Below are 52,500 nucleotides of genomic sequence, written 5' to 3' on the forward strand. Positions count from 1 at the left end.
CCGGTCACGATCATGACGGTCGAATGCGAGGGCAAGCTGCTCCTTGGCCGCCAGCCGCGCTTTGCGCCGGGCCAGTATTCCGCACTCGCCGGCTTCGTCGAGCCGGGCGAGACGATCGAGGAAGCCGTGAAGCGCGAGACTTTCGAGGAAGCCGGGGTGCGCGCTCGCGACGTCGAATACGTGATCAGCCAGCCCTGGCCGTTTCCTTCATCGCTGATGATCGGCTGCCATGCCTACGCAGACGATCCCGCCATCGTCATGGACGAAACCGAGATGGATGATGTGCGCTGGTTTACGCGCGAGGAAGTCACTGACGCGCTTGCGGCAGTCGCGCGGGGCGAACAGGGGAAAGCCTTCGGCGCGCCGCCCAAGGCTGCTGTTGCCCATGCGCTGCTGCGCTGGTGGGCCGATCGTGGCTGACGGCGGGGTTCTTTGGCAGGAGATGCGAACGTGCCGAATGGTATAGACACGGCCGTTGCCGCCGGGGTTCTCGAAATCCGGATCGACCGGCCCGAGAAGAAGAACGCGCTGACATCGGCGATGTACAGCGCGATGACCGCGGCGCTCCGGGACGCTTCCGAGGCACCGGAAATTGGCGTCGTCCTGATCTCCGGTTGCGGCGATGCGTTCTGTGCGGGCAACGATCTTGCCGACTTCATGGCCGGGCCAGAGAGCGCGGAAGCGGCTTTCGAATTCATTCGCACCATCGCCGCGTTCGACAAGCCGGTGGTCGCAGCCGTGCAGGGACTGGCGGTGGGTGTCGGCACCACGATGCTGTTCCACTGCGATCTCGTCTATGCAGCGGCTGATGCGCGCTTCGTCATGCCGTTCGTCGATCTTGGCCTCGTCCCCGAGGCCGCTTCGAGCCTGCTGGCGCCTGCCATTCTCGGTCATGCTCGTGCTGCCGCGATGCTGTTGCTGGGCGAGCCGATGCTTGCGCAGGATGCCCGGCAGGCCGGATTGTTGACCGCCATCGTCCCCGCCGAGGATTTGCTGGCGCATGCGCGCGGCAAGGCAGCGGCGCTGATGGCAAAGCCACCTCAGGCCCTGCAGGCCACACGGCGGCTGATGAAGGGCGATCCCGCGGCGATCGCAGCGCGGATGGACGAGGAAGCGCGGATCTTCCGGGAAGCGATGGCCTCGCCCGAAGCGCGCGAGGCCTTCTCGGCCTTCTTCGAAAAGCGGCGAGCAGTGTTTCGTCGTGTGGGCGATGCAGGCTGAACCAGCCTAGACCAGCCCCAGCTTCATCAGTTCGCGCGCCAGCTTGGGCGGCATGATGTCGCCGCTGCTTTCGCCGTCGCCAAGGTCGCGCGGGGCGTCTTCGTCCTTGAGGTAGCGCCAGCCTTGATGCGCGCGCTTGGGCTTGGTGACGACGGGGATCAGCTTGGGCGCCAGGCGGATATGCCAGCGGCCGTCGCTCTCCCGCTGCTCGAAGCCGAGGATGGGCGAGCGGCCGATGAGCGCATGCTCGAAGATCCAGTAGAGCGAACCGCCGACCATCTCCTCGTGCCGCTTGGGCAGGTAGCGGGTGGTCAGGCGCGCCTCGTCCGGATGGCTCTCAAGCCATGCACGCAGCGAGGCGGGGCTCTCGGCGGAAAAGGCGATCTTCGTCATGTGCAGCGGCATGAGGGGAAGATAGGGAGTGGAGGCGTTTCAGGCCAGTGGCTGTGCATGTTCGCCGGCTATCTCTTCGTCATTGCGAGGCCCGCAGGGCCGCGGCAATCCAGAGCGCAGTGGCGCCGCCCTGGATTGCTTCGCTTCGCTCGCAATGACGAAAGGGATAGTGTTCAGGCCAGTCCGGTTAGCACCGCGAGGCCAAGAAACGAGAAGAAGCCCATCGTATCCGTTGCCGTGGTCACGAAGACGGCGGACGAGACGGCCGGGTCGACCTTGAAGCGGGTCAGTGTGACGGGCACGAGAATGCCCGCGAGCCCCGCGACGAGGTTGTTCACCACCATGGCCGTGGCAATGACCGCGCCCAGCAGGGCGTTGCCGAACAGCACGCCGGTGCCTACCCCGATCAGCGCGCCGAGTGCCGTACCGTTGGCGAGAGCGATCCGGAACTCGCGCATGATCATGCGCCAGGTGTTGGTATCGGTGAGCTGATTAGTAGCGATGGCGCGCACGACCACGGCGAGGGTCTGGGTGCCGGCGTTGCCACCCATGCCCGAGACAATCGGCATCAATACCGCCAGCAGCGCAAAGCGCGATATCGCGCCCTGGAACAGGCCGACGACCGAGGATGCGATCATTGCAGTGGCGAGGTTCACGCAGAGCCAGGTCAGGCGTGCGCGCACGGTCAGCAGGATCGGCTCGTTGATGTCGCCGTCGCCCGCGCCGGAGAGCAGCAGAGTATCCTCGCCCGCCTCTTCCTGAATGACGTGGACGACGTCATCGACGGTGATCTGGCCGATCAGGCGCCCCGAGGGATCGACCACCGCGGCCGAGATCAGTGCGTATTTCTGGAAGCGCAGCGCGACTTCTTCCTGGTCCATCCCCACCGGAATGATGGTCTGGTCGCGCTTCATCACGTCGTAGAGCGGGATGTTGCGCGGACAGCGCAGGATCCACGAGAGCGCGCAACTGCCGACCGGATGGTGCAGCGCGTCGACGCAGAACACTTCCCAGAACTCGGTGGGCAGTTCGCGGTGTTCGCGCAGGAAATCGATGAGGTCGCCGACGGTCATCGTCTCGGGCACCGCGACCAGTTCGCGGCTCATCAGGCGGCCTGCGGATTCCTCGGGATACGCCAGCGCGGATTCGATGGCAGCCCGGTCTTCCGGTTCCATCTCGGCAAGAACGGCGCGCTGGTCCTCCTCGTCGAGGTCCTCCAGCATCGCGACGGCATCGTCGGTGTCGAGTTGTTCGGCGATACCGGCGACTACATCGGCCGGCAGCGCCTCCACCAGCAGTTCGCGAACCCAGTCGTTGAGTTCGGCGATGACCTCGACGCCCATGAGGTCGCGGATAGAGCTGGCGAGGGTCAGGCGTTCGTGTTCGTCGACCAGTTCGAAAAGGTCGGCGATGTCGGCCGGATGAAGCGGTTCGACGAGATCGTAGACACGGTCGGAATCGTCGTCGTCCAGCGCGTCCTTGACGCTGCGGACGAAGTCCGGCTTGAGGCGGTTTTCCTCGTCCAGGCTTCCGGTTTCGAGCGCGTCTTCCTCCTCGGCTGCCGCCTCGTCTTCCGGCAGGTGTTCCTTGAGGTCCGCTTCGCTCATGAGCGTGGGTCTACGCGCCTATTTCGCAATTGCAACAGGTGGTTTTCCGGGTGCGCTCGGCACGTCCGTGCCGAGCTTGCGGCGCCGGGCTGGCCCGGACAAGGGCGTGACATTGCCGACAGTCATCCTATATCGGGCGCCGAGCCGATCCGCGCCTGCAGTGGGGCGCAGGCAACAGGAGAGTTTACATGGCCGACGAATTTCTGACGCTCACCCTCGACACCGGAGAGACGCAGGGCGACGTGAAGATCAAGCTGCGCTCCGATCTGGCCCCCGGCCACGTCGAGCGGATCAAGGAACTGGCGGGCGAGGGCTTCTACGACGGCGTGAAGTTCCACCGCGTGATCCCCGGTTTCATGGCGCAGGGCGGCTGCCCGCACGGTACCGGCATGGGCGGTTCCGACAAGCCGGATCTCAAGGCCGAATTCAACGCCGAGCCGCACGTGCGCGGCGTCTGCTCGATGGCCCGCACCAGCGCGCCGCACTCGGCCAACAGCCAGTTCTTCATCGTGTTCGACGATGCGACCTTCCTCGACAAGCAGTACACTGTCTGGGGCCAGGTGGTCGAAGGCATGGAACTGGTCGACGCGCTGCCCAAGGGCGAGCCGCCGCGCAATCCGGGCACCATCGTCAAGGCGACCGTTTCGGAAGGCTGAAGCCTTTCCAGCCGAGACACGCAAAGGGCGGTCCTGACGGGGCCGTCCTTTTTCTTGCGCGATCCTCTCTCGATCGCGAGAAACCATCTTATTCGCTTTTCGCCGCTTGCTGCTCTTCCAGTTCCGCTACCGAGATGCCCAGCAGATCGGCGAGCTCCGCCCTTTCCGCATCGCTGAGGTCGGCGTACTTGCGCGGTGGAGGCAGGTCTGCGGTGGCGGTTTTCACCTTCTCCACGATGGCGGGCATCTGCTTCATCATCTTCGGCATGAAGGCCTGCATCTTGTCCATGACCTTGGGCGACATCATGATCATGTAGGAATCGGCCGCGTACTCGCTGCCCGTGGGCGTGGCGAAGAAGGCATTGAGCTCGCCGAGCTGCTTCACGTCGAACTTGGCGGCATAGGCATGGGCGAGGCCGTCGCGGATTTCCGGTTCGAACTCGGTCATCATCGTGGTCATTTCGCCCATCATGGTGTGGGTCGTGAGGGTCATCCGCTCCTTGTAGTGCGGATCGTAGATCGCCATGATTTCGGAAAGCGAGGCTGAACTCAGCTTGCTGGTGTCGACGCCGCCCATGCCGGCCAGATCCTTGATCGGCATCTTGCCGACCGAATCCATCACCGAGTCCATGATCTTGTCCATCGTCGCATTCATGATGCGGGCATAGGTGCCGGCCGGGAAGACGTAGTCGACCGTCTGGCGGGCCGCGGCGAGGCGGGCGGGATCGACCGGGGCTTCGGCCTGCGCGGTGCTGTCGGGCTCCGCGGCCATCGCCGGGCTGGCGCCGAGCATCAGCGCCGAAGCCGAAAGCGCTGCGAGTATCCTGGACATGATGTTCTCTCCTGCAGGGGATCGCCGCGATGCTACGGCAGGGCCCGCGGCAGCGGTACTCTCAATCCATTGTAAATTTGCGACAATCTGAAGCCCGATGACCGGAAGATCAGAGCTGTGCCTGCAGCAGCCACTCGTGGAAAATGCGCACGGGCCGGGTTTCCAGGGCCTTGGGCTTGCAGATGAACCAGTAGCGGTAGGGACTCTCGACATCGATGTCGAACAGCCGGGCAAGCCGGTTGTCGTGGGCGCGACGGAAGTGGTCGTCGTGCATAATCGCGATGCCCAGGCCCTGCGCTGCCGCCTCGAGCACGAGCTGGCCGGAATCGAACTTGTCGACCGACGCGGGTTCGAGATCCGGCATACCGATGGCCTTCTTCCAGGCATCGAGACTGTCGGGCAGGTCCTGATGGATCAGGAAAGTTTGCTTGGACAGGGACTCCTTGTCGGGCACGCCGCCAAGCTCCGCTGCCAGGTCCTGCGAAACGATGCCATAGACCTTATTCTGGTCGAGCTGCACGCGATAGAACGCCGGATCGGGTTCCTTGGTGAGCACGATAGCCGCATCCAACGTGTCGCCCACGCGGTCTTCCGAGTGGGTGGCGGTGTCGATGTCGATATGCAGCCGCGGGTGCAGCTTGCGCAGTTCGGGCAGGCGCGGGAACAGGCGCTGGCCACCGAACAGCGTCGGGACGCCGAGATGCAGGCGCAGCACCTGGCCGCGATCGATCTGCGCTTCCACCGCTTCGGCGAGTTCTTCCAGCTTGGGGCCGATGGCGTTGTAGAAGGCCTGACCCTCGTCGGTCAGCTTCATCGCCTGATGCTGGCGCGTGAACAGACGTTTGCCGGTAAAGTCTTCCAGCGCGGCCACGCGGCGCGAGAGCGCCGAAGGCGACAGCGCCAGCTCGTTGGCAGCAGCCTTGGCCGAACCGAGGCGGACGACGCGCACGAAAGCCTCGAGTGCGCGCAGCGGGGGAAGACGGCGTACAGGCAATGAACTTCTTTTCGTCGGGGTTGCTCAGGATGCAATCTGCAATGCAGATCATGCAACTGTAGCTATTCTTCCCCGTTTTCCAAGACCTCCTGTGGCGGATGCAGCCGCAGACGGGTTACATGCCTTTCATTCCCGTCGATAACTTCGATCTGCCAGCCGCTCTCGTGGGTGAGCACAGTGCCCACTTCCGGGACCTTCTCTGCCAGAACGAAGGTGAGGCCGCCCAGCGTGTCGACCGATTCCTCCACCTCGGCAAGGCGGGGATCTATCCTCTCGGCGATCTCCTCCAGCTCGACGCGGGAATCGGCATCCCACATCCCGCCTTCGAGCGGCACGAGCATCACGTCGGGCGCCTCGTCGTGCTCATCCTCGATCTCGCCGACGATTTCCTCGACGAGGTCCTCGATGGTGATGATCCCGTCGGTGCCGGTATATTCGTCGATCACCACGGCCAGGTGGACGCGCTGGGCCTGCATGTCGGCGAGCACGTCGAGCGCGCCGCGCGACTGCGGCACGTAGAGCGGCTGGCGCAGCAGGTCGCACCAGTCGGTCGGCCGGGTGCCGCGCGCCAGATGCGAGAACACGTCCTTGATGTGGAGCATGCCTTTCACTTCATCGAGCGATTCGCCGTAGACGGGCATGCGGCTGTGGCCGTGTTCGGCAAAGGCCTCGACCACGTCCTCCCACTCGGCGGACGCCGGCAGCGCGATGATCTCGCCGCGCGGAATGGCGACGTCGTCAGCATCGTGCTCGCTGAAGTGCAGCAGGTTGCGCAGCATCTGGCGTTCGAGCGGAGAAAGGTCGCCGTTCGGAAGGCCGTTCGGGTTTTGCTCACCCTCGTGCTCGTTGATGACGCCTTCGATCTGCGCGCGCAGCGACTGATCGACGTCGGACTGGAACATTCGCTTGATTACACGCCAGAGCGCGCCGCTACTGTCCCCTTCTCCCGAGCCGGACTCGGTGTGGCGGCCATTGTCGGCCATCGTCTTTTGGTATCCCCTGAAGTCTAAGATCGGTCCCCATATGGGTCGGCAATGCCCAGAATCGCAAGAGCCTTTGTTTCGAGCGTTTCCATCGCGTCCGCATCGGCATCGGAAATCTCGTGATCGTGCCCGGCCAGATGGAGCAGGCCGTGGACGATCAGATGGGTGGCATGGTCCTGAACGGAAACGCCTTTTTCCGCGGCTTCGCGCGCGCAGGTCTCATGGGCAAGCGCGATGTCGCCGAGCATTTCCGGAGGGCCGTCAGAGGCGAGTTCGAGCAGGTCCTCGCGCTGGAGCATCGGGAAAGAAAGCACGTTGGTCGGCTTGTCCTTCGCCCGCCACTCGCGGTTGAGCGTGTGAACCTCTTCGTCGGACGTGAACAGCACGCTGGCGATCAGGCGTTCGTTGCCGATCTCGGGGGCGACCTGCTGCAGCGCTTCAAGGGCGCGTTCGGCGAGGTCGGCCCAGTCGGTGTCGCCGGGCCAGGGGGCTTCGATGTCGATTTCAAGGGTCATGGCTCTGCTCTATCTTCACGGCAGGATTAAGAGAAGCGGGATCCCCGCCTGCGGGGGGATGACGCGGAGTTAATTGGCAGCGGAATTGCATTCAGCCCAAAATGATCTCGTCGCCCCCGCGAAGGCGGGGGCCCCGCTTCTTGGAACAGCGAAATGGTCAAAGGCGGCTGGGTCTACATGACGAGCGACCGCTATCGCGGCGGCATCTACACCGGTGTAACCGTGCATATTCAACGTCGTATCTGGCAACATCGTGAGGGCACCGGATCGCTGTTCGTCCGCAAGTATGGTTTCACGCGGCTCGTTTACGCCGAACGGTATGATCAGATCGAAGACGCAATCCGGCGTGAGAAGGCCATCAAGAAATGGCGCCGCGATTGGAAAATCAGCCTGATCGAAACGATGAACCCGGAGTGGGAGGATATGTTCGAGCGCCTGGGAGGCGTAATGTAGGCCCAAGAAAAGCGGGCCCTCCGCCTTCGCGGGGGCGACGAGACTTCATTTGGCTTGCCCCGTTGGCGCTCCGAAATTCACGCCATCAGTCGGGCTTCAGCGCTTCCTCGATGTCGACAGCCCATTTCTCGACGAGCATTTCGATTTCGTTCGGGTTGAGAACCCACGTCCGGGTCTTCTGGCCCGGGCGGAAAGCCGGCCGGGTCAACAGGATGCGCGCCTGCTCCTTGGCGAAGGGCTTGAACAGCGAGAAGTGCGTGACGCAGTCGAAGATCGTACCGATGATCGGTGTCTTGCCGTCCAGATCGATCAGCGTCGCGGGCTGATCCCAGGGAATGTTCATCATCAGGCGGACCTATCGCGCCAAGCCCCCGATTGAAAGCATCAACCCGGAAACAGCCGGTTACCCGCCCATCAGGCGATACTACTCCGTCGGCCCCTCATAGGCCTCGACGATCCGCCCCACGATCGGGTGGCGCACCACGTCGGCGGCGGTGAAGCGCGTCACCGCGATGCCTTCCACGCCCTCCAGACGGCCTACTGCATCGGCAAGCCCGGAATGGCGATCGCCGCCGGGGATGTCGACCTGCCGCGGGTCGCCGCAGATCACCATGCGGGAGTTCTGGCCGAAGCGGGTGAGGAACATCTTCATCTGCTCGCGCGTGGTGTTCTGCGCCTCGTCGAGGATGACGAAGGCATCGGCGAGCGTGCGGCCGCGCATGAAGGCGATGGGCGCGATCTCGATCTCGCCGCTCGCGATGCGGCGTTCCACCTGTTCGGGCGGCATGCAGTCGTAGAGCGCGTCGTAGAGCGGGCGCAGGTAAGGGTCGACCTTGTCCTTCATGTCGCCGGGCAGGAAGCCCAGCTTCTCGCCCGCTTCCACCGCCGGGCGCGAGAGGATCAGGCGCTGCACGGAGCCGGTCATCAGCTGGCTTACCGCCTGCGCCACCGCGAGGTAGGTCTTGCCGGTGCCCGCCGGGCCGAGCGCGAAGATCACGTCGGACCTGGCCAGTGCGCGCATATAGTCGATCTGCGTGGCCGAGCGCGGCACGATCGTTTTCTTGCGCGTGCGGATCATGATCGGCGGCGCGCCTTCGTCGCCGGAGATGATGCCTTCTAGGGTGGGTTCGGATGACATGGCGATCAGCGATTCGATAGCGCCCGAGTCGAGATCCTGTCCCTGTTCGAGCCGGTGGTGCATGCCCTTGAGCGTGTCTCGCGCGCGGGCGACGGCGTCTTCGGGGCCTTCGATCTGGATGCGGTTGCCGCGGGCGGCGATGTAGACGCCCAGCCGGTTTTCCACTTGTACGAGATTGGCGTCGAACTGGCCGAACAAGGCCCCCAGCAACGTCGGTTCGTCGAACTCGATTTCGACACGCGCCCGGCGATGGGTCTCGGGGCGGAACTGCGCCGGATCAACGGCACGAGTTGCTTTACGGGCCATGCGCTCCTTTCAAATCGAAGCAGTTGTTCTTGATTCGAAAGATAGGACGCGAATTGGCCTGCGCAAGCCATGTTGCAGCGCGGCGCAGTGGATAACTGTTCTTTTTCCCGGCGCCATTTTCCTTGCCGTTCGGGCGGCAGCGGGCGTAGCCTGTGGCCATGAAGACAAGGCTTTCCATTGCGCTGCCCTTGGCCATGGGCCTCCTGCTGGCCGGGGCGTTGGCCGGCTGCAAGAAGGACGAACCCGAAACAGAGCCTTCCGGCGAACCGTCCGGCCTGTCCTCCGCCCAGTCCGACGAGGCTGTCTTGCAGCAGAGCGTATCGGGCTGGATCACGGCAAACTACGCAGACATGGGCAAGCTGCTCTACGCCAGCGCCGAGAGCGACCTCGACGGCGACGGCACGCCCGAGGTGCTGGCCTATGTCGGCGGTCCGATGATGTGCGGGACGGGAGGCTGCAATCTCGTGGTGCTCAAGCGCGAGGGCGGGGACCTGCGCAAGATCAGCGAACTCAGCGTGGTGCAGTTGCCGGTGGGCGTGCTCGACAGCAAGAGCAACGGCTGGCGCGATCTTGCCGTGACCATTGCCGGCGGCGGCGTGGCGGAGCACACGGTGCGCCTGCAGTTCGACGGCAAGGGCTATCCCCGCAACCCGACGGTCGCTCCGGCGCAGGAGACCGACACGATCGGGACCGTGCTGATCCCGGCCGAGCCGCTCAAGCCCGTCGAATAGCCGCGATCAGGCCGCAGCGGTTTCCAGCAGCCGTGCGGAAATCGAATTGGGGCCTGCCTCGGCCAGTTCGACGCGCACGAGATCGCCGATCTGCGCTTCGCCGGTGAAGTGCACCGACTGCAACCAGGGCGACTTGCCGAGCCATTGGCCCGGATGTTTGCCCTTGCGTTCGACGAGAACCTCGCAGGTCTTGCCGACAGATGCCTTGTTGAATGCCAGCTGGTCGCGGTTGAGCGCGGCCTGGAGTCGCTGCAGGCGCTCGTCCATCACTGCGGCGGCAATCTGGTCGTCCATCGTCGCGGCGGGCGTGCCGGGGCGCGGCGAGTACTTGAAGCTGAAGCACTGGGCATAGCCCACCGCCTCGACCAGCCCCAGCGTATCCTCGAATTCGGCATCGGTTTCGCCGGGGAAGCCGACGATGAAATCGCCCGAAAGCGCGATGTCGGGCCGCACGGCGCGAACCTGTTCGAGGATGCGCAGATAGCTTTCGACCGTGTGACTGCGGTTCATCGCCTTGAGCACGCGGTCATTGCCTGCCTGAACGGGCAAGTGGAGGAAGGGCATCAGCTTGGCAATCTCGCCATGCGCCGCGATCAGCCCCTCGGTCATGTCGTTGGGATGGCTGGTGGTGTAGCGTATGCGGGCCAGGTCGGGGATTTCCGCCAGTTCGCGGATCAGCCCGTCCAGGCCGACCGGCTGGCCCCTGGCATTCTCGCCGGTCCAGGCGTTGACGTTCTGGCCGAGCAGCGTGATCTCGCGGGCGCCGCCATCGACGAGACGCTTGGCCTCCTCGACCAGATCGGCGTGCGGGCGCGAGACTTCGGCGCCGCGGGTATAGGGCACCACGCAATAAGTGCAGAACTTGTCGCAGCCTTCCTGCACGGTGAGGAAGGCGGTCGGGCCCGAGCGGCGGCGCTTGGGCAGCGCGTCGAACTTGGTTTCGGCGGGCATGTCGGTGTCGGTCACGCGCTTGCCGGAAGTGGCTTCGCGCAGCATGTCGGGCAGGCGGTGGTAGGCCTGCGGGCCGACCACCATGGTCACCGCCGGCGCGCGCGCCATGATCTCCTCGCCCTCGGCCTGCGCGACGCAGCCGGCGACGGCGATCAGCGGGCTGGAGCCGTCTTCGCCATCCCAGTCCTTCACGATCCGGCCGATGTCGGAATAGACCTTCTCGGCGGCCTTCTCGCGGATGTGGCAGGTGTTGAGCACGACAAGGTCGGCCTGCTCGCCTTCGGGGGCAGGGGTGATGCCCTGTTCGGCCAGCAGTTCGGCCATGCGATCGCCGTCATAGACGTTCATCTGGCAGCCGAAGCTCTTGACCCGGTAGGTCTTGGGATTCTGGGTAGGACGCATCGCGCGCCCGTACACGCGTTTGCGGGGCTTTTGAAGAGGTGGACGCGGGAGCAGGCCGCGCACCAGGGCGCCGCGCGGGGAAATCCCCGGGCACACGCGGAATTTCCCGGATGCAACCGGATGGGCCGGCTGTGCGTTACTCTAGTTCACAATATGTGATGGAGGAGGCGACACATGGCCAGCCAATGCATTGCTTTTCGCGATTCCAAGGGCGGACTGCACGCGAGTCTCGAAAAAGCCACACTGGAAGATCTTGCCGGCGTACTCGGACGTGTCGGAGAAGAGGGAGGCATGACCGCAGGGGTCGCCAAGCTGATTCTCGAAAAACGCATCGAGATCGAGCGGATCTTTGCCGAACACGACAATCCCACTGCTCCGGCAGCGGGCGTCAAGCCGGCGAGCGCTATCGTGGAGCGTCTGCACGCCATTTGAGGCGTGCCGCATCCGCGACATTCTGGCCGCCGGCGGCCTTCGCGAGGGAAGACCGCCGACGCCGGATGCTTATGCAGCGGCGGGTTTGATCTCGACCAGCGTCACGCCGAAGTGCAGGTCTTCGCCCGCGAGCGGATGATTGCCATCCGCAGTAACCGATTCCTCGCCGACCTCGGTGATGACCAGATCGACCGTAGATCCGTCCTGCTGACGCGCGGAAAGGCCCATGCCGGGCTGCGGCTCGGATTCCTGCGGCAGGTTGGCGCGCGGAATCTGGATGACCATTTCCTCGCGGCGCGGACCGAAGGCATCGGCGGAAGCCACGGTTACCGTCTGTTCGGCGCCCACTTCCATGCCATCGAGAGCGGCTTCGATCTGCGGGAAGATCTGCGCGCCGCCTAGCGTCACCGTCTGTGGGCCGTCCTGCTCGGTATTGCCGACAACGCGGCCGTCGTTCGTGCGCACGACGAAGTCGATCAGCACGGTGTCACCGGTCTTTGCGGTCTGCATAAACAATCCTTTGGGTATTTTTCGTTCCGACGTGCAAACACGCCGCTCGTTCGGCGCCGCACCCGGCACCGGCGTCTCCTGTTCCGTTCAACTTAGGTCCCGAGCGACAAATTGCAACGGAGGGCGAAGGGCCGGATGGTTCAGGCCCCGGCCCAGAGGTGTCTCTTATTCAGTTCGTCTGTGCGCCGCGATGCGTATTTCTGCGATCCGTTCGTCATCATCATCTCTCGACCTACGGGCTTTCGCCGCTCATTTGTGACAGGTCCGCTTGACGGATATACACGCGTTCCCGCAAGGCTTGCCCTTCTTGCATTTCTTTCCGAACCACACGTGACCTCCGGAGAACATAGAACTGCTTGATGTGGTTGCTTTATTAACAGGTGGTCGCCGAGAAGCCCGCGCTGCCTTGGAAACATACTTTGCCGAGATCCAGACGTGCTCAGCGTTCTTGACAACCTGCAGCCATTCACCTGATCGCTTCAGAATTTCCACGCTGTCGCCATTGGCGAAACTTCCCACGACACGTCCATCCATCGATGGCATGCTGCGCGCACGTAGATTTGATGCCGTTACATAAACGCTATCATGGTCATCGTACTTCAGAGCGGCTCCTTGCGGTTCCAATAGCTCCATTTCATCACTTGCCGTAGCGTCAGGGTTTGGAACGCCCCCGCTGCATTGAACCGTAATAAAAGCAGCGAAGACAATAAATATGATGCGGAGGAATAATGATATATTCGCTCCGTTCATTGGTTTTGCCGATCTAAAAATTTCATGATTAACCCCATAAAAAATGGTTGGTTGAGTGACATAATTTGATCTTGTTCTGCACTATTTCCGATAGTGTAGTCCATGTAAGAAATGATTTCCTACATATCATCGGATGAATTATTGTTCAGCATGCCTGAGAGTTGCACAATCCGTGTTTTCCACTCCACAAGGTTACACTTTCGTCACAAGGTGACACCGGAAACGCAAGGTGACACCATTTCCCCTGGACCGTGTCACGCGTGTCAACCGGACCTGTCACCTTGCACTGATCCGGGCGTTGCACCCGCCCTGTTCCCCTTTTCCTGCACATCGGCTATCCGCGCGCCATTATGAGTGAGAACCAGACGCTTTACGCCGCCTTTGCAGGCCACCTTTCCGCCGCGCTCGATGCGCTGGAAGTAGCGGGCACGCTGCCGGGCGGCCTGAAGCGAAGCGCGGTCACGGTCGAGCCGCCGCGCGATCCCAGCCATGGTGATCTGGCGACCAATGCGGCGATGGTGCTGGCCAAGCCCGCCGGCATGAAGCCGCGCGATCTGGCCGAGGCGCTGGTTGCCGAACTGACCAGGATCGAGGACGTTACCTCCGCCGAGATCGCCGGACCGGGCTTCATCAACATGCGGCTTGCGCCTTCGGCCTGGCTGGCCGAACTGCGCGCGATTGCCGCGCTCGGTGCCGACTACGGCCGCTCCGACATGGGCGGCGGCAAGACGGTGAACGTCGAATACGTCTCCGCCAATCCCACCGGGCCGATGCACATGGGCCACTGCCGCGGCGCGGTCGTCGGCGATGCGCTGGCGACGCTGCTCGAATATGCCGGGCACAAGGTCACCCGCGAATACTACGTCAACGATGCCGGCGCGCAGGTGCAGGTGCTCGCCCGCTCGGTTCACCTGCGCTACCGCGAGGCGCTGGGTGAGGACATCGGCGCCATCCCCGAGGGGTTCTATCCCGGCGATTACCTCGTGCCGGTCGGCAAGGCGCTCGCCGATGAGTTCGGCGACACGTACGCCAAGGCGCCCGAATCGGAATGGCTGGTGCTGTTCCGCGACAAGGCGGTCGCGGCGATGATGGACATGATCCGCGCCGACCTCGCGCTGCTGGGCATCGAGCACGAGGTGTTCTCGTCCGAAGCCGAACTGCAGGCCTCCGGCAAGCCGGACGAGGCCGAGGCGTGGCTGCGCTCGAAGGGTCTCGTCTACGACGGTGTGCTCGAAGCGCCCAAGGGCAAGACGCCCGAGGACTGGGAGCCGGTCGAACTGCCGCTGTTCAAGTCGACCCAGTTCGGCGACGATCAGGATCGCCCGATCAAGAAGAGCGACGGTAGCTGGACCTACTTCGGCGCCGACCTCGCCTATCACTACCAGAAGGCGCAGGAAGCCGACGCGCTGGTGGACATCTGGGGCGCGGACCACGCCGGTACCGTCAAGCGCATCAAGGCCGCTGTGGCCGCGATGACCGGCGTTGATGGCGAGCCCACGCCGTTCGAAGTGAAGCTGGTCCAGATGGTCCAGCTCCTCAAGGGCGGTCAGCCGTTCAAGATGTCCAAGCGCGCGGGCAACTTCGTGACGCTGGCCGACGTCGTCGAGATGGTCGGCAAGGACGTGGTGCGTTTCACCATGCTCACCCGCAAGCCCGACGCGCAGATGGACTTCGACTTCGACAAGGTGGTCGAGGCGAGCAAGGACAATCCAGTCTTCTACGTCCAGTACTGCCACGCCCGGGTCCATTCGACGCTGCGCAAGGCGGCGGCGGATGGCTTTGGGCCTTCCGATGCGCACCTCGATCTGCTGGGCGAGGAGGAGCTGGACCTGATCAAACTGGCCGCGCAGTTCCCGCGCGTGATCGAAGCTGCCGCCGCGGCGCGCGAGCCGCATCGCATGGCCTTCTTCCTCCACGATCTTGCCGCTGCCTTCCACGGCTACTGGAATTTGGGCAATGACCGGGTGGAAAAGCGGTTTATTAACCATGACGACGCTAACCTGACGGGCGCGCGGCTTTTTCTGGCCGTGCAAATGGGTCAACTGGTACGCAACGGGCTGGCGCTTCTCGGCGTCGAGGCTGTGGAGGAAATGTAGGTTATGGGGATCGCGGACACGGGCTCGAACACGGGCCGCGACGGGGACCACGAGGAACCCGATTTCGCGGGTCAGGAGCGCCCCGAGGGCGACACGCAGGACCTTTCCGGCGACTCTGCGGAACAGTTCCAGTCCTCGGAGCAGCTTGAACTCGGGGACGATGACGTCCGCCTCCCATGGCTTGAGGGCGACGATGACGAGTACGAGGACGAAGGCGGTCCGGGCATCGGGCAGGGCCTGCTGCTCGTACTGCTCGGCCTTGTCGCTATCGGCGTGATCGTCGGCGGCCTGTTCTGGATGATGGGCGACAAGCCCAAGGACCGCGTCGCCGATGGCGGGGTGATCTCCGCGCCCAAGGAACCCTACAAGACCAGGCCGGAAAATCCCGGCGGCGAAGTCGTCGAAGGAACCGGCGATACCAGCTTTGCCGTCGCCGAGGGCCAGTCGCGTCCGCCGCAGATCGAGGACAACGGCGAAGGCGCCAAGCCCGGTTTCGACTCGGTCGGCACGCCCGACCCCGAACCGTCGCAGGCGTCCGAGCCCGAAGGCGTGGGCGTGCAGGTCGGTGCCTATACCTCGCAGGCGTCCGCAGAGGCTGGCTGGGCCGCGCTCAAGTCGCAGTACCCCGCGCTGGCCGACATGTCGCACCGCGTGCTCCAGGGGCAGGCGGATATTGGCACCGTCTATCGCCTGCAGGCGGTTCCGGGCAGCCTCTCGGCCGCTCGCTCGCTGTGCAAGGGCATGAAGTCCGCCGGTCTCGCCTGCCAGGTAAAGGACTGATCCCCACCGGCGCGCGGGAGCTTTCCGCCGCCGGCAGTTTTGCACATTCCGCGCGGTGCGTTTTCTTGCAGAACCCGCGCTTTTCTGCGACGAAATCGCGATGGTACCCGCGATATTCGGCCTTGCCGGCCTGACCCTGACGGACGATGAGCGCGCTTTCTTCCGTGATGCCGATCCGGCGGGCTACATCCTGTTCGGCCGCAACGTTGAAAGCCGCGAGCAGCTTCGCGCTCTGACCGACGAACTCAAGGCGATCCACGGGCGCGACCGGCTCTATATCTGCATCGATCAGGAAGGCGGCCGCGTCGCCCGGATGAAGCCGCCGGTCTGGCCGGCCTATCCGGCGGGCGAAGCGTTCGACCGGCTCTACGACCGCGCCCCGGCTTCCGCGATCGAGGCCGTGCGCGCCAATGCCGAGGCGCTGGGACTGGACCTGGCCGAAGCGGGGATTACCGCGGACTGTTATCCCTCGCTCGACGTGCGCCAGCCGGGCGCTCACGACGTCATCGGCGACCGGGCCTTCGGTGCCGAGCCGATGCGCGTCGCCGCGCTGGGCCGCGCGGCGCTGGCGGGACTGGCGAAGGCCGGTGTGGTCGGTTGCATCAAGCACATCCCGGGACACGGCCGCGCCATGGCCGACAGCCACAAGGAACTGCCGACCGTCGACGCGAGCGCGGAGGACCTGGAAACCGACCTTGCCCCCTTCCGCGCCCTGTCCGATGCCCCCGTCGGCATGACCGCACATGTGCGCTATACCGCGTGGGATGCGGATTTGCCGGGCACCCTCTCGCCCTTCGTGGTGAGCGAGATCATCCGCAAGCGCATCGGTTTCGGCGGCCTGCTGCTGACCGACGATCTGGACATGGAAGCCCTTGATGGCACCGTGCCCGAGCGGGCCGAGCGGGCGATTGCCGCCGGTTGCGACATCGCGCTCAACTGCTGGGCGAAGATGGACGACATGGTCGGCATCGCCCAGCGCCTTCCCGCGATGTCGGATGAGACGGCGCAGCGGCTGGAACGAGCACTGGCTTCGGTCGAAAGTGGTTCGAAGGAACTGCATGCCGATCTCGTCGCCCGGCGCGATGCCTTGCTGGCGCAGACGGTGGCCTGAGCGATGGACCACGGCGATCTTCCCGAAGGCGCCGCTAATCCGCTCGATGCGGCCGAAGGCGACTGGGACGGCCCCGCGGCTGCCGAGGAACGCCAGGAAGCGCTCTATCTCGAGATCGACGGCTGGGAAGGACCGCTCGACCTGCTGCTCGATCTGGCGCGGCGGCAGAAAGTGGACTTGCGCACGATCTCGATCCTCGAACTGGTCGACCAGTACCTGACCTATATCGAGGAGGCCGAGGCGCTGCGGCTGGAACTGGCGGCGGACTACCTCGTGATGGCCGCCTGGCTCGCCTATCTCAAATCGGCGCTGCTGCTGCCCAAGGACGAGCAGGAAGATCCCAGTCCCGAAGAGCTGGCGCTGCGTCTGCAACTGCGCCTTCAGCGGTTGGGCGCCATGCGCGAGGCGGCGGCGCGGCTGATGGGCCGCGACCGGCTGGGCCGCGATGTCTTCCTGCGCGGCGCGCCGGAAGGGCTGCGCGTCGATCGCAAGAACCGCTGGCAATGTGAATGGTTCGATCTCATCCGCGCCTATGGCGATGTGAAGATCCGCAACGAGCCGGTCGTCCACATGGTGCGCGAGCGCATGGTGATGACGCTCGACAGCGCGATCCAGCGCGTGTCGTCGATGCTCGGCGTGGCCATCGACTGGATGGACCTGCGCGACTTCCTGCCGCCGGCCCATGACAACTGGGCAAATCCGAAGCTGCGCCGCTCCGCGCTGGCGTCCAGCTTCGTCGCGGTGCTTGAGCTGGCCCGGACCGGAAAGGCCGAGATCGCGCAGGAAGAGACCTTCGGACCGCTGCGCCTGAAGGCGGCCAAGCCGTGACGTCCGATATCCGCCCTTCGACAAGCTCGGGACGAGCGGACGAAAGCGTTGGTCGAGACACCGCTCAGGCTGAGCCTGTCGAAGTCCCGGACGATCTGGTCCGCGCGGTCGAGGCCACGCTCTTCGCTGCCGAGCAGCCGATGACAGTGGATCAGATTTCGACGCATCTCGGGCAGGCCAATGTGCGCCCGGCGCTGGCAGAGTTGCAGCTGCACTATGCGCAGCGCGGCATCCGTCTCGTCGAGCGCGGCAAGCGCTGGCATTTCGAGACTGCTCCCGATCTTGCCCACCTGCTGCGCCGCGAGAAGGAAGAACTGCGCCGTCTCAGCCGTGCCGCGACCGAGGTCTTGGCCATCGTCGCCTATCACGAACCCGTCAGCCGCGCCGAGATCGAGGCGATTCGCGGCGTGCAGACCGCGAAGGGCACACTGGATGTGCTGATGGAAGCGGGCTGGGTGCGCGTTGCCGGCCGCCGCGAAGTGCCCGGCCGCCCAGTCATCTATGCGACCACGCCCGAGTTCCTGGCGCATTTCGGTCTCAATTCGCTGCGCGAGCTTCCGGGAATCGACGAACTGCGTGCTGCCGGTCTGCTCGATCCGGTCGACGACGAGATGATCGAGTCCGCGCTCAGCCCCGGAAATACGCCGGAAGAGAACGAAGATGACGACGGTGCGACCGGACAGGGTCAGAACCATGACGGGCTTTCAACTTAGCGGGAAAGCTCCTAGATGGGCCGGGTAGCGTCTGGAATCGGCGCACCGCATTGGAGTATTTTAGCTATGGGTAGCTTCTCGATATGGCACTGGCTGATCGTTCTGGTGATCGTCCTCGTGCTGTTCGGACGCGGCCGCGTGTCGGAAATCATGGGTGACTTCGGCAAGGGCATCAAGAGCTTCAAGGATGGCATGAACGAGGACGAGAAGAAGGCCTCGGACAAGGACGCCACCCCGCCCGCGCAGATCACCTCGCAGCAGCAGGGCGATCCCAGCCCGACGCCCAGCGAGACCAAGAACGGTCAGGCCTGAGCCTAACGCTGGACACGGCAAGGTCGCACACCGGCGATGTTTGACATCGGCGCATCCGAACTCCTAATGGTCGTCATTGTGGCGGTCGTCGTCATCGGCCCCAAGGACATGCCGCTGGCGATGCGCACGGCTGGCCGCTGGATCGGCAAGATGCGCAAGATTTCCGGTCACTTCCGATCCGGTATCGACGCCATGGTGCGCGAGGCCGAGCTGGAGGAAATGGAACAGAAGTGGCGTGAGCAGAACGAGGCGATCATGAAATCGACCCCGCAGCTCCCCACGGCCGAGGACATGCAGGCGCCGTCCACGCCCGCGAAGCCGGTAGTGCAGGCCGCGCCGCCCAAGGACGAAGAGCCTTCGCCGGAGCCGGCTCCCGAAATGGAGCCGTCGAACCGGAAGGACAAATCCGCCAGTGATCCGGAGCAGGCGGAATTCCATCTTCCGCCTCCGCCGCCCTGATCGGTCCCGCCATGGCATTTCGCATCCCCGATATCGACGAATCTCAGGCGCCGCTGCTCGACCATCTGATCGAGCTGCGCACGCGCCTCATGCGCGCATTCCTGGCCTTCGCGGTGGCTTTTGGCATTTGCTTCTATTTCGCCAGCGACATCTTCAGTTTTCTGGTTCGCCCGCTGACCCATGCCTTTCCCGAAGGACAGGGCAAGCTGATCTACACCAAGCTCTACGAAGCGTTCTTCGTCGAAGTGAAAGTCGCGCTTTTCGCGGCCTTCTTCGTAAGTTTTCCGGTGATCGCCAACCAGATCTGGGCGTTCGTGGCGCCGGGGCTCTACGCGAAGGAAAAGAAGGCATTCCTGCCCTTCCTGGTCGCCACCCCGGTGCTGTTCACCATGGGTGCGGCGCTGGCCTACTACGTGGTCATGCCCACGGCCTTTCACTTTTTCCTTGGCTTTCAGGGCGACAAGGGCGGTCTCAAGCTCGAGGCTCTGCCGGGTACGGGCGATTACCTTTCGCTGGTCATGCAGTTCATTCTGGCTTTCGGCATCAGCTTCCTTTTGCCGGTGCTGCTGATGCTCCTGAACCGCGCGGGTATTGTGACACGCGCGCAAGTTGCCGGTGCGCGGCGCTACGCCATCGTCGGCATCTTCGTGGTCGCGGCTATCGCGACCCCGCCCGACGTTATTTCGCAGCTCATGCTGGCGTTGCCGCTGATGGCGTTGTTCGAAGGCACGCTGCTGGTGATGCGCTTCACCGAACGCCGCGATGCCCGAGAGAAGGCGCCCGATGAACAGGCCGCGAGCGCTACGGCTGAGTGATCGGATAGGGCTGTTTTGCCCTCCCGCGAGCGGGAGGGCCGCGCGACTTGGTTAGCCGTCAGGCGAACATAGTCACAGCTGGGCGGGCCTCGCCGTGCGATGCTACCGCCCCTCCGCTGCAACCTCTTCAGCAACCTGATCCTTCGCTGCCGACCACGCGAGCCGGCCGCCGATCCACGTTTCCAGAACCTTGGTCTTGCGGATCTGCTGCGGCGTGGCCAGCGTCGGATCGGTGTCGACGAAGAGGAAATCGGCATCGTAGCCCTCGGCTATACGGCCCAGCTTGTCTTCGGCGAACATCGCGTAGGCTGCGCCGGTCGTATAGGCCTCCAGCGCGGCTTCGCGGCTGAGCGCTTCCTGCGGCTGCCATCCGCCGAAAGGCTCGCCGTCGGCGCCCTGCCGGGTAATGGCAACGGCAAGGCCCTGGAAGGGATGGGCGGGCTCTACCGGCGTGTCAGACCCGAAAGCCAGCGTCGCACCGGCCGCTTCCATCGATTTCCATGCGTAAGCACCAGCAAGCCTGTCCGGCCCCAGCCGGGCTTCGGCCATCACGCGGTCGGAGGCCTCGTGCTGCGGCTGCATCGAGGCGATCACACCGTGTTCGCCGAAGCGCGGGATATCGGCGGGATCGACGATCTGGGCATGTTCGATGCGCCAGCGGCGGTCGCCCTTGTAGGTCGCGGTCAGCTCGTCGATGGCATCGAGCACGGTCTTATTGGCCTCGTCGCCGATGGCGTGGACCGCGACCTGGAAATTGTCGATCGCCGCCCGGCTCATCAGGTTGCCGAGCTGCGTCTGGCTCATCTGCGGCAGGCCGCTCGTCTCGGGATCGTCGGCGTAGGGGGCCTTGAGCCAGGCCCCGCGCGATCCGAGGGCGCCGTCGAGGTAGAGCTTCAGCCCGTTCATCTTGAGCCGGTCGTCATAGAGCCACGGCGTCGGGCCGGGGCCGCCGATCAGGCTCATGGCGTCTATACCGGCGGCATAGGAGATGATGCGCACACGCAGATGGCCAAGATCGGCCGCGCGGCGAAAGGCCTGCCAGTCCTCGATGGTCGTGCCCATGTCGGCAATCGCGGTAACGCCCTGCGAAAGCATCGCCAGTTGCGCCTCGGCCAGCGCCGTGTCGCGGTCCTCGGGACGGGGTTTCGGCACTTTCGCGTCGATGAGCGCGGTCGCGGCATCGATGAAGACGCCTGCCGGTGCTTTACCGCCAGCAACGCGCCGGATTTCGCCGCCTGCCGGGTCGGGGGTCTTGGCGGTGATGTTGGCTGCGGCCATGGCCGCGCTGTTGGCCCAGCCGGCATGCCCGTCGACGCGTGTAAGCCATGCGGGCTTGCCGCCGGTCACCGCGTCGAGTTCAGCTGCAGTGGGCATACGGTCGAGGCCCCAGACCACTTGATTCCAGCCGGTGCCGAGGATCCACGGCAAGTCGGGGTGCGCTGCGGTCCACGCGGCGATACGCGACAGCGCCTCATCGAGCGACTTCGCCATCGACAGGTCGAGCGTCATCCGCGCGAACCCCGTCGCCATGACGTGGCCGTGCGCGTCGATCATGCCCGGCATGACGATGCGGCCCTTGCCGTCGAGCCTGTACTGGACCCGTTCGGGGCGCTCGTCGCCGGAATGATAGATCTGCTTCACCCGGCCGTCGGGGCCGATCAGGAAGCCATCGAAGCGGTCGATTCCGCCGTTGCCGTCGGGGGTCAGGCCCTCGACGTTGTCGATCAGGGTTCCGGCGACCGGCGGTTCGGGTTCGGCGTTCTTTTTCTTCCTTGCCGCCGCCGGTGAAGCGATCAGCGCACAGATCAGTGCGGCAGCGATAGCCGCCCGTTTCGTGAAACTCACTTCTTGCCCTTCTTCGGCAGCCGCTTGATGATGGCGCTGGTGTCGAGGCGTCCGCCGCCCATGGCCTGAATTTCCGCGAAGAACTGGTCGATCAGCGCCGCCACCGGCAGCGACACGCCGAGCCCGCGGCCTTCCTCGAGACTGAGGCCGAGGTCCTTGCGCATCCAGTCTATGGCAAAGCCGAAGTCGAAGGCGTCGTCGTCCATCGTCTTCCAGCGGTTGTCCATCTGCCAGGACTGCGCCGCGCCGCCGGAGATCGCCTCGTAGACCTTGTCCATGTCGAGGTGCGAGGCCTGCGCGAAGCGGACCGCCTCGGCGAGAGCGGCGACATTGCCGGCGATGCAGATCTGGTTCGCCATCTTGGCAATCTGCCCGGATCCTGCCTTGCCGACGTGGACGATGCGCTGCGAGTAGGCCTCCATCACCGGGCGGGCCGCCTCGATGGCATCCTTGCGCCCGCCGCACATCAGCGTGAGCGTGCCTTTCTCGGCGCCGATCTGCGATCCTGTCATCGGGGCATCGACACAGTGGATCTGCAGGTCGCGGGCTTCCACCGAGATCTGGCGGGCGATCCGCGCCGAGACCGTCGTGTGATCGATGAACACGCCGCCCTTCTTGAGCATCCGGAACACGCCATTGGGGCCAAGCACGACATCGGCGAGATCGTCGTCGTTGCCCACGCAGGTGATGACGACATCCGCATCCTGCGCCGCATGGGCGGGATTGGCGGCGATGCGATGGGCAAGGTCTGGATTTTCCTCGGTCCACTTGCGCGCTCTTTCGGGCGAGCGGTTGTGGATCGTCAGTTCGTGCCCGGCTTCGGCGATGTGCCGCGCGATCGCGCCGCCCATCACCCCGAGGCCGATCAGGGATACCTTGCGAGGTTCGCTGGTGCTCTGGCTCATGTGAGGCCTTCTACCCTGTTTTATGGGAAAGCAAACAGCCAGAAGCGGACAGTGCTCAGCCGTCCGGCCCGAGTTCGCTTTCAATTCCTCGCGGTTTCCGGTAGGCGCGCCTGCCTATGGAACAGCCAGTGCTCAAGATCGCTCCCGGGGCCGAAGACGCCCCGCTGACCGCCGCCGACGTACGCGCCGCGGCCGAGCGGATTAAGGGCTCGGTGGTTCGCACGCCCACCCAGTACAGCTCGACGCTGAGCGCGATCACCGGCGCCGAGGTCTGGCTCAAGTTCGAGAATCTGCAGTTCACCGCCGCCTACAAGGAACGCGGCGCGCTCAATGCGCTGCTCCAGCTCGACGAGGAGCGCAAGAAGCGCGGCGTGATCGCAGCGTCGGCCGGCAACCACGCGCAGGGACTGAGCTATCACGGCACGCGCCTGGGTGTACCGGTGACGATCGTCATGCCCAAGACCACGCCGACGGTGAAGGTCATGCAGACCGAGAGCGTGGGCGGCAAGGTCGTGCTGGAGGGCGAAAGCTTCGACGATGCTTACGCTCACGCGCGCAAGCTCGAAGAGGAACTGGGCCTTACATTCGTCCATCCCTTCGATGACCGTTTTGTCGCTGCCGGGCAGGGCACGGTTGCCATCGAGATGCTCGAGGACGTGCCGGAACTCGACACCCTGATCCTGCCCGTGGGCGGCGGCGGTCTCGGCTCGGGCATGAGTACGGTCGCGCGTGACATCAACCCGGATATCCGGCTGGTTGGCGTGGAGGCGCTGCTCTATCCCTCGATGTACAACCTGCTCAAGGGTACGAACCTGCCGATCGGCGGCGACACGCTGGCTGAAGGCATTGCGGTCTTTTCGCCGGGCAAGCTGACCTCGCGAGTCCTGCGCAAGTATCTCGACGAGTTCCTGCTGGTCAGCGAACCGAAGATCGAAAGCGCGCTGGCGCTGCTGCTCCAGATCGAGAAGACGCTGGTCGAGGGCGCCGGTGCGACCGGTCTTGCCGCACTGATGGACAACCGCGACATGTTCGTGGGCCGCAAGGTGGGCATCGTGCTGTCTGGCGGCAATATCGATACTCGCCTGCTGGCCAACGTGCTGCTGCGCGACCTCGCCCGCTCGGGCCGTCTTGCTCGCCTGCGCATCGGTCTGCAGGACCGCGCCGGCGCCTTGTTCAAGGTGGCCAAAGTGTTTCACGAGCACAATGTGAACATCATCGAGGTGTTCCATCAGCGGATCTTCACCCACCTTCCGGCCAAGGGCCTCGTCACGGAAATCGAGTGCGAGGCGCGCGATGCGGAACAGCTTGCCGCGCTGGTCGCCGCCCTGCGCCGCGAGGGCTATGAAGTGAAGCAGGTCGAAACCGACTGATCGCAATTGTGCTGCGCGCGCCGCGTCTTAGCGGGGACGATGGCCGGCGACAGTGAGGGGCTTTGCGGCGCTGGAAAGGTTGTCGGCCGGGGGTGCACCGAATTGGCACGCCCGTACCGGTTCGCACACCGCTCATGGCAAATTTGCCGCGAGTTGGCCGCATTTCGTAGTTAAAAGACTTTGAAGGTTTCGGCACGCCGTGCATATTTGGGGCAACACACGAAGGCAGATAGCTTAGAAAGCAAAAGGAAGTTTCAATCCCGTGACGGCACAGGTTCGATTTCCCCGGTTTTTTGTGACCAGCCCTGCGCCGTGCCCGTATCTTCCCGGTCGTAACGAGCGAAAGGTCTTCACCGAGCTCAAGGGGCCGCACGCGGACTCGCTCAACGATGCCCTCGGCCGCATCGGCTTTCGCCGCAGCCAGACCGTTGCCTATCGCCCCTCTTGCCTCGATTGCAGCGCCTGCATCTCGGTGCGTGTGGTGGCCGACGAGTTCAAGGCATCGGGCTCGCAGAAGCGCGCGCTCAAGGCCAATGGCGATCTGATCGCGACCGTCTGCCGTCCCTGGTCGACGAACGAGCAATTCGAGCTGCTGCAGCGCTATCTTTCCGAACGCCATCCCGAAGGCGGGATGACGACGATGGATGAGACCGACTTCGCCGACATGGTCGAGCATACCCCTGTCACCAGCTACATCATCGAATACCGCGAACCATCGGCCGACGGCGTCACGCCGGGGCGTCTGGTCGGTGCCTGCCTGACCGACAAGCAGTGCGACGGGCTGTCGATGATTTACAGCTTCTACGATCCGCACCACGAAGAGCGGCAGGGGCTGGGCAACTACATCATCCTCGACCACATCAACCGGGCCCGCGAAATGGGGCTGAGCTACGTCTATCTCGGCTACTGGGTCGAAGGCTCGCCGCGCATGCAGTACAAGGTGCGCTACCGGCCGATGGAAAAGCTCGGCCGTGCCGGCTGGGAAAGGATCAGCCGCGAGGATCAGGACCGGCTGATCGCCGATGCCGTGGCGAGCCCGCGCTCGCGCGACGATGCGCAGACCACCGGCAGCAAGGACGGCATGCCCGCCATCACCCACTCCTGACCGGCAGGGGTTGATCCCGCCAGGGGAACAATAGTCTTTCACACGGCTTCTTTCTTCCGTGCCAGTCGGCGGGAGAAGAACTGTGTCGAAGATTGCTGCCATTATCGGACGTTTTCTGATTGCGCTGATATTCATCTACGCAGGCGCTGGAAAACTCATGGATGTCGCCGGGACCGAGGCGATGATTACGGGCGTTGGGCTGCCCAGCGGCCTTGCCATTCCTACCGGCATTTTCGAATTGGTGGCCGGTTTGTGCCTGGCAGCGGGCTTCATGGTGCGCCTGGTCGCGATCCTGCTGGCAGGTTTCACTGCGCTGGCGATCCTGTTCTTCCATAACCAGCTGGCAGATCCCATGGAACTGCTGATGGCGCTCAAGGATCTGGCGATTCTCGGTGGTCTCGCTCTTGCATTCGCGCATAGCCAGATGTGGAGCCACTACTATGCGATCTCGCGCGAGCGGCGCAGCGAGAAAATGGCCCGCAGTGCCGAAGAGCGCGTTCATGAAGCCGAGCTTCGCGCCGCGCGTGCGGAGGCCCGGGCCGAAGCGCTTTCGCACGGACGGGAACCTGCTGCAGAGCCCGTGACGACGCACACCGTCGCGACCGACACCGATGGGGATGGCATTCTCGACACGCGCCGCCGTCGCCGCTGGTTCGACTGGTAGGCGCAACTCCCCAGGAGGGAACTTGACCTGCCGCGTGCGGCGCGGGACTTTCCCGGCAACAATAGCCGTTTGTGGGAGAGTTCATGTCGACCGATGCACTGGAGGCGCGTGTTGCCGCGCTGGAGGCCCGCCTGAGGGCTGCCGAGGATCATCTTGAAATCCAGAACCTGCTGATGACCTACGGCCCGCTGGTCGACAGCGCCACGGCGGAGCCGGCGGGCAAGCTGTGGGTCGATGGTGGCGGTTACAACTTCACCCTGCCCGACGGTGGCTCCAAGCGCCTGTCTGCGCCGGATGAAGTTGCCGGCATGTACATGTGGCCGGGGCACATCGATCTCGTGAACACCGGCTGCGCGCACCTCACGGCGACGCCGAAAATCACTGTCGATGGCGATGATGCCGATGCCGTCGGCTATTCCTTCGTCGTACTCAAGGAAGGCGACCGCTGGTTCCTATGGCGGGCGGCGGTCAATCACTGGACGCTGCGCCGTACCGGAGACGGCTGGCGTATTGTCGAACGCTTCAACCGTGCGCTCGATGGGTCTCCGGAAAGCCACGACGTGATGCGCAAGGTCGTGGCGGCATGAAACGGTTCAAGGAAAAGGTTGCGATCATCACCGGGGCGAGCACCGGCCTCGGCCCGGTCATGGCGCAGATGATGGCCGACGAAGGCGCAAAGCTGGTGCTGGCCGCAAGGCGGCTGGAACTGGTCGAGGACGTGGCGGCGCGCATCGGCGAGAATGCCGTCGCAGTGCGGGCCGATGTGACCGACGAGGACGACGTGACGGCCATGGTCGATGCGGCGATGAGTCGCTGGGGCCAGGTCGACGTGATGATGAACAATGCGGCCGTCCCGGGGACCGACAAATTCATCTGGGAACAGACCGTCGACAACTTCCTCGATACCTACAAGGTTGACTGCATGGCGGCGATGCTGTGCTCGCGCGAAGTCTTGAACCGCTCGATGCTGGAGCGGCGCACTGGCAGCATTGTCAACTTCTCCTCCAGCGCCGGCTGGGACGGCATGGTTCGCAAGAGCCACTACAGCGCCGCCAAGGGCGCCCTGCGCATTCTCACCAAGACGATCGCGCGCGAGGTGGGCGAATACGGTATCCGCTGCAATTGCGTCGTTCCCGGTGCGATCGGCACCGATCTCATGCTCAACTACATGAAGCGCGTCGCCGACGAGCAGGGCAAGACCGTCGAGGAGATCGAGGCCGGCATCGTCGCGCCGCTGCCGCTCAAGACTTTCTCCACGCCCGAAGACGTGGCACGCATGGCACTGTTCCTTGCCTCGGATGACGCACGCACGGTGACCGGGCAGTCGATCAACGTCGATGCCGGGCTGGTCATGTCGTGACGCTGGAAGACCTGCTGGCCCGCGAGGCGATCCGCGATGTCATGGCGAAGTACACGACGTCGGGCGACCGCTTGCGGATCGACGATTTCGTCTCGTGCTTCACGCAGGACGCGGTGATGGAAAGCGAGCACGTACCGGCGGACCGCATGTTCCGCTATGAAGGCCGTGCGGAGATCCGCGCCTGGCAGGAGCGTTGGCTCAGGGGCGAGGGCGGCACGCACGGGGCCACTTTCGTGCGCCACCACCTCTCGACGTCGAAGATCGATCTCACTGGCCCGGATACCGCCAAGGCGCGGACCTACTGGGTGGCCTGGACCGATATCGGCCCGGACCACGCCGGCTATTATCTCGACACGTTCCGCAAGGTCGGCGATGACTGGCTGATCGCCCATCGCCGGGTGCGCATGGACTGGGAAGCGGACGCAAGCCTGTTCCGCTCGGCCATCTCCAACTCCAATACCTGAGACATCGCCTGCAGTGCGTACACTTGGCCGCCGCGTCGCGGATTGTGCAGCCATGCGTGCCACACAGGGGCTGGCACACGCGAGATACGTGAGTCGCGTTCAGCTCTCTCTGCATTGCAATGCGACAAGCCTGAAGGCCTCAAGCCGAGGCCCCTCTTGCGAGGCGTTCTTAAAACAATCGAATTCAATGAAATGCATGAAATTGCATGATAATTTTTGGTAAAGGGGATTTGTCTCACACGGCATTCGGGGTGTTCGCAGAGGGAACAGATCGCGAAGTGGCGGGGCATTCTCTTGCGGCGCAGCACGGCAGAGGCATATCAAGCCGCCGATTGAGAACGACGTTTCCACGCCCCCCTCTAGATGGAAACGCCTTAATGCCAGGGAGAGAGAAATCATGCGTTCCTCACGTTACCGTTTTCTGCTGTGCGCAGCGAGTTCGCTCGTGTTCGCGGCACCCGCCTTTGCGCAGGATGCGCCGCAGGGTGCGGTCGAAGCCGACATCGGCAGCAACGACATCGTCGTGACCGCGCGCCGCAGCGAAGAGCGTCTGCAGGACGTGCCGATTTCGATCACGGTCTACGATCAGGACCAGCTCTCCGACAGGAACGTCGTCAACGCCAGCGACCTGGCGAACTATACGCCGTCGCTCTCCTCGAACACGAACTTCGGTTCGGAAAACACGACCTTCGCTATCCGCGGCTTTGCGCAGGACATCGGCACGCTGCCGTCGGTCGGTACGTACTTCGCCGAAGTCGTGACGCCGCGCGGCGCCTCGAACGGTCTGCCCACCGGTGACGGTGTGCTGCCGGGCAACTTCTTCGATCTGCAGAACGTCCAGATCCTCAAGGGCCCGCAGGGCACGCTGTTTGGCCGCAACACCACTGGCGGCGCGGTGCTGCTCGTCCCGCAGAAGCCAACCGATCTGCTCGAAGGCTATGTCGAAGGCTCCATCGGCAACTACGGCATGCGCCGTGCGCAGGGTGCGATCAACATCCCGCTGGCGGATACCTTCAAGGTGCGCCTTGCCGCCGACCGCATGGTCCGTGACGGCTACCTCCAGAACCAGTCCGGTATCGGCCCCAAGGACTTCAACGACGTAGACTATACCGCGCTCCGCCTGAGCGTGGTTGCGGACCTGACGCCCGATATCGAGAACTACCTGATCGCGTCGTACATCCACTCGGATACCAACGGTCCGTTGACCAAGCTTGTCGCGGTCGATCCGCACGAAGGCCTCGGCGGCATTTTCGCTGGCCAGCTGGCGCAGCAGGGCACCGGCTTCTACAACGTCATCAACCCGCTGGAGAAGTCGTATTCCAAGATCGACCAGTGGCAGGTCATCAACACCACCACCTGGATCGCGTCCGACAATCTGACGGTCAAGAACATCGCCAGCTATGCCGAGTACAAGCAGACGATCCATGCCGGTCAGTTCGGCACCAATGCGACGATCGACTTCAACGTGCTGACCGGCGAGGCACTGCCGATCGGTGCCTACGACGTCAGCTTTACCCAGATCTCGCCTCCGCCGGGTCTCAAGACCGCCGATCAGTATACCTTCACCGAGGAACTGCAGCTCCAGGGCAAGGCCATGGACAACCGCCTCGACTGGCAGGCGGGCGGCTATGTCGAGATCAGCCGTCCGCTTGGCTATGCGGGCAGTCAGTCGCCGTTCCTCGCTTCGTGCACCGATGGCGGGGCCAACTTCCAGTGCAACGACCCGATCGGATTGCTGACCTATCTGGGCGCCGCGCAGCAGGTTGCCGAGGCCGGCGGCGATCCCTCGACGTTGCCGCCGATCCATGTGGGTTCGGTGAACTACACGGTGGGCAAGACCTACTTCCAGGACTTCGGTCTCTACGCGCAGGCAACCTATTCGCTGACCGATCAGCTGAAGGTCACCGGGGGTCTGCGCTACACCTGGGACAAGCAGCGCAACGAAAGCCTGCGCCAAACCTATACGCTGATGTACCCGCCCGAATATGGCCCGTTCCCGAGCCTGCCGGGTGCACCCAATCCGCGTTGTACCGATCCGGCCTCGGTCGCGAACGGCTGCGTCGTGACGCTGCGGCAGAAATCGAACAAGCCGACCTGGCTGATCGACGTCGACTACAATTTCACGCCCGACATGATGGGCTATGCCAAGTATGCGCGCGGCTATCGTGCAGCGACTATCGCCCCCAACGTAGCGGCGCCGCTCAACCTCGTCGGGCCCGAAAAGGTCGACAGTTACGAGATCGGTTTCAAGAGCAGCTTCCATGGCGCCTTGCGCGGCACCTTCAATCTGGCGGCTTTCTACAACGACTTCTCGAATCAGCAGCTCCAGGTCGGCTTCAATGCCGTCGAAGGCAGCGGTCAGGCGTCGACGGCCGCTCCGGTCAATGCCGACAAGTCGGAAATCTACGGCCTCGAAGCCGAAGGTTCGATCACGCCGTTCGCGGGCTTCACGCTCTCGGGCAGCTACACCTACCTGCACACCGAGATTAAGAAGATCCCGGACTTCTCGACCTACAACGACCCCAACTTCACTTTGGCGGCTCCGTTCGAAGTCGGTGATCCGGAAGTGCTTTCGCCCAAGCACAAGTTCACGGTCTCGGCCAACTACCTGCTGCCACTCGACCGCAGCATCGGCGATATCACGCTGGGCGCCAGCTATACGTATCGCTCGAAGATGCTGGTCAACTACATCGATCGCGAGAACCCGAACCCGGCGATTGCCGCGTTCAGCACTCTGCCTTCGCTCGGCCTGCTGAACCTCAACGTCGGGTGGGATTCGATCGGTGGTTCGCCGGTCGACCTGTCGCTGTTCGCCACGAACGTGACCAAGGAAAAGTACTACAGCTATGCCGCCGGCCTGGGTTCGCCCGAAGTCGGTTTCGAAACCGCCTCGGTCGGCGAACCGCGCATGTACGGCATGCGGCTGAAGGTTCACTTCGGCAGCTGATCCGGCGCTGTCCCCCCGCGTAAAACGGGCGGGCGCGGTTCCCGAAAGCCCGGCGGCCTCTCCGGCTCGCCGGGCTTTCTCGTGCCTAGAGACCTGCCAGAACGCCCAGCGTGTCGTTATCGAGCATCGCGCTGGAAAAGCGCGCGGTATAGGCGGTGTTGATCGCCTCCGGTTGAAAGTCGGACGCGTTCACCAGGAAGATCGCATAGCCGAAGGCCAGGAAGGCGGCGTACTGGCGCATCAGGTCTTCGAGCGGCGGCAGCGTGTGCCCCTCGCCCGCCAGGGCGGTGCGATAGTGCGCAACGAGATCGCGTTCATGGGTGCGCCGGTCGGCCATGTCGAGCGCGCCGGTCACGTGATAGGCGACTTCGGCCATGACCGGGCCCAGATGCGGCTGGCTGTCGAAGAAGCCCGGCTCGCCGTCGGTATCGATGTAGAGGTTGCCAAGGTGGGTATCGCCGTGCAGCAGCGCGCGCGGCACCGCCTTGCCGAAGCGCGAGAGCTTGCCGAGCGTATCGAGAAACCAGTCGAGCCCGTGAAAGCGCGTGGAGGCCGCAGCGCCACGCGCGCTGTTCACGAAGCCCTCCCAGACCGGCGGGGTCAGGATCGTTTCACCGTAACGGTAGAAGCCGTCGATCAGGTCTCCCGCCCAGGCGAAGCGGCCGTCCGGCGCCATGTCCTCCGGGCGCCCCAGCGTCATCGCATGGTGCTTTGCCAGCATCTCCAGGCGGCGTGCCACTTCCTCGGGCGGGCGCGGCTGCTGGGGATGCAGGAAGGTGACGCCGCGCGCGACGAGGTCCTCCATGATCACGATGCCCTGCTTCGCGTCCGCATCGAACCCGGCAAACCACGTGCGCGGCTGGCGCAGCGGAGAATGCGGGGCGACATCGGCGTAAGCGTGGACTTCATTGGCGTGCATGTAGTCCATCATCCGGCTGTGCGGTTCGAACCCGCCCTTGAGGATCACGGTCTCCGGGGTATCCGGATCGTCGGTTTCCAGCGCGATGCGGATCTTGGTGCAGGTGCCGTTGTTGACGTCGACGACTTTCGCTGCGGAGACCGGGCTACCCAGCGCCGCTGAAAGCCACGCCGGAGTGATATCGCCGATCTCCACCGGCAGCGGTCGTACATTGGTCATGGCCTGCCTCTTCCCAGCCCGTTAGCGTCCTGCCGCAAAGCATGCGGGAGACGACCATGAGCGAATACGACATCGGAACGCAATCGCTGAAACTGGAACGCGAAGGGCCGGTCCTGTGGTGCCGCATCGATCGCCCGCACGCGCGCAATGCGCTGACCCCGGCGATGTACTTCGGGCTCAAACGCGCGGTGCGGCTGGTCAATTCGTTCGAGGAACCCTGTGCGCTGATCATCACCGGCACGGGAGACAGCTTTTCGGCGGGCGGCGATCTCGGTGGCCGGTACGAGGACGGGGACGAGCGTGTTCCGGAAGGTCTCACATACGACAGCCTGCCGTTCCTCGCCATTCGCGAGTCGATGCAGCCGGTGATCGCGGCGGTAAACGGTATCTGCCAGGGCGGCGGTCTGCTCATCGCGATGATGGCCGATATCGCCGTCGTTTCGCAGCGCGCCACCTTTCGTGTGCCCGAGCTGCTGCGCGGGATCATCGATGCCAGCTATGCCGCGATGCTGCCCGCGCACATCGGCATGGCCCGCGCCCGGGACGTGATCCTCTCCGCGCGCCCGATCGAGGCGGCCGAAGCCCATGATATGGGCCTGTTCTCGCGCCTCGTCGCGCACGAGGAACTGGAAGCGGCGGCTCTGCGCGCTGCCACCGAAATCCTGCGCACCGCGCCCGAAGCCCGCGCCCACACCAAGCGCATGTTGAACCAGCAATACCCGCCGATCGATTACGAGACGATGTTCGCCAATCTCGCCTTCGGCCGCGAACCGCGCGAAGGCATGCGGGCCTTCATGGAAAAGCGCGACCCGGACTGGATCCCGGACGACCTGCCCGCCTGACTGGCAAGGGTCCCGCTCAGAGCATCGTTGCGCCGCCCTCGACGCCAAGCGTCTGCCCGGTGACGAATGCAGATTCGTCGCTGGCGAGGAAGATGGCACTGGGAGCGATGTCCTCCGGCGTGCCGAAGCGTCCCATGGCGACCTTGGAGAGTTCGAGGTCGTAGGTCTGGCTTTCCTCCAGATACCAGATCGCCTTGGGGGAAAGCGCCGATGGCAGGATCGTGTTGACCCGGATGTTCTGCGGTCCCCATTCGCGCGCGGCGGTCTTGGTCAGCGCCCGGATCGCTTCCTTGCTGGCGGCATAGGCGAGGAACCCCGGCTCGCAGCGGACGCCGTAACTGGACCCCATGTTGATGATCGACCCGCCGCCCTGCGCGACCATGTGCGGGTGGCATGCCTGCATGAGCTGCAGCGATCCGTAGAAGGCGGACTGGAAGTCCACCTTGCAGTGCTCCTCCATCTTCGGATCGTCGATCGGCAGATAGTCGGTGAACGTATGCGCGTTGTTCACCAGCACGTCCACGCGCCCCCATTCCGACAGGGCGCGAGCCACCGTTTTCTCGCTGTCGGCCTTGTCCCCTGCGGTCGCCTGCAGGGCGAGAGCCGTACCCCCGGCGGACGCGATCTTCGCTGCCACATCCTCCAGCTTGCCGAGCGTGCGCCCGGTCAGGATGACCTTGGCGCCCTCCTGTGCGTAGCCGGCTGCAATGGCTTCGCCGATGCCCTGACCTGCACCCGTGACGATAGCGACTTTGCCGGCAAGCCGGCCGCTGCATTCCTCCACCCCATCTCTCCCGTCCTATTTGTTCGTCATAGTGTTAGCGCGGTCGGAATGGCTGTCAATCGCGCGCCGAACTGCCGTGAGGCGCCGCGCTTTACGCCGGGGTGCTGCGCCATTAGGCAAGGCGAGCGAGAGGCGGACAGGGACAGTCGGGGACATGGTCAGCAGTACGGGCCGCGAGGAAGCCGGTCGCAGGATGGGGCCGGAAGGGTCGGAAAACTGGCACGCCATGCTGGACGGCGCCGAAGCGATCCTGCGCGAAGAGGGGCACGCGCAGCTCACGTCGCGCAGCATAGCTGACCGCATCGGCGTGAAGCAGCGCCTCGTCTATTACTACTTCCGGACCATGGACGATCTCGTTATCGCCCTGTTTCACCGGATGGCGGAACGCGAAATGGCCAGACTCAAGGCCGCGGCATCCGGCGAGCGTCCCTTGCGCGCGATCTGGGACATCAGCCTGCATTCGACGGACGCGCGGCTGATCTCCGAATTCATGGCGCTGGCCAACCGCATTGAGGGACTCCGGCGCGAGGTGCTTCACTTCATAGAGGAGTCGCGCGCGCTCGAGATCGAGGTGCTCGAAGCCGCCTTGGCGCGAGCCCCGCGCAGCGTCGAAATGGATGCATCCGCCCTGGCGGTCACCATCACCAGTCTCGCGCTGCTGCTGTCGAGGGAACGGCAACTGGGCGTTGCGACCGGTCACGATGCTGTTTCGGCGTCGCTTTCCACTTTGCTGGATGAACTGGAACCGGGCTGATCGGCGGGCCCGCATGGAGGTGAAAGCGCTTCGGTCCATGCGGTGACCATTCGTCTGCTGCCTGCTTCAGCTTGTCGCATCGGGGCTATCAACTGAAACGATACTTTCTTTTGGCACATTTATGGATGTGGATGCGAGGCAATGCTTCGACCGTCTTGCCGCTGTGGCATCGACGGCACTTGGACAGAGCAGAGGACCCGGGAAACCGGGGGATGTGCGGCAATCATGACGACAATAGTTTATGGCGAATGCATCGGTCTGCGCGACTCAACAAGCGTGAGAATTTCGAGTCTGGCCTGTCAGGGCTGCGAACTCGAAACCGATCACGGCGCAGCGCTGAACGAAGGCGAGGTGTCGCTATGGATAGGCGCCATCGGTCCGTTTTCTGCCACCGCGACGTGCAGGGACGCCAACCACCTCTCGCTCCGCTTCCAGGCCCCGCTCGACCCGGCGATCCTGCGCCACTTTCATAGCTGAGAGTCCTTGCCGGCAGGCCCATGCCGGTATGTCACTGTCAACTGCCGGCCTCTTGCCTTGTCTGCAGTTGAGCACGGCCATGATATCTTGACGCGCGCGTGAATTGCCCTAAATGCGCGGGTTCCGGTATGCCGGGCGGTTAGCTCAGTTGGTAGAGCATCTCGTTTACACCGAGAGGGTCGGCGGTTCGAGCCCGTCACCGCCCACCACGGATCATGCCTCATCACATCCCACTGAGCGTTGTAACCCGCAGAAATCTGCGGTATTTTTGGGGTCTTCCTGCTCAGCGCGTCCGACCAGATCTCATGGTTGCCCACCTGTTGGGGGCCTATTTGGGGGCCTCGCCGAGTCCAATTCGGAAAAAGGCCCCCAATCATGTCTCTCACCGACTTCACGATCAAGAATTCAAAGCCGAAAGCCAAGGCATACAAGCTGGGCGACGGAGGCGGGCTTTATCTTCAGGTCAATCCGTCCGGGACCAAGCTGTGGCGCATGAAGTACCGATGGGAAGGGCGCGAAAAGAAGCTCGCCATCGGCCCTTATCCACTTGTCTCACTTGCCGACGCAAGAACCAAGCGCGACCAGGCACGCCTCCAACTTGTCGATGGCAAGGACCCTTCACGCGAAAAGATGCTGGCCAACTATCAGGCCATCGCCAGTGGCGATGATCCTTTCGGGAAGGTCGCGCAGGAATTCATCGACAAGCGGCGTCGCGAAGGCATGTCGGAATCTACCGCCACAAAGAGCGAGTACTACATCACACGGCTTGGCTCTGCGATTTCGCGCCTCCCTATCGGCGCGATCACCACGATCGAAATTCTCGTTGCGCTGCGCAGGATTGAAGCCAAGGGCAACTACGAGACCGCGCGGCGTGTACTGCAGCTGACGGGGAGGGTTTTCCGCTATGGTGTTGCGACCGCCCGGATCGTGTCGGATCCTACGCGCGACCTACGCGGTGCGCTCATCGCGCCCCGGCCAAAGCACTATGGGGCGATTGTCGAAGTGGACCGCGTTGGTCAGTTGCTCCGAGCGATCGACGGTTACGATGGTCAGCAACTGACCAAGCTTGCCATGCAGCTCTTGCCTCACGTTTTCGTTCGCCCCGGCGAATTACGGCACGCCGAATGGCATGAGATCGACTTCGACGTCGCCATCTGGACAATCCCGACCGAGAAGATGAAGATGCGCCGTGCGCACCATGTGCCCTTGTCGCGCCAGTCGATCGAACTCCTGTGCCAAGTGGAGGAGATTTCCGGGCCTTCTGGCTATGTCTTTCCTTCGATCCGCTCGACTAGACGGCCGATGAGTGAGAACACCGTGAATGCTGGCCTGAGGCGTCTTGGCTTCTCCGGCGATGAAATGACCGCCCATGGCTTTCGTGCGATGGCCAGTACTCTGCTCAATGAATCAGGGCAGTGGTCTGCGGATGCCATCGAGCGGGCTCTCGCCCACGGCGATGCGAACAAAGTACGCGCAGCCTATCATCGTGGTACACATTGGAACGAACGGGTCGAGATGGCGCAGTGGTGGTCCGACTTTCTCGATGCATTGCGAAATGGCTCGCAGAAGTTGCCCAGCAATCGGCTCCGTAAAACCTCCAGTCCTGTGCGAGGCAGATCGAGTGAATCGATCCGAAGCGAGGTTCGCCATTCGCGCGATACGAGAACATGTCAGCCAGAACTCTGGCCGCCGGTTGGCCAACGTGAAGCTTAGCGAAGGATCTTCGTCTGGCTTGTCGGCTGGGCTGTAGGCCCAAGCTCACGCCATCAATAACTTTGCATCCGCAATTCGTGGCAGGAAGTACCTGGAAAAGCGGGCCGGTCTTGAAAAAAACCGGCCCGCTCGAGACACCGCCAATTGGCGGGCAGCCCCAGGCGGGGAGAGGGGGCGTTTTCCTGTGGGCTACAACTGCGGAATACCATCAAGACCCGACCCCCGCGATAAGGCCTACGGCCTAGAAGCCTTATCCCGATGTATAGGCGCGATCCTGCTTTTGTCGGCCACACTCGTTTTCTGTTGGAGCTACCTGAAAACGAATTGCCAGCAGTCTGATGTTATTGGGTAACGATTTCCCAATCGCACCCTAAATATTCTAAAGTATCAATGGGTTGTGCGCATTGCAAGCAGCCGGATTTTGAATGTACCGCCAGTGCAATTAATTCAAATGGCGTGTCCGTTTCGCTGCATTTTCAATCGAACAACATGCGGGTGTTGGTCAACTCTTCTGGCATAATCATACGTGAAGCCTAGATCCTATCCGCCCATCGCGTTTGCCGGTCTATACGATCGCATATCCCGAGCGATGCTTCGAACCAGTCGATTGGCCAGATGCTCCCACTTAGCGTGACTATTGCCGTGGCATTGACGGCAATCGAAAGGAACTAAGTATGACGCTCGAAACCATTGCCAGACCGGGCTCCATTGAAGTCGATGATCTCGTCCCCTCGCGATATGCCCTCCGTGTCGGCGATCTCGAAGTGTTGGTCATCAGCGACGGAGTCTTGCCTTTGCCGACCGAAACGATGGCGACCAACGTTGATCCGGCGGTTCGCGCCGCGTGGTTCAAGGACATGTTCGTGGGCCCCGACATGTTTGACTGGGCACTGAATGTCCTTGTCGTGCGCAGCGGTAACCAGACCATCCTTGTCGACGCAGGCCTGGGAGGACAATTTCCAGGCTTCCCAAGGGCCGGACAGTTTCCCAGCCGGCTGGAGGCAGCTGGCATCGATCTTGGGTCAGTCACGGACGTGGTGATTACCCATATGCACATGGACCATGTCGGCGGACTACTGGTCGATGACGTGAAAAGCCGGTTGCGGTCCGACATACGGATCCATGTTTCGGCTACTGAAGTCGCGTTCTGGGATGCGCCGGATTTTTCCTTCACTGCGATGCCAACGCCGGTACCGGATGTGCTTCGGTCCACTGCCGCTGAGTTCATCAAGGAATATCGCGGCAATCTGCTGATGTTCGACGAAGAGTGCGAAGTGGCGCCTGGAGTTGTCGCTCGGCTCACGGGCGGCCACACGCCCGGCCATTGCGTCGTCCACCTCAATTCCGGCGGCGAGCGGCTGACGTTTGCTGGAGACGCGCTGTTTCCGGTCGGCTTCGATCACCCTGACTGGCACAACGGGTTCGAACATGACCCTGAAGAGTCGGTACGCGTTCGGGTCCGGCTGTTGCGGGAGGCGGCGGAGAACGGTGAACTGCTGGTGGCGACGCACTTACCGTTTCCGTCTGTCGGCCATGTTTCTGTAGACGGCGATGCCTTCCGTTGGGTCGCGTCCTTCTGGGATTATTAAAGCCAGGCCAGTAAGGCTCGAAAAGGGGCGCGTACGCGCAATCTTGCACCGGTACGCGCCCTGATCCCTACCACATGGAATTTCGACCTTAGGCGATGGCCGATATGGCACTTTGACCGGTCAGACCGAATGCTGTTTCAGCACTTCGGCAAGAAAGTCTGTGAAAAGGCGCACCCGCAGCGGCGCAAGGCGCCCGAAGGCATGTAGCGCATGGATCGGAACAGTAGTCAGAGAGTCCTGGGGGAGCACTTCGACCAGACGTCCGGCCGCCAGATCATCTGCCACTGCCAGCCTGAGCAATTGCGTTACACCCATCCCCGAAAGGGCGGCGATTCTCATCGCCTGTCCGGAGTCGGTGTCCATCACGCCATCGGTTGCGAGATCAGACCCATCGGCAAAGCGGATTGGATAGGTGTTTGCGCCAAGGCGATATCGAATATGATCAGCCTGCGAAAGTTCACGGCGCGTCTTGGGGGAGCCTCCTCGCTCCAGCCAATCTGGCGAGGCGACCAGTACGAGGGGTAGTGTCGCGATGCGCCTGATCTTCCAGTCAACCGCATCGACCGCGCCCGCGCGTACTGCCGCGTCGAATCCCTCGCGGACGAGATCTACGTGACGATCGGTGACGCTGATATCGAGCCTGATGTCTGGATGGCGTTTGAAGAAGCCGCTCGTCAGGTGCTCGACAAGTGCGGGGCAGAGTACGCCGGGAAGGCTGACGCGTAGCGAGCCGCTGGCTTTTCCGGTGTCGCTGAGAACGTCGCCAGCTTCGTCAAGAGAACGCAAAAGGGGGGCGACGCGCTCGTAGTAGGCGGTTCCGTCGACGGTCATCGTCAGTGATCTTGTCGAGCGTAGGAAGAGCTTCACGCCAAGGCGCATTTCCAGTCGCTCCACACTTTTCGAAACAGCGGAGGGCGTCGTGCCTGCGAGGCGTGCGGCCGCACTGAACGAGCCCGTTTCCGCAGTTCGCACAAAGGCATGAAGTCCGGTGGTCGGTTCGAGTCCTGAAATCATTCGATAGCTTATGGCAAAAATGATGTGCCTGAGGCCAGGCTAATTTTCTTGATAGGAAAAGTTCAATGCATGTCTGACTTCAACTTCAGAGGCAGAACATGACAAATCTCAATGGAAAGGTAGCCGTCATTACGGGTGGCAACAGCGGAATCGGGCTGGCAACCGCAAAAATGTTTGCCCGGCACGGCGCACGAGTAGTGATCACCGGGCGGCGGCAGCAGGCGCTCGAGGAGGCGGTGCAGGCAATTGGCCCGGCCGCCGTTTCTGTCCGCGGTGATGTCGCCGATCCAGCACACCATTGTGAGATCGCAGAATTCGTACGAAAGCACTTCGGTGGCGCCGACATCTATATGGCGAACGCCGGCGTCAACACGATCACACTATCGTCTCAAGTCTCTGAGGCGGAGTACGATGCCCAGTTTGGTATCAACGCACGCGGCACTTTCTTCGGTGTGCAAGCAATGGCGCCCGTGCTGGGTGACGGGAGTTCAATCATACTCCTTGGCTCGCTCGCGAGCGACAAGGTGCTTGACGGCCATGCGGTCTATGCCGGCACGAAGGCAGCGATCGGAGCCTTTGCCCGAAGCTGGGCGCTGGAATTCAAGGAGCGCGGCATTCGCGTAAACGTCCTCAGCCCGGGCCCCACTGAGACCGAGATTCTCGAAAAGCTTGGCGTGCCTTTCGAGGAACGGGGCGCCTTTGCCGACATGATGGCGGATAGGATCCCTCTGGGGAAGCTTGGTCAACCGGAGGAACTCGCACGCGCTGCGCTTTTCCTCGCATCAGATGCCAGCAGCTTCGTCACGGGCATCAATCTGCGTGTCGACGGCGGCATGGCGCTGCTCTGATCCTGTCCACATCTCATGAAGGAACAACCAATGATCCAACCCGAAATCGATCCCGAAATACGAAAGCTGATCCATGATGTCGTGCACGTTGGCAGTGCCTACGACATCGATGGAATGGAGAGGCTCTACACGGCCGACCAGATCTTTCTGGTGCTCGGCAGTGACGGCATTGTCACGCGTGTGCTGCGCGATGAATCAATCGCGGAGTTCCGCGCTCGCCGTGAGGCTGGCGAGCCCCCCCTTTCGACGGAACATCGCGTACTTCATATCGAGCAGCAAGGCGATGATGCGACCGCAATACTCTATCGACGCATGAGCCCCGAGGCGCCGGCCGCAATGTATGAGCTTCGTCTGCGCAGGGAATCCGGCATCTGGATGGTGGCGGGGGAAACGGTGACGCCCTGGCCCGGCGGCGTCGAGGGCAATTTTCTGCCGCCACGGCAGAAAGCGGCCCTCTCCACTGATGAGGCATGATGGTTGGCGCATCTTCGGGCAGGAGGAGCTGAGAAACGTCATAGCAGCACTGGCGATGCAAGGAAGGAATTCCTTGCATCGCTAAACGTGGATAAATATAGTCCGTGTTATGGCGCACCTTACCGCAAGCGTGGAGTATGGGCTGCACTGCCTATTGTCGCTGGTTGATGGCGAGCAGCCGCGCAGCGCGCGCGATCTCGCCCTGTTTCAAGGCATTTCCCCGTCCTTTGTCGCGAAGATTTTCGCGAAGCTGGAAAAGGCCGGCGTCGTCGAGGCGGCAGAGGGCGTGCGCGGTGGCTACCGGCTCGCGCGTGCGCCCGAGAGGATAACCGTGCTCGAGCTTGTCGACGCGATTGAAGGGAGAAAGCCGCTTTTCGATTGCCAGGAAATCCGCAGTCGTTGCGCCTTGTTCGAAGAGGGGGCGCCGACGTGGGCGACACGCGGCGTCTGCTCGATACACGCCGTGATGCTCAAGGCCGAAAAGGCGATGCGAGAGGTGCTAGCAAGCGAGACGCTAGCCGACATAGGTGGACGGCTCGATCGCAAGGCTCCGGCCGAGTTCGGCGAGGACACCAAGGCATGGTTCGACCGCAGGATCGCAGAGCGAGGATCAGTTCGGTTGGCACAGGCAAAGGATTTGATGTCATGATCAGGCCTTCGACAGTTGTGGACGCGCCACTTGTCTTCGTAGTCGACGATGACGAGGAGGTGCGGGAAGCGATCCGTGAACTCTTGCTTTCGGTCGGTATCGAGGCGGCGTGTTGCGCCTCGACGCGCGAACTGACGGATTCACCGTTCCTCGAGAGGCCGGGCTGTATCGTGCTTGACGTGCGTATGCCCGGGGCCAGTGGTCTTGATCTCCAGCAACATCTTGCAGCCGCCGGAATCGTCAAGCCGATCGTGTTCTTGACGGGACACGGGGACATTCCAATGTCGGTCCAGGCGATGAAGGCTGGCGCGATCGACTTCTTGACCAAGCCGGTGCGCGATCAGACCCTGCTCGATGCTGTCACGGCTGGCATTGAGCGCGATGTCGCGGATCGCGCGATCGCGCAAGCGGTCCGGCAACACGTCGAGCACTATCAGACGCTGACCCCGCGCGAATGCGAGGTCATGCGGGAGGTGGCGATGGGTAGGCTTAACAAGCAAATTGCCTTTGACCTTGGGATCACGGAAATCACCGTGAAGCTTCATCGCAGCAATGTGATGCGCAAGATGCAAGCCTCATCGATAGGAGAACTGATCCGCGCCTGGGAGAGGTTGCCGCTCGATATACGCGAGCCCGTCCTGGCCTAGTCTTTGGTATGGTAACAATGCCTTACAACCTGCGCGACATATATGACTTCTGCTCCGATAGGCGCGTGGAAGAGGATGTCGCACCTTGCCTGAATTGCCGACCGTCGCGATCGTGGACGATGACGAGGCTGTGCGTGAGGCTCTTGGAGACCTGCTGATGGTTTCCGGGCTCACCTGTCAGACATTTGAGGGTGCCGCTTCTTTTCTCGACGCTACGACCAAGCGCCATTTCGACTGTCTGATTACCGATATCCGCATGCCTGACATGAGCGGAATCGAGTTGATTGAGCATCTTCAAAAGAGATGTACCGACCTTCCGGTGATCGTGATTTCATCGGTCCTCGATCAACATGTGCGCTCCTCCGCACTTTCGCTTGGGGTCCATGCTTGGTTCACCAAGCCCGTCTCTGACGAACGTTTGTTGGGTGCGATCGCGGCGGCCATTGCGAACGGATCGGGCGCGGACACAGGGCAATGACGGCCGCACTGCTTGATCCATATGAGCACCGCGACTCGGGGATCGCCGCATTCGCTTCCGAAAGTGTGGTCATCGTCGATCGGGATGGTCAGGTGCGATACTGGAATCCGGCCGCCGAACGTCTATTCGGATGGCCCGAACTGGCAGTGCGAGGCTGCAAACTTGCAGCGCTGTCCCCGACACCCGTCGACGAGGAGCGAGCCTGGTCGCAGCTCATGCAGGAAGGCTCGTGGCAAGGGCGGATCGGTCGCTATGCGCGTGATGGAGATATCGTCTATGCCGACGTGCGCCGTCACCTGCGGTATGACGCGGCAGGCGAACATTGCGATACACTTGAATTTGCGTTGCCGGCAAGTGGCCAAGGCGAAGCCGGACTCGTATCCGACCGGATCATGGCTGCGTGCTGGGAGATCGATATCTCGCCTGCGTCGGAGATAGTCAGTCGCATTGTTGCGCGGGCCGGGCTTGCCGCCAAAGGCGAGCTTGAGGACCTCTTCCTGAATCTCGTCGAGGCTGCCCGGATCGTTGAGGTGAACGAGCGCACCGCCCGGCTTGTTGGCGGGAACCGAGGGCGTGCCCTCATGGTCGGCCAATCCGTCGCGGTGTTCTGGCCGTTCGGGAGCCGTCGAATACTTGCAGAGCTTATCCTTGAAGCAATGGGCGACGAGACAGGAAAGACCTTTCACCGCCGGATTCCGACCGATGGCATATTGCGGGACCCGATCGTCAGCCTATGGCGGGCGGATGCGGGACGGCCAGGGCACCTCTTTATCGCCGTGAACGGTGCCGCGGACGATGACCGTTCCTATCTGTACCTGCGCGCAAGCGAGGCGCGCTACCGTAAGCTCATCGACTATATGCCCGTCGCCCTCTGGCAGGTCGATGCCAGCCACATGGGCAAGATATACGCAAAGTTGAGGGCGGAAGGTGTCGTCGACTTTTCGCGATATCTCGAACAGCATCCCCAGTTGGTGGAACATGCGGCCGCATCCGTTCCGGTTACCGACGTCAATCGCAGTGCCATCGAACTTATCGGCGGTGCGGGCCCGCACGACCTGATCCAGCCCGTCGGCTACTTGTTCGTTGAAAGTCCAGCTTCATTGCGACGCGTGATGGTCGGGCGATTTACCGGGAGAAGGAATTACAGTGAATTCATGAAGGTGCGCACGCTCGACGGCCGCGTGCGTGATGTGCGCTTTTCGGTCACATATCCGGAACCGCTTGTTGAACTCGATACTACAATCTTCAGCATGGAGGACGTGACAGAGCGGTTGCAAATGGAGGCTCAGTTGCGCCAGCTCCAGGCAGACTTCAGCCATGCGGCACGGGTATCGACACTCGGCGAACTAGCAACTTCGATCGCACATGAGGTCAATCAGCCACTCGCGGCGATCGTGACGAATGCCGAAACGAGCTTGCGCTGGCTGGCGCGGGATGAACCCGACATCGCCAAGGTTGGACAACTCACTGCGCGGATCGCAGCAAGCGCGCGGCGTGCCGACGGGATCGTGCAGCGCGTGCGCGGCATGGCGGCGAAACAAGCGCCCGATCCCGTGGAACTCAGCTTCAATGACATCGTTCAGGAAAGTCTGCTTTTCATACGCCACGAGCTCGAAACACGATCTGTTCGTGTCTCGACTTCCTTTGCCCGAGGATTGCCATCGGTATTTGGCGACCGTATTCAGCTCCAGCAGGTGATCGTGAACATGCTCATCAATGCGGCGCAGGCGGTCGAGCGCTGCGACCATGCCGCCCGTGAAATCACCATTGCGACTGCAAGCGAGAAATCAGGCAACCTGTTGTTCACTCTGCGCGATCGCGGGCCCGGTATCGCGCCCGAGCATCTGGCGCGCATATTCGACGGATTCTTCACGACGAAGGATCAGGGCATGGGGATCGGGCTCGCAATATGTCATTCGATTGTCGTTGCTCACGGCGGCCAAATATCGGCCTTCAATCGCCCCGGCGGTGGCGCCGAGTTCCGTGTCGTACTGCCCCGCACCAGAGGCCTTGCGGCGGCCGGACCGGTTTATGCGTAGCAGGCGGGAACACGGTAAATCCCGATCTATCGCGACCGTTGGCGTTTGTTCAATGCGGCCAGACTTGGCGGCATTGATTGCCGGGTCGCCAGCGTGTCCGGATCCGCAAGCTGGCGGGCGAGCGGCAGGTGCAGAGCGTTTCGGCTCGGTACCGACACCTTGGCGCTATACCCTGGCATAGGTGCGATCCTGATATCATCGTCTTATTCTCGGCGGCGTGATGCAGCCCGTCCAACGATGATATTTCCTTCGCGCGTCTGGCTGGCCGCAGCGATCGTGGCCGCAGTTGTCTGCGCAATTGCAGCATGGCCCGGTCAGCCTGCTGTGCTGTTCGTCGCCGGTATGGGTGTTGGCCTTTTCGCCGGAATCAGCTTGTCGGGGCGTATCAAAGGCGGCGAACAAGTTCATCCTGACGATCGCGATGCCATTGCGCAGGCGAAGGCCCGTGCCTTTCTGAGCGGCGTTTCGCAGATAATCGGCATTCGGCGACGCGAACGCGACGGTTCCTGGCGTTGGCATCAATATCAGGCTGACCCGTCCTATCCCGTGAGCGTAGATGTCGCTCCGATCGTGCACGGACCTGGCGACGCCTGGACCATTGCCTCGTCGCTGGGCGAAACTGCTAGCGCCGTGAACGCGGCAAAGGTGATCGAAAATCTCTGCGGCGCCGCCTTTGCCTTCGATACAGATGGCGAGTTTACCTACGCGACTCCTATGGCACAGACGTCGATAGCGATGACGCTGGACGACCTAAATGCGCCACTTGGCGGGGGCCGCTTCATCGAAGGTGGGGACCTCGGCTGGAAAACCGGAGTGCATCCCGACGACTATGAAGGAGCCGCGACCGAGCTGCGCCGATGTATGCGTGCAGGCGAACCTTTCAACTATGAATACCGCGTACTGAGGGCTGGCGGTAACTATGTCGGGCACCGGTTTGCAATCCGCCCCGCGCGTGATGTCAATGGGCAGGTCACGGGCTGGTACGGAATTGGCTTTGACATCGACGTATTTCGCAAGACAGATGATGCGCTGCGCGAAAGTGAGCGATCGCTTCGCGAGCTGATAGAGACAGCACCGGCCCTTATCTGGTGCATGGCGCCTGACGGCGAACCAGTATATTTCAGCCGCCGGCTGCGGGACTTCTTTGGATTTGACGTCGCTGCGAAAGATCTGCCCGGCATTGCGCGCCTGGAGTGCATCCTTCAATCGGTGATCCACCCCGATGATCTTGCCAAGGTGCGGGATCGCTTCGCCAACTCGCTGCGGACCGGTAAATCCTATGCGCTCACACATCGCCAGCGGCGGTTTGATGGGGTGTATCGCTGGGTGGAAACACGCATAGCCGCGATGCGCGGCGAGGATGGCGCCATAGCCCAGTGGAATGGCGTTTGTCTCGACATAGACGATCAGGTTCGTGCTCAGGAGGAGCTCAGGCTGACCCAGGAGAACCTTGCGCGTGCGCGTGAAGCAGCAAGTCTCGCTGAACTCTCTGCATCGGTGGCGCACGAGGTAAACCAACCGCTTGCAGCGATCATGGCCAATGCCCAAGCCTGCCGCCGATGGCTCGCCGCCGAGCCTCCCAATGTCGAAAGGGCGCAATCGATCGTTGAACGGATTGCGGGTAGCGCGCAGTCTGCAGCAGATATCGTCAGCCACATACGTGCGCTTTTCAGCCGGAACACCGGTCCCAGGTTGCCCTCGGCGCTTGGCGAGCTGATCGGCGAAGTACGGGACCTTCTTGCAGATGAACTTGCACGATGCGGTGTCGCACTCGAGATCGAGATGGTGAGAGGAATCCCGCACGTGGAGATTGACCGAGTCCAGATTCAACAGGTCTTGGTCAATATCCTTCGCAATGCGATGCAGGCCATGCTGACCGTCGATGTCGATCGGCGCGAGCTGCGTGTAGAGCTTACGACAGTACCGGGTGGTGTGCAGATCGAGGTTGCCGATACCGGACCCGGTCTTTCTTCGTCCGAAAACGCCTTTGAACCCTTCTTTACGACCAAGGCTGAGGGGATGGGCATGGGGCTTGCGATCAGTAGATCGATCGTCGAAGCGCACGGCGGAAGGCTCTGGGTCGAAAAAAACATTCCTGTCGGGGCGCGCTTCGTCTTTACGCTACCTGCCAGTCCGGGCCTGCGAGAATAGCTTGCAGGTCCCTGCTGCAGAAAGGCGATGTGCGTGGGCGGGGGACGACTGCCGAAGGTTGCGCCAAGTGGGCGAACGACCGGCTTTGCGCTCGACTTACTCGACAGTCAGCACCTGCATCGTTTGTCCCGGCAAAACCGCGGGCCGAGATATTCGGCCGAGCGCCCGACCAATAGTGGATGCTCCGCAAGGCCTTCCAGAACGTTCTGATAGCCGCAATGCCGGGACACACTCAACTTTCGCATAGCATGTCCGAACCTCCCGTATGGTCGAGAAGTCGCTGAGATTCCTTATCCCGGAGCAGGCCACTCCGTTCGGTCTGGAACCGAGCTGGAGCTGGCGCAGTGCAGAGGACCACAGCATGCCACTACTCAAGAATTTCGTGATTGATCGCCGCTCGCTCGTAGCCTTCAGCGGAGCTGCGGCGGTCGTTGGCGGGATCGGCTGGCCAGCCATGAGCCTCGGCGCAGTTCCATTCACCTCAAACCTGGGAGCTCATCAGATGAACTTCATTACCGCAAATGACGGGACGCAAATCTTCTACAAGGACTGGGGCCCGCGCGACGCGCAGCCGATCGTATTCCATCACGGCTGGCCGCTTACTGCCGATGAATGGGACAACCAGCTGCTCTACTTTTTGTCGCAGGGATACCGGGTCATAGCTCATGATCGTCGCGGACACGGCAGGTCGGCCCAGACCGACACCGGCAACGAAATGGATACCTACGCCGCCGACGTAACGACGCTGGTCTCGACTCTTGGACTGAGGAATGCAGTGCATGTAGGTCACTCGACCGGCGGTGGCGAAGCGGCACATTACGCAGCGCGGGCGAAATCCGGCGCTCTTGCGAAGCTGGTCCTTGTCGGAGCGGTCCCCCCGGTCATGATCAGGAAGGCTAGTAATCCGGGCGGCCTGCCGATCGAAGTCTTCGATGGATTTCGCAAGGCATTGGCCGAGGACCGTTCGCAATTTTATCTCGATATCGCTTCGGGGCCATTTTACGGATTCAACCGCGACGGGGCGAAAGTCAGTCAGGGGCTGATTCAGAACTGGTGGCGACAGGGCATGGTGGGCAGTGCCAAGGCGCACTACGATTGCATCAAGGCCTTTTCGGAAACGGACTTCACGGACGATTTGAAGGCTATCCAGGCGCCCACGTTGGTGATGCATGGAACGGATGACCAGGTCGTTCCTTTCGCCGACTCCGCGCCGTTGTCGGCAAATCTGCTGAAGAACGGCACGTTGAAGGCGTATGAGGGTTATCCGCACGGAATGGCGGCGACGCATGCTGACGTGATCAACAACGACATCCTGGCCTTTATTCGGAGCTGATATGAAGTTGCCGGGACGAACACAATTGTTCGTCCCGGCAAACCAAGAGGTGAACGCAAGCCCTCAATCGGGCCGGGATCATGACAGGCGGATCATCTCGCAGCACTTTTGATCCATTTGGTGTCCGCTGGAGCCCTGTATCGGACCATCGCGCGGATCAGGTGCTCCGGCTCATCTTCCACGAGCAACATGTCACGGTGCACCGTCTTGAGAAAACCTTGGTGAGCTACATGATCCAGAAAATCCAGGAGCCGGTCATAGAACCCGAGGATATTCAGCAGACCGCAGGGCTTGGAATGATTGCCGAGCTGGGCCCAGGTCCAGACTTCGAACAGTTCCTCGAATGTGCCGATGCCTCCAGGAAGCGCGACAAAGCCGTCGGAAAGGTCGGCCATGAGTGCCTTGCGTTCGTGCATCGAGGTAACAACGTGCAGTTCGGTCAAGCCGCGGTGAGCGATCTCCTTCTCCACCAATGCCTGAGGGATGACGCCCGTGACATGGCCGCCCTCTGCCAGCACGGCATCGGCTAGGGCTCCCATCAAGCCAACCGCGGCGCCGCCGTAAACAAGATCGGTTCCACTGTGCGCCAGCTGCTTTCCCAGCGCGCGGGCGGCATGCCGATATGCTTCGGAAACGCCGGAGCTTGATCCGGAAAAGACGCAAATTCGTTGACGCCGGGTAGGCGATGTCTCGGGCGTCATGAGCAGTATCCAGGCTGGTGAATATCGAGCAACCGTGCACTTGCCAGCCACAGGTCCTCCGCTACCCCTGGGTCTACAGCAAATGGACGAACGCCTGGTCCGCCAAGTTGCCCGTCAGCCACGATCGCTGCGATGTCACAATCCTCGCAGTACACGCCTCCGATGCCGAGCAGGTCTGGTGACGTGGCGCACCATATCGAGGTCGCAGCACCTTGATGCGGGCTTTTGAAGTCGCGGCTGGGATCCACAACGGCCGAACCATCTGTGTTCACGGCGCCAAATTGCCTGATTTCCTCGTCGCTAAGGTGACGGGCCAGTGGACCCAAGATTGAGCCGGGATGGACGCAATAGGCTCGGATGCCGTGCTCGGCACCACGGGAATCGAGAGCGACGGCAAACAGGGCATTGGCAGTTTTCGCCTGACCATAGGCCAGCCATTTATCATAGGTTCGGCGTCTGAAGTCGAGGTCAGACAGGTCAAGTCCTCCAAGTTGATGGGCGCGCGAGGAAAGCGCGATCACGCGTGTACCGCCCGTTGTGTCGCGAAGCCGTGGCCAAAGCGCGGCAGTCAGAAGAAAATGCCCAAGATGGTTGGTGGCAAATTGGCCTTCGTTACCGTTCCTATCGCGGAAAAGCGGCGTTGCCATTACCCCCGCGTTCAGGATCAGAAGGTCGAGCGATCGTCCGTTTGCAATAAAGTCGCTTGTGAAGCGTTTGATCGATGACGGATCGAGCAAGTCCATTTTGACCGCCCTGACATTTGGGAGGTGTGAAAGTGACTGGCTCGCTGCGTCAGTATCGCGGACAGGGACGATCACAGTTGCGCCCTTCGAGGCCAGAACCTTGACAGTCTCAAGTCCCAGATTTGATGCCCCGCCCGTCACGATTGCCGTTTTTCCCGACAAGTCCGCATCGACTGCAACATCTTGGGCAGTGGTAAATGCACCAAAAGCCGTACCAAGCGGTTTTTGGAAAATGGTCATTTCAGTTTCCAGTTCAATTCAAAGCGGCGGGCCGCAGTCCAGCCCGCCGCAAGTATCTGTTGATGGCTGTCGGGCCCGCAGCATCGCAAGCCTGGGCAACCGAAGCGCCGGTCAGAAATCGACCGTGCGTGCCTCGAAAGCATTCCGGAATGCGGCCTCCCGCTCGGCTGCGGGCGGATAGATCCACACCGCGTTGATATCCATCTTCACCTTTTTCGCTTCGGCGCCCGTGATTTCGACCGTCCGGGGGCTCCAGCCTCGGGTAAAAATGGCATCATCCGCGCCGAGATCCAGGCAGACCACGTAAGACGGCTGGTCATAGGCAAGCGTCGGCTCGCCGAGCAGGTCAGCCGCAGCATTATGGCCAGCGAATGCGCCCAGCCGGCGGGCATGTTGGCAGGACATCAGCGAGAAGTTGCCGTCGTTGTCCGTTGCCGCCTTGGCAGTATCCCCTGTTGCAAAAATGCGCGGGGAACCCGGTACACGCAGGTCCGGTGCCACCAGTATGCGCCCGAGATTATCGCGTTCGGCGGGCAATTGTGCGGTTAGCGGCGATGCGCGCATTCCCGCAGACCAGACTACCGTTTCCGTTTCGATTTGTTCTCCGTTCTCGAGCGTCACGCCGCTTCCGTCGAGCCGGACGATGCCCGAGCCCAGCACCGTTTGAACATCCAGTTCCCTTAGCCGTGCTTCAATGTAGGGGCGAGGTTCGTTGCCCATGTCCGGAGCGATAACCGGTCCACGCTCGACCATGATCACCCGTATGGGGGTATCTTGCCCCAGAATTTCACGAAGACGTTGCGGCATCTCGGTCGCGACTTCGATTCCGGTGAAGCCGCCGCCACCAACGACCACTGTATTTCGGGCGACCGATGAGGGCCTTTCGGCGAGGGCATGCAGATGCCTGTCAAGTGCAACAGCACCCTCGAAATCCGTCACGTTGTGACCAAAATCGGAAAGGCCTGGAATTGGCGGTTGAAAGCCGTGACTGCCCGTAGCGACGACCAGGCGGTCATAGCGGAGACTGCTGACTTGGCCTTCCGATCCGCCAATGCCAATTGTACCGTTCTCGCTGTCGATCGTATCGACATGGCCAGCGTGAAAGTCGATGTCCGTGGCCGCGAACAACTCGTCCAGTCGTGCAACCATGGATGCGGGATTGCGCTCATAGAGGCGCGGACGGACAACTAGCGCTGGCTCGGGTGCGACGACCGTAATTTTCAGATCCTTGGGGGACACACCCTTTTCGTCACGCAGTCGCGCAGCCGAAAGCGCGGCCATGAGGCCGGCAAATCCGGCGCCAATAATAACAATGTGCTGTGTCATGCGATTATCTCCTCGGTAGCACCGTTGGTGAGTGCTGTGCCTCCGCGTGACCGAACATTCAGGACGTGGACGACGGGCTTGAGGATCGCGAACGATGTGAGGGACCGATATCGTGCAGGATAGCTAGCTTGCGCACACCTATGGCTATGCGACTCTATCCTTTAGGACAGATGCCGGGGCTTCTTCCCAACGCGAAGGCAATTTGGCCATGACACTTTCTGCCCGGCGCAGCCTTCGAGGTCGAGTTGGTGCGGCGCGGGTCGTCGGAATCGGGTCGCTACTGTTCGTGTTATAGGGCAGGCAGCAGAACAGCCTCTGATGGAGGGCGACGATTGGGGGCTCTTTGCGACAGTGGCGGGCACCGTCACCTTGCCGAAGCCTGCGGATCAATCGCCGGATGTATTGCGGGGCCAGATTTTCTGGTGAAGCGCGATCAGGCTCGCAGCGAGCAAATCGCGCTCAAGCGGTGAGAGGCGCATGGCGATCGTGGCAATCACGATTGCGCTATCGAATGCCAGGCGCCGCGCGTTCACTTGCTCCGCCGCCTTCGCGCAAGGTTCCGGTCACTCATGGATGCCAGCATTGGCGTGATTGTGACGAAGGCCACGCAGCCGAGCACCACAGACAGCGGCAAGTCGGCTAGTGCAGCAAACGTGTACCACACGACGATTGCCGCGACGATGGCTGGGGGCACGAGGACGGATAGCTGAGAGGAGGCTGCTCCGAGCCAGTGCATTTTTGCGGGCTTCGAGGCGCGGCGGGTGAAGATGCTGTGTCGGGGTTTCATAAGAACAGCCTTGCAATCTGATGGCAAGCTGCGCGCGCGGGTGGCTCCAAGCTATTCTGCGATGGTTTTGTCTGGCTTGTACGAATGTATGTGGCGGCCAAGATCAGAATAGGGGGTGGTATCGCCTGAAAAAGTGTCGCGTCGCCATCTATCTCCATAGGGACCAGGGAGGCTGCGCAGAAGTCTACGCCGGGCCTGCGAGCTGATCAGGCTGGTCACGCCTATCGAACTATCCTGAATGGATTTCCAATGCCCGACAATCTCTCTGGCACGAGCAGCAGTTGCCGTGACTTTTCGTATTAGGAGATTGCGATGAAGGCCGGACTTTTTTTAGCTACTGTCCTCATTGGATGGTCGGTTCAGGCGTCCGCGCAGGATTTCACCGGACCATCGGTTGGCGTTCAGGCGGGTTGGAACAACACAGATGTGCGTCTGCCTGAAGGCAGCAATGGGAGTCTGAACGTGGATCAGTCGACCGACGCCTTCGTAGCCGGCGCTTTCCTGGCATACGACTACCAGGTTGCTCCGCGCATTGTTGTCGGTGCGCAGGCCGAGTTCAATGTGGCAGCCTCTGACGCGTTCCGGGTTGACGGCCCTGAGTCCGCAATGACGGTTGATCCCAGGTATACCATCGATCTGACGGCCCGGGCCGGCTACCTCGTGTCTCCCGAGACGCTCCTCTATGTGCGTGGCGGCTAGCTGCCGCGAGATACTACGATTTTCGAAGGCAGTTAATACTGAGAGAACATGCGGCTGAGAATGCCGGCCACGTCGGAATCTTGATAGCTCAGCTCGGGTGAGTTGACACATGCATTCGATGCCAAACTATCGGTCCTTCTGGTGCGCGTTCAACAGGTCTTGCCTTATCGCCAGAGCTGAACGCCCAAACTCCTATCTCCGCACGATCTTGGAAAACTATGGTGCTCATAGTCAGCCAAGCGAACAATTTTGGGCCAAAAGGTACAGATATCAACCTGAAGCGATCACCCACGGCGTTCAACAACGCCTCAAATCTTCCCCGGGTAATGGTTGGTTGATCAAGGTCATATGATGAGATTGATACCAAAACCTGTGGAATCTGACTCACTGAGGGTATCGGGTTTGGGGCTGACGTGATTCACCATC

At 62.4% G+C, this 52,500-nt stretch carries 56 protein-coding genes and 1 tRNA gene (1 of these 57 only partly in view); 36 read left to right on the plus strand and 21 right to left on the minus strand.

Annotation, left to right across the window (positions count from 1 at the left end):
- Both nudC and IEX64_RS14570 read left to right on the plus strand, forming a co-directional pair.
- Window positions 1–420: the end of an NAD(+) diphosphatase gene (nudC, locus tag IEX64_RS14565; RefSeq protein WP_188820598.1), read on the plus strand. Its footprint begins 525 nt before the window's first position; the window shows 420 of its 945 coding nt (coding positions 526–945); its start codon lies off the left edge, out of view; its stop codon occupies window positions 418–420.
- Between the two features lie 30 nt (window positions 421–450).
- A complete protein-coding gene (locus IEX64_RS14570; RefSeq protein WP_188820599.1) occupies window positions 451–1,221 on the plus strand; it encodes an enoyl-CoA hydratase in 771 nt (256 codons plus the stop codon).
- Window positions 1,222–1,227: 6 nt separating this feature from the next.
- Here the strand turns inward: IEX64_RS14570 and IEX64_RS14575 are convergent, their stop codons facing one another.
- Together IEX64_RS14575 and mgtE are read right to left on the minus strand one after the other, a co-directional pair.
- Window positions 1,228–1,626: a DUF1489 family protein gene (locus IEX64_RS14575; protein WP_188820600.1), complete on the minus strand. Its 399-nt coding sequence runs from the start codon at window positions 1,624–1,626 to the stop codon at window positions 1,228–1,230.
- Window positions 1,627–1,787: 161 nt separating this feature from the next.
- Complete coding sequence (gene mgtE / locus IEX64_RS14580) at window positions 1,788–3,221, minus strand: magnesium transporter (protein WP_188820601.1); 1,434 nt, start codon at window positions 3,219–3,221, stop codon at window positions 1,788–1,790.
- Between the two features lie 188 nt (window positions 3,222–3,409).
- Here mgtE and IEX64_RS14585 point away from each other — a divergent pair, with 188 nt between their 5' ends.
- Window positions 3,410–3,877 carry a peptidylprolyl isomerase gene (locus IEX64_RS14585; protein WP_188820602.1) on the plus strand — a complete coding sequence of 156 codons (468 nt, stop codon included), beginning with the start codon at window positions 3,410–3,412 and terminating at the stop codon, window positions 3,875–3,877.
- A gap of 88 nt (window positions 3,878–3,965) precedes the next feature.
- Here the strand turns inward: IEX64_RS14585 and IEX64_RS14590 are convergent, their stop codons facing one another.
- From IEX64_RS14590 to ybeY, 4 genes are all read right to left on the minus strand, one after another.
- Complete coding sequence (locus IEX64_RS14590; RefSeq protein WP_188820604.1) at window positions 3,966–4,709, minus strand: DUF2059 domain-containing protein; 744 nt, start codon at window positions 4,707–4,709, stop codon at window positions 3,966–3,968.
- A 109-nt stretch (window positions 4,710–4,818) separates the two neighbouring features.
- Window positions 4,819–5,703 carry a LysR substrate-binding domain-containing protein gene (locus tag IEX64_RS14595; protein ID WP_188820606.1) on the minus strand — a complete coding sequence of 295 codons (885 nt, stop codon included), beginning with the start codon at window positions 5,701–5,703 and terminating at the stop codon, window positions 4,819–4,821.
- 62 nt (window positions 5,704–5,765) lie between these two features.
- Window positions 5,766–6,686, minus strand: a complete 921-nt coding sequence (locus IEX64_RS14600) for a hemolysin family protein (RefSeq protein ID WP_188820608.1) — start codon at window positions 6,684–6,686, stop codon at window positions 5,766–5,768.
- Between the two features lie 23 nt (window positions 6,687–6,709).
- Window positions 6,710–7,201, minus strand: coding sequence for an rRNA maturation RNase YbeY (gene ybeY, locus IEX64_RS14605; protein WP_188820617.1), 492 nt, complete (start codon window positions 7,199–7,201; stop codon window positions 6,710–6,712).
- A 153-nt stretch (window positions 7,202–7,354) separates the two neighbouring features.
- On the opposite strand from ybeY, the gene IEX64_RS14610 reads away from it, so the two are divergent.
- Window positions 7,355–7,654 carry a GIY-YIG nuclease family protein gene (locus IEX64_RS14610; protein WP_188820619.1) on the plus strand — a complete coding sequence of 100 codons (300 nt, stop codon included), beginning with the start codon at window positions 7,355–7,357 and terminating at the stop codon, window positions 7,652–7,654.
- A gap of 85 nt (window positions 7,655–7,739) precedes the next feature.
- Here the strand turns inward: IEX64_RS14610 and IEX64_RS14615 are convergent, their stop codons facing one another.
- The 3 genes from IEX64_RS14615 to IEX64_RS14625 all read right to left on the minus strand — a co-directional run bounded on the left by IEX64_RS14615 (window position 7,740) and on the right by IEX64_RS14625 (window position 9,294).
- A complete protein-coding gene (locus IEX64_RS14615) occupies window positions 7,740–8,000 on the minus strand; it encodes a hypothetical protein (protein ID WP_188820622.1) in 261 nt (86 codons plus the stop codon).
- A 78-nt stretch (window positions 8,001–8,078) separates the two neighbouring features.
- A complete protein-coding gene (locus IEX64_RS14620) occupies window positions 8,079–9,098 on the minus strand; it encodes a PhoH family protein (protein ID WP_188820624.1) in 1,020 nt (339 codons plus the stop codon).
- A complete protein-coding gene (locus IEX64_RS14625) occupies window positions 9,088–9,294 on the minus strand; it encodes a hypothetical protein (RefSeq protein ID WP_188820734.1) in 207 nt (68 codons plus the stop codon). Before IEX64_RS14625 ends, IEX64_RS14620 begins: the two co-directional genes overlap by 11 nt.
- On the opposite strand from IEX64_RS14625, the gene IEX64_RS14630 reads away from it, so the two are divergent.
- The gene (locus IEX64_RS14630; protein WP_229710405.1) at window positions 9,293–9,829 is read left to right on the plus strand and encodes a COG3650 family protein; all 537 of its coding nucleotides are present in this window, start codon (window positions 9,293–9,295) and stop codon (window positions 9,827–9,829) included. The genes IEX64_RS14625 and IEX64_RS14630 overlap by 2 nt on opposite strands.
- 6 nt (window positions 9,830–9,835) lie before the next feature.
- On the opposite strand, the gene miaB is transcribed toward IEX64_RS14630, so the two are convergent.
- Window positions 9,836–11,182 carry a tRNA (N6-isopentenyl adenosine(37)-C2)-methylthiotransferase MiaB gene (gene miaB / locus IEX64_RS14635; RefSeq protein ID WP_188820628.1) on the minus strand — a complete coding sequence of 449 codons (1,347 nt, stop codon included), beginning with the start codon at window positions 11,180–11,182 and terminating at the stop codon, window positions 9,836–9,838.
- 174 nt (window positions 11,183–11,356) lie between these two features.
- Between miaB and IEX64_RS14640 the strand changes: the two genes are divergently transcribed.
- Complete coding sequence (locus IEX64_RS14640) at window positions 11,357–11,614, plus strand: hypothetical protein (RefSeq protein ID WP_188820630.1); 258 nt, start codon at window positions 11,357–11,359, stop codon at window positions 11,612–11,614.
- A gap of 69 nt (window positions 11,615–11,683) precedes the next feature.
- Here the strand turns inward: IEX64_RS14640 and IEX64_RS14645 are convergent, their stop codons facing one another.
- On the minus strand, window positions 11,684–12,124 hold the full coding sequence (locus IEX64_RS14645) for an FKBP-type peptidyl-prolyl cis-trans isomerase (protein WP_188820632.1): 441 nt from the start codon (window positions 12,122–12,124) through the stop codon (window positions 11,684–11,686).
- 249 nt (window positions 12,125–12,373) lie between these two features.
- Window positions 12,374–12,874 (minus strand): SH3 domain-containing protein, encoded by a 501-nt coding sequence (locus tag IEX64_RS14650; RefSeq protein ID WP_188820634.1) that lies wholly within the window; start codon window positions 12,872–12,874, stop codon window positions 12,374–12,376.
- A gap of 350 nt (window positions 12,875–13,224) precedes the next feature.
- On the opposite strand from IEX64_RS14650, the gene argS reads away from it, so the two are divergent.
- From argS to tatC, 8 genes are all read left to right on the plus strand, one after another.
- A complete protein-coding gene (gene argS / locus IEX64_RS14655; RefSeq protein ID WP_188820636.1) occupies window positions 13,225–14,970 on the plus strand; it encodes an arginine--tRNA ligase in 1,746 nt (581 codons plus the stop codon).
- A gap of 3 nt (window positions 14,971–14,973) precedes the next feature.
- Window positions 14,974–15,750: an SPOR domain-containing protein gene (locus IEX64_RS14660; RefSeq protein ID WP_188820639.1), complete on the plus strand. Its 777-nt coding sequence runs from the start codon at window positions 14,974–14,976 to the stop codon at window positions 15,748–15,750.
- Window positions 15,751–15,850: 100 nt separating this feature from the next.
- Window positions 15,851–16,861 (plus strand): beta-N-acetylhexosaminidase, encoded by a 1,011-nt coding sequence (gene nagZ, locus IEX64_RS14665; protein ID WP_188820641.1) that lies wholly within the window; start codon window positions 15,851–15,853, stop codon window positions 16,859–16,861.
- A gap of 3 nt (window positions 16,862–16,864) precedes the next feature.
- Window positions 16,865–17,689 (plus strand): segregation and condensation protein A, encoded by an 825-nt coding sequence (locus tag IEX64_RS14670; protein ID WP_188820643.1) that lies wholly within the window; start codon window positions 16,865–16,867, stop codon window positions 17,687–17,689.
- Between the two features lie 140 nt (window positions 17,690–17,829).
- A complete protein-coding gene (gene scpB, locus IEX64_RS14675) occupies window positions 17,830–18,402 on the plus strand; it encodes an SMC-Scp complex subunit ScpB (RefSeq protein ID WP_229710407.1) in 573 nt (190 codons plus the stop codon).
- 66 nt (window positions 18,403–18,468) lie between these two features.
- Window positions 18,469–18,714 carry a twin-arginine translocase TatA/TatE family subunit gene (locus IEX64_RS14680; RefSeq protein WP_188820645.1) on the plus strand — a complete coding sequence of 82 codons (246 nt, stop codon included), beginning with the start codon at window positions 18,469–18,471 and terminating at the stop codon, window positions 18,712–18,714.
- Window positions 18,715–18,750: 36 nt separating this feature from the next.
- Window positions 18,751–19,173, plus strand: a complete 423-nt coding sequence (gene tatB, locus IEX64_RS14685) for a Sec-independent protein translocase protein TatB (protein WP_188820647.1) — start codon at window positions 18,751–18,753, stop codon at window positions 19,171–19,173.
- A gap of 11 nt (window positions 19,174–19,184) precedes the next feature.
- Complete coding sequence (gene tatC, locus IEX64_RS14690; RefSeq protein ID WP_188820649.1) at window positions 19,185–19,988, plus strand: twin-arginine translocase subunit TatC; 804 nt, start codon at window positions 19,185–19,187, stop codon at window positions 19,986–19,988.
- A 102-nt stretch (window positions 19,989–20,090) separates the two neighbouring features.
- Here the strand turns inward: tatC and IEX64_RS14695 are convergent, their stop codons facing one another.
- A complete protein-coding gene (locus tag IEX64_RS14695) occupies window positions 20,091–21,833 on the minus strand; it encodes an amidohydrolase (RefSeq protein WP_229710384.1) in 1,743 nt (580 codons plus the stop codon).
- Window positions 21,830–22,738: an NAD(P)-dependent oxidoreductase gene (locus IEX64_RS14700; protein ID WP_188820651.1), complete on the minus strand. Its 909-nt coding sequence runs from the start codon at window positions 22,736–22,738 to the stop codon at window positions 21,830–21,832. The genes IEX64_RS14695 and IEX64_RS14700 overlap by 4 nt, the downstream gene beginning before the upstream one ends.
- Window positions 22,739–22,854: 116 nt before the next feature.
- Here IEX64_RS14700 and IEX64_RS14705 point away from each other — a divergent pair, with 116 nt between their 5' ends.
- The 7 genes from IEX64_RS14705 to IEX64_RS14735 all read left to right on the plus strand — a co-directional run bounded on the left by IEX64_RS14705 (window position 22,855) and on the right by IEX64_RS14735 (window position 30,648).
- Window positions 22,855–24,108, plus strand: coding sequence for a threonine ammonia-lyase (locus IEX64_RS14705; RefSeq protein ID WP_188820653.1), 1,254 nt, complete (start codon window positions 22,855–22,857; stop codon window positions 24,106–24,108).
- Between the two features lie 262 nt (window positions 24,109–24,370).
- Window positions 24,371–25,213, plus strand: coding sequence for an arginyltransferase (locus IEX64_RS14710; RefSeq protein ID WP_188820655.1), 843 nt, complete (start codon window positions 24,371–24,373; stop codon window positions 25,211–25,213).
- An 82-nt stretch (window positions 25,214–25,295) separates the two neighbouring features.
- Window positions 25,296–25,877 carry a DoxX family protein gene (locus IEX64_RS14715; protein WP_188820657.1) on the plus strand — a complete coding sequence of 194 codons (582 nt, stop codon included), beginning with the start codon at window positions 25,296–25,298 and terminating at the stop codon, window positions 25,875–25,877.
- A gap of 83 nt (window positions 25,878–25,960) precedes the next feature.
- On the plus strand, window positions 25,961–26,464 hold the full coding sequence (locus IEX64_RS14720; RefSeq protein ID WP_188820659.1) for a nuclear transport factor 2 family protein: 504 nt from the start codon (window positions 25,961–25,963) through the stop codon (window positions 26,462–26,464).
- Window positions 26,461–27,237: an SDR family NAD(P)-dependent oxidoreductase gene (locus tag IEX64_RS14725; RefSeq protein ID WP_188820661.1), complete on the plus strand. Its 777-nt coding sequence runs from the start codon at window positions 26,461–26,463 to the stop codon at window positions 27,235–27,237. Before IEX64_RS14720 ends, IEX64_RS14725 begins: the two co-directional genes overlap by 4 nt.
- Complete coding sequence (locus IEX64_RS14730; RefSeq protein WP_188820663.1) at window positions 27,234–27,701, plus strand: nuclear transport factor 2 family protein; 468 nt, start codon at window positions 27,234–27,236, stop codon at window positions 27,699–27,701. The genes IEX64_RS14725 and IEX64_RS14730 overlap by 4 nt, the downstream gene beginning before the upstream one ends.
- A 397-nt stretch (window positions 27,702–28,098) precedes the next feature.
- A complete protein-coding gene (locus IEX64_RS14735; RefSeq protein WP_188820665.1) occupies window positions 28,099–30,648 on the plus strand; it encodes a TonB-dependent receptor in 2,550 nt (849 codons plus the stop codon).
- A gap of 85 nt (window positions 30,649–30,733) precedes the next feature.
- Here IEX64_RS14735 and IEX64_RS14740 read toward each other — a convergent pair whose 3' ends face one another.
- Window positions 30,734–31,786, minus strand: coding sequence for a protein kinase family protein (locus tag IEX64_RS14740; RefSeq protein WP_188820667.1), 1,053 nt, complete (start codon window positions 31,784–31,786; stop codon window positions 30,734–30,736).
- Window positions 31,787–31,842: 56 nt separating this feature from the next.
- Between IEX64_RS14740 and IEX64_RS14745 the strand changes: the two genes are divergently transcribed.
- Window positions 31,843–32,628, plus strand: coding sequence for an enoyl-CoA hydratase/isomerase family protein (locus IEX64_RS14745; protein WP_188820669.1), 786 nt, complete (start codon window positions 31,843–31,845; stop codon window positions 32,626–32,628).
- A 16-nt stretch (window positions 32,629–32,644) separates the two neighbouring features.
- Here the strand turns inward: IEX64_RS14745 and IEX64_RS14750 are convergent, their stop codons facing one another.
- Window positions 32,645–33,412: an SDR family NAD(P)-dependent oxidoreductase gene (locus IEX64_RS14750; RefSeq protein ID WP_188820670.1), complete on the minus strand. Its 768-nt coding sequence runs from the start codon at window positions 33,410–33,412 to the stop codon at window positions 32,645–32,647.
- 154 nt (window positions 33,413–33,566) lie between these two features.
- Here IEX64_RS14750 and IEX64_RS14755 point away from each other — a divergent pair, with 154 nt between their 5' ends.
- The 5 genes from IEX64_RS14755 to IEX64_RS14775 all read left to right on the plus strand — a co-directional run bounded on the left by IEX64_RS14755 (window position 33,567) and on the right by IEX64_RS14775 (window position 37,945).
- Entirely contained in the window at window positions 33,567–34,166 is a 600-nt protein-coding gene (locus tag IEX64_RS14755) for a TetR/AcrR family transcriptional regulator (RefSeq protein WP_229710386.1), read from the plus strand.
- A gap of 225 nt (window positions 34,167–34,391) precedes the next feature.
- Window positions 34,392–34,643 carry a hypothetical protein gene (locus tag IEX64_RS14760; RefSeq protein ID WP_229710392.1) on the plus strand — a complete coding sequence of 84 codons (252 nt, stop codon included), beginning with the start codon at window positions 34,392–34,394 and terminating at the stop codon, window positions 34,641–34,643.
- A gap of 133 nt (window positions 34,644–34,776) precedes the next feature.
- Window positions 34,777–34,852, plus strand: a tRNA-Val gene (locus IEX64_RS14765).
- A 166-nt stretch (window positions 34,853–35,018) separates the two neighbouring features.
- Window positions 35,019–36,356, plus strand: a complete 1,338-nt coding sequence (locus IEX64_RS14770; protein WP_188820672.1) for a tyrosine-type recombinase/integrase — start codon at window positions 35,019–35,021, stop codon at window positions 36,354–36,356.
- A 674-nt stretch (window positions 36,357–37,030) separates the two neighbouring features.
- Window positions 37,031–37,945: an MBL fold metallo-hydrolase gene (locus IEX64_RS14775; protein WP_188820674.1), complete on the plus strand. Its 915-nt coding sequence runs from the start codon at window positions 37,031–37,033 to the stop codon at window positions 37,943–37,945.
- Between the two features lie 120 nt (window positions 37,946–38,065).
- Here the strand turns inward: IEX64_RS14775 and IEX64_RS14780 are convergent, their stop codons facing one another.
- Window positions 38,066–38,959, minus strand: coding sequence for a LysR family transcriptional regulator (locus tag IEX64_RS14780; protein ID WP_188820677.1), 894 nt, complete (start codon window positions 38,957–38,959; stop codon window positions 38,066–38,068).
- Between the two features lie 98 nt (window positions 38,960–39,057).
- Here IEX64_RS14780 and IEX64_RS14785 point away from each other — a divergent pair, with 98 nt between their 5' ends.
- The 8 genes from IEX64_RS14785 to IEX64_RS14820 all read left to right on the plus strand — a co-directional run bounded on the left by IEX64_RS14785 (window position 39,058) and on the right by IEX64_RS14820 (window position 47,578).
- Window positions 39,058–39,807 carry an SDR family NAD(P)-dependent oxidoreductase gene (locus tag IEX64_RS14785; protein WP_188820678.1) on the plus strand — a complete coding sequence of 250 codons (750 nt, stop codon included), beginning with the start codon at window positions 39,058–39,060 and terminating at the stop codon, window positions 39,805–39,807.
- A gap of 30 nt (window positions 39,808–39,837) precedes the next feature.
- Window positions 39,838–40,281, plus strand: a complete 444-nt coding sequence (locus tag IEX64_RS14790; protein WP_188820680.1) for a hypothetical protein — start codon at window positions 39,838–39,840, stop codon at window positions 40,279–40,281.
- 109 nt (window positions 40,282–40,390) lie between these two features.
- Window positions 40,391–40,930 carry an RrF2 family transcriptional regulator gene (locus IEX64_RS14795; RefSeq protein WP_188820682.1) on the plus strand — a complete coding sequence of 180 codons (540 nt, stop codon included), beginning with the start codon at window positions 40,391–40,393 and terminating at the stop codon, window positions 40,928–40,930.
- Window positions 40,927–41,577: a response regulator transcription factor gene (locus tag IEX64_RS14800; RefSeq protein ID WP_188820684.1), complete on the plus strand. Its 651-nt coding sequence runs from the start codon at window positions 40,927–40,929 to the stop codon at window positions 41,575–41,577. The genes IEX64_RS14795 and IEX64_RS14800 overlap by 4 nt, the downstream gene beginning before the upstream one ends.
- Before the next feature lie 85 nt (window positions 41,578–41,662).
- A complete protein-coding gene (locus IEX64_RS14805) occupies window positions 41,663–42,055 on the plus strand; it encodes a response regulator transcription factor (RefSeq protein ID WP_229710394.1) in 393 nt (130 codons plus the stop codon).
- The gene (locus IEX64_RS14810; RefSeq protein WP_188820686.1) at window positions 42,052–44,094 is read left to right on the plus strand and encodes an ATP-binding protein; all 2,043 of its coding nucleotides are present in this window, start codon (window positions 42,052–42,054) and stop codon (window positions 44,092–44,094) included. Before IEX64_RS14805 ends, IEX64_RS14810 begins: the two co-directional genes overlap by 4 nt.
- Before the next feature lie 237 nt (window positions 44,095–44,331).
- Entirely contained in the window at window positions 44,332–46,245 is a 1,914-nt protein-coding gene (locus IEX64_RS14815; RefSeq protein WP_188820688.1) for a PAS domain-containing sensor histidine kinase, read from the plus strand.
- Window positions 46,246–46,747: 502 nt separating this feature from the next.
- Complete coding sequence (locus IEX64_RS14820) at window positions 46,748–47,578, plus strand: alpha/beta fold hydrolase (protein ID WP_188820732.1); 831 nt, start codon at window positions 46,748–46,750, stop codon at window positions 47,576–47,578.
- Between the two features lie 92 nt (window positions 47,579–47,670).
- Here IEX64_RS14820 and IEX64_RS14825 read toward each other — a convergent pair whose 3' ends face one another.
- From IEX64_RS14825 to IEX64_RS14840, 4 genes are all read right to left on the minus strand, one after another.
- A complete protein-coding gene (locus tag IEX64_RS14825; protein WP_188820690.1) occupies window positions 47,671–48,279 on the minus strand; it encodes an LOG family protein in 609 nt (202 codons plus the stop codon).
- Window positions 48,276–49,262: an SDR family NAD(P)-dependent oxidoreductase gene (locus IEX64_RS14830; RefSeq protein WP_188820692.1), complete on the minus strand. Its 987-nt coding sequence runs from the start codon at window positions 49,260–49,262 to the stop codon at window positions 48,276–48,278. Before IEX64_RS14830 ends, IEX64_RS14825 begins: the two co-directional genes overlap by 4 nt.
- A gap of 111 nt (window positions 49,263–49,373) precedes the next feature.
- Entirely contained in the window at window positions 49,374–50,588 is a 1,215-nt protein-coding gene (locus IEX64_RS14835) for an NAD(P)/FAD-dependent oxidoreductase (RefSeq protein ID WP_188820695.1), read from the minus strand.
- A gap of 386 nt (window positions 50,589–50,974) precedes the next feature.
- Window positions 50,975–51,121: a hypothetical protein gene (locus IEX64_RS14840; protein ID WP_188820697.1), complete on the minus strand. Its 147-nt coding sequence runs from the start codon at window positions 51,119–51,121 to the stop codon at window positions 50,975–50,977.
- A gap of 566 nt (window positions 51,122–51,687) precedes the next feature.
- Between IEX64_RS14840 and IEX64_RS14845 the strand changes: the two genes are divergently transcribed.
- A complete protein-coding gene (locus IEX64_RS14845; protein WP_188820698.1) occupies window positions 51,688–52,074 on the plus strand; it encodes an outer membrane protein in 387 nt (128 codons plus the stop codon).
- Window positions 52,075–52,500: the final 426 nt, after the last annotated feature.

The organism is Novosphingobium indicum (genome assembly GCF_014645195.1).
GTDB classification, from domain to species: Bacteria; Pseudomonadota; Alphaproteobacteria; order Sphingomonadales; family Sphingomonadaceae; genus Novosphingobium; species Novosphingobium indicum.

What these genes read in the sequence shown, in the direction of transcription:
- IEX64_RS14575 (WP_188820600.1), bottom strand. Translation starts at nt 1,626, where the DNA reads ATGCCGCTGCACATGACGAAGATCGCCTTTTCCGCCGAGAGCCCCGCC.
- mgtE (WP_188820601.1), bottom strand. Translation starts at nt 3,221, where the DNA reads ATGAGCGAAGCGGACCTCAAGGAACACCTGCCGGAAGACGAGGCGGCA.
- IEX64_RS14585 (WP_188820602.1), top strand. Translation starts at nt 3,410, where the DNA reads ATGGCCGACGAATTTCTGACGCTCACCCTCGACACCGGAGAGACGCAG.
- IEX64_RS14590 (WP_188820604.1), bottom strand. Translation starts at nt 4,709, where the DNA reads ATGTCCAGGATACTCGCAGCGCTTTCGGCTTCGGCGCTGATGCTCGGC.
- IEX64_RS14600 (WP_188820608.1), bottom strand. Translation starts at nt 6,686, where the DNA reads ATGGCCGACAATGGCCGCCACACCGAGTCCGGCTCGGGAGAAGGGGAC.
- ybeY (WP_188820617.1), bottom strand. Translation starts at nt 7,201, where the DNA reads ATGACCCTTGAAATCGACATCGAAGCCCCCTGGCCCGGCGACACCGAC.
- IEX64_RS14610 (WP_188820619.1), top strand. Translation starts at nt 7,355, where the DNA reads ATGGTCAAAGGCGGCTGGGTCTACATGACGAGCGACCGCTATCGCGGC.
- IEX64_RS14615 (WP_188820622.1), bottom strand. Translation starts at nt 8,000, where the DNA reads ATGATGAACATTCCCTGGGATCAGCCCGCGACGCTGATCGATCTGGAC.
- IEX64_RS14620 (WP_188820624.1), bottom strand. Translation starts at nt 9,098, where the DNA reads ATGGCCCGTAAAGCAACTCGTGCCGTTGATCCGGCGCAGTTCCGCCCC.
- IEX64_RS14630 (WP_229710405.1), top strand. Translation starts at nt 9,293, where the DNA reads ATGGGCCTCCTGCTGGCCGGGGCGTTGGCCGGCTGCAAGAAGGACGAA.
- IEX64_RS14625 (WP_188820734.1), bottom strand. Translation starts at nt 9,294, where the DNA reads ATGGCCAAGGGCAGCGCAATGGAAAGCCTTGTCTTCATGGCCACAGGC.
- miaB (WP_188820628.1), bottom strand. Translation starts at nt 11,182, where the DNA reads ATGCGTCCTACCCAGAATCCCAAGACCTACCGGGTCAAGAGCTTCGGC.
- IEX64_RS14640 (WP_188820630.1), top strand. Translation starts at nt 11,357, where the DNA reads ATGGCCAGCCAATGCATTGCTTTTCGCGATTCCAAGGGCGGACTGCAC.
- IEX64_RS14645 (WP_188820632.1), bottom strand. Translation starts at nt 12,124, where the DNA reads ATGCAGACCGCAAAGACCGGTGACACCGTGCTGATCGACTTCGTCGTG.
- IEX64_RS14650 (WP_188820634.1), bottom strand. Translation starts at nt 12,874, where the DNA reads ATGAACGGAGCGAATATATCATTATTCCTCCGCATCATATTTATTGTC.
- argS (WP_188820636.1), top strand. Translation starts at nt 13,225, where the DNA reads ATGAGTGAGAACCAGACGCTTTACGCCGCCTTTGCAGGCCACCTTTCC.
- IEX64_RS14660 (WP_188820639.1), top strand. Translation starts at nt 14,974, where the DNA reads ATGGGGATCGCGGACACGGGCTCGAACACGGGCCGCGACGGGGACCAC.
- nagZ (WP_188820641.1), top strand. Translation starts at nt 15,851, where the DNA reads ATGGTACCCGCGATATTCGGCCTTGCCGGCCTGACCCTGACGGACGAT.
- IEX64_RS14670 (WP_188820643.1), top strand. Translation starts at nt 16,865, where the DNA reads ATGGACCACGGCGATCTTCCCGAAGGCGCCGCTAATCCGCTCGATGCG.
- scpB (WP_229710407.1), top strand. Translation starts at nt 17,830, where the DNA reads ATGACAGTGGATCAGATTTCGACGCATCTCGGGCAGGCCAATGTGCGC.
- IEX64_RS14680 (WP_188820645.1), top strand. Translation starts at nt 18,469, where the DNA reads ATGGGTAGCTTCTCGATATGGCACTGGCTGATCGTTCTGGTGATCGTC.
- tatB (WP_188820647.1), top strand. Translation starts at nt 18,751, where the DNA reads ATGTTTGACATCGGCGCATCCGAACTCCTAATGGTCGTCATTGTGGCG.
- tatC (WP_188820649.1), top strand. Translation starts at nt 19,185, where the DNA reads ATGGCATTTCGCATCCCCGATATCGACGAATCTCAGGCGCCGCTGCTC.
- IEX64_RS14700 (WP_188820651.1), bottom strand. Translation starts at nt 22,738, where the DNA reads ATGAGCCAGAGCACCAGCGAACCTCGCAAGGTATCCCTGATCGGCCTC.
- IEX64_RS14705 (WP_188820653.1), top strand. Translation starts at nt 22,855, where the DNA reads ATGGAACAGCCAGTGCTCAAGATCGCTCCCGGGGCCGAAGACGCCCCG.
- IEX64_RS14720 (WP_188820659.1), top strand. Translation starts at nt 25,961, where the DNA reads ATGTCGACCGATGCACTGGAGGCGCGTGTTGCCGCGCTGGAGGCCCGC.
- IEX64_RS14725 (WP_188820661.1), top strand. Translation starts at nt 26,461, where the DNA reads ATGAAACGGTTCAAGGAAAAGGTTGCGATCATCACCGGGGCGAGCACC.
- IEX64_RS14735 (WP_188820665.1), top strand. Translation starts at nt 28,099, where the DNA reads ATGCGTTCCTCACGTTACCGTTTTCTGCTGTGCGCAGCGAGTTCGCTC.
- IEX64_RS14740 (WP_188820667.1), bottom strand. Translation starts at nt 31,786, where the DNA reads ATGACCAATGTACGACCGCTGCCGGTGGAGATCGGCGATATCACTCCG.
- IEX64_RS14745 (WP_188820669.1), top strand. Translation starts at nt 31,843, where the DNA reads ATGAGCGAATACGACATCGGAACGCAATCGCTGAAACTGGAACGCGAA.
- IEX64_RS14755 (WP_229710386.1), top strand. Translation starts at nt 33,567, where the DNA reads ATGGTCAGCAGTACGGGCCGCGAGGAAGCCGGTCGCAGGATGGGGCCG.
- IEX64_RS14760 (WP_229710392.1), top strand. Translation starts at nt 34,392, where the DNA reads ATGACGACAATAGTTTATGGCGAATGCATCGGTCTGCGCGACTCAACA.
- IEX64_RS14770 (WP_188820672.1), top strand. Translation starts at nt 35,019, where the DNA reads ATGTCTCTCACCGACTTCACGATCAAGAATTCAAAGCCGAAAGCCAAG.
- IEX64_RS14775 (WP_188820674.1), top strand. Translation starts at nt 37,031, where the DNA reads ATGACGCTCGAAACCATTGCCAGACCGGGCTCCATTGAAGTCGATGAT.
- IEX64_RS14780 (WP_188820677.1), bottom strand. Translation starts at nt 38,959, where the DNA reads ATGATTTCAGGACTCGAACCGACCACCGGACTTCATGCCTTTGTGCGA.
- IEX64_RS14785 (WP_188820678.1), top strand. Translation starts at nt 39,058, where the DNA reads ATGACAAATCTCAATGGAAAGGTAGCCGTCATTACGGGTGGCAACAGC.
- IEX64_RS14790 (WP_188820680.1), top strand. Translation starts at nt 39,838, where the DNA reads ATGATCCAACCCGAAATCGATCCCGAAATACGAAAGCTGATCCATGAT.
- IEX64_RS14795 (WP_188820682.1), top strand. Translation starts at nt 40,391, where the DNA reads ATGGCGCACCTTACCGCAAGCGTGGAGTATGGGCTGCACTGCCTATTG.
- IEX64_RS14800 (WP_188820684.1), top strand. Translation starts at nt 40,927, where the DNA reads ATGATCAGGCCTTCGACAGTTGTGGACGCGCCACTTGTCTTCGTAGTC.
- IEX64_RS14810 (WP_188820686.1), top strand. Translation starts at nt 42,052, where the DNA reads ATGACGGCCGCACTGCTTGATCCATATGAGCACCGCGACTCGGGGATC.
- IEX64_RS14815 (WP_188820688.1), top strand. Translation starts at nt 44,332, where the DNA reads ATGATATTTCCTTCGCGCGTCTGGCTGGCCGCAGCGATCGTGGCCGCA.
- IEX64_RS14820 (WP_188820732.1), top strand. Translation starts at nt 46,748, where the DNA reads ATGAACTTCATTACCGCAAATGACGGGACGCAAATCTTCTACAAGGAC.
- IEX64_RS14825 (WP_188820690.1), bottom strand. Translation starts at nt 48,279, where the DNA reads ATGACGCCCGAGACATCGCCTACCCGGCGTCAACGAATTTGCGTCTTT.
- IEX64_RS14830 (WP_188820692.1), bottom strand. Translation starts at nt 49,262, where the DNA reads ATGACCATTTTCCAAAAACCGCTTGGTACGGCTTTTGGTGCATTTACC.
- IEX64_RS14835 (WP_188820695.1), bottom strand. Translation starts at nt 50,588, where the DNA reads ATGACACAGCACATTGTTATTATTGGCGCCGGATTTGCCGGCCTCATG.
- IEX64_RS14845 (WP_188820698.1), top strand. Translation starts at nt 51,688, where the DNA reads ATGAAGGCCGGACTTTTTTTAGCTACTGTCCTCATTGGATGGTCGGTT.